This is a genomic window from Chloracidobacterium sp., assembly GCA_015075585.1.
GTDB lineage: Bacteria > Acidobacteriota > Blastocatellia > Pyrinomonadales > Pyrinomonadaceae > OLB17.
Genome location: JABTUB010000001.1, coordinates 1 through 57,671, shown reverse-complemented (window position 1 = coordinate 57,671; position 57,671 = coordinate 1). Strand labels below are relative to the sequence as shown.

Sequence of the window (57,671 nt, the reverse complement as noted above, 5' to 3'; positions counted from 1 at the left end):
TCGTTCGCCGAAAATAATGGGAAAGATCATAGCAGTTGCCAACCAGAAGGGCGGCGTAGGTAAAACAACAACTTCCATAAACCTTGCCGCGGCATTGGCGATGCAGGATAGAAAAGTGCTGCTTGTCGATGCCGACCCGCAGGCGAACGCCACGTCCGGCGTCGGTATTGAACGAAGTCCGAGCCGGAAGAGCCTTTATGATGCTCTCATTCTTGATGAGTCTGTCCGCGAAGCGGTCCTTCCGACGGATATTCCGCTGCTTTGGGTACTGCCGTCTGACAAAAACCTTGCGGGTGCCGAGATCGAGCTTGTTGATGTCGAAGACCGCAATTTTGTCCTAAAAAAGCTTCTTTCTACAATAAAGGACTATTTTCATTACATCATCATTGACTGTCCGCCATCGTTAGGGCTGCTCACAATAAACGGCCTGACGGCGGCGGATTCGCTTCTTGTGCCGATACAATGCGAATACTACGCACTTGAGGGAGTAACAGAGCTTTTTGATACGCTTGCACGTTTGCGGCGTGAACTGAATCCAAGCCTCGTGATCGAAGGCCTCTTGCTGACTATGTTCGATGTTTCGACAAATCTTTCTTCGGCGGTTGCGAAGGACCTTCGCGATTTTTATGGTTCGCAGGTGCTTGAGACAGTGATACCGCGCAATGTTAGGCTTGCTGAAGCACCGAGTTTCGGTAAGCCGATAATGCTGTACGATCCGAAGTCGAAGGGTGCGGAAAGCTATATCAATCTTGGAAAGGAGATAATCGGCCATGGCTAGACAACCGTTGGGACGAGGCTTGGGAGCTCTTTTGGGGTCTGAAAAGAAAGAGCCTGAGGCGGCAATACCGTCGATCGAAGTGCCAGCCGGCACCTCGGAGATCGATATTGACCTGATCGACCCCAATCCGGAGCAACCGCGAACGCGATTTGCTGAGCAGGAACTCAATGACCTTGCCGCATCGATCCGCGCGAACGGCATTTTGCAGCCTATAGTCGTCCGAAAAACAGGCTCGCGTTATCAGATCGTCGCGGGCGAGCGGCGTTGGCGTGCCGCGCAGCGGGCCGAACTTCGACGCGTGCCCGTTCTGGTAAAGGATATTCCGGATGATAAGCTGCTCGAACTCGCACTGGTCGAAAACATTCAACGCCATGAGCTGAACCCGATAGAAGAGGCCAAAGCATATCGTAAACTTATTGATTCTATTGGACTTACGCAGGATGAAGTTGCTGCACGGGTTGGCCGTGAGCGAAGTTTGATAGCGACGTCCATTAGGCTTTTGAAGCTTCCGGATGACCTGCAGGAGTTGGTCTCGGAAGGCAGGCTTTCACTCAGCCACGGGCGGGCACTTTTGATGACCGAGGACCTCAGGCTTCAGCGGGATGTCGCTAAGTTAGTGTTAGAAAAGGGGTTATCGGTTCGAGCAACGGAATCGGCGGTCAAAAAGGCCGGGAGAGCGGGCACGGCACGGGCACAACCGGCCCGCACGACTGATCCGAATTTCAAGGTTGCCGAGACCAAGCTTATGCGAAAGTTGAGCACTTCGGTAAAGATCATCGTTTCGCCAAAAGGCACTTCGGGTAAGATCGAGATCGAATATTACAGCATGGACGACCTTGATCGGATCTATCGGCATATTATTTCGGAATAGGAGGTAAGTATTGATGTCGCAGCGACTTACTCAAATGGCATCCTGCGCGGGTTGAGTGGCAAAATTCGCCCCGAGCGATCTTGCTCAGGTCTTGAGCAAACTGCCGCCCCAACACAGCGATAACCTGATCGTCGGCTTTGATAAGAGCGACGATGCGGGTGTCATGCGCCTTACGGACGGCATTGCGCTGGTGCAGACGGTCGATTTTTTTACGCCGGTGGCGGACGATCCGCGCACATACGGACGTATCGCGGCGATAAATTCGCTCAACGACGTATATGCAATGGGCGGCACACCTATCTCGGCGCTTGCAATAGCGTGTTATCCGCAGAAAGGCGACAAAGACGTACTTGCCGAGATCATGATCGGCGGGCAAGAGGCAATGACCGAGGCGGGAGTCATTGTAGTCGGCGGCCACACAGTTGACGATCAGGAGATAAAGTTCGGATATTCGGTTACGGGAACGGTCGACCCGCAGAAGGTAATAACCAACGCACGTGCACGTCCGGGCGATGTACTTATCCTTACGAAGGCGATCGGCACAGGTGCGATCAATACGGCGATCAAGAACGGGACGGCGAGCGATGCTGCCGAAAAAGCTGCATTGCAGGTGATGACGACATCGGCATCTGCGGCATCTAAGCTATTGTACGAACTCGGTGCGCGTGCATGTACCGATGTTACCGGCTTTGGGCTTTTAGGCCATGCATATGAACTTGCAAAGGCAAGCGGCGTAACGCTAAATATTGACAGTAAACGAGTTCCGCTCTTACCGACCGTGCTGGAACTGATCGCTGCGGGAATGCTCACGCGAGGCGACAAGAACAATCGGGCCTACGTCGGCGATGCGGCCGAGTTCACGGACGACGTTTCGGCTGAGATGCAAAGTGCATTATTCGACCCGCAAACGGCGGGCGGGTTGCTGATAAGTTTTGGCAAGGATGTTGCAAAACAGTTCATCAAAGCCGTTCCCGGTGCTGTTATGATTGGCACGGTAGAGGAGTTAGGCGATAAACTGATACGGGTGAAGTAGTGTACCTATTTATCTTTGAATCGATCGGGACATCCGAATTGCTTTTGATCGGCATCGTTGCCCTGATCTTCCTCGGCCCGCGCAAGATGCCTGAGATGGCGCGCAAGCTCGGCAAGATAATGAATGAGTTCCGCAACACGACGAATGAGTTCAAGGCAACTTGGGAGCGTGAAGTGAACTTTCAGGACGAGGCCGAAGCCCTTCGGCTCGATTCGATCGAGAAGGAGGCATCCGAGCCGAGCAATAACACGGTTCCGCATATAGAAAGTCCGAAGGAAGCGGTCCTGCCGCAGGTCAGGGAAGTTGATCCGTCGGTGTTCAATAAGCAGGCTGAGAAGCAGATAACCGCCGCGCCGCTGAGCAAGGGCCTTTCGTCGAACGACAAGGAGAATTGGCTCTGACACTAAATGCCCGAACCAACTAACCAGCCAGAACAGCCGGGCTCCCAGATGTCGTTCCTCGAGCATCTGGATGAGCTGCGCAGACGCATAGTTACATCTGCGGTAATTTTGGTCATCGCATTCGGGGTTTGCTTTTACTTTTCCGAGGATATCTACAACTTCCTGAGCGTTCCGATCCGCCGTGCATTGAATGAGGCCTCGCGGCAAACGATCGCAGTAACGGGAAGAGCGGGCGATGAATCGGTCGTTTCGATCAGCGAGCTTCACGAAGGCGATACCGGACGATACACATTTGACGAGCCTGCAAATATTGGAATGGCCGTCGTTCCGGCGGGCACGAGCGTGGCGGCAGTAGTTGCCCGCGATAATGCCGGCAGTTTGGGGCTGTTCACGACCGAAGCGATATTTACCAACAGTGCGATCGTACCTGTTGGGGTGAGGCTGCCGGTAGCCTTCAACCAGACGGCCGTAGCCCGCCCCGATGCGGACGAGAAAATGACCGTAACTACGGCAATGGAGCCGTATATGATCTATATTACGGTTGCCTTTTACGCCGCAATAGCTCTTGCGCTGCCGCTGCTGTTGTGGCAGATCTGGCTTTTTATTTCGCCGGCGTTGTACAAGCACGAACGACGATATGTTACGCCATTCATTGGCCTTTCGTCAGTTTCTTTTGTTGCGGGTGCGGCGTTCGGCTACTATATTTTGTTTCCGCCGGCGGCAAGCTATCTGCTCGGTGTGGGGCATGAGTTCCGGCTGCTTCTGAAGGCGAGCGATTATCTTGATTTCATAACGATAATAATGCTCGCAATGGGTCTCATCTTTCAAATGCCGGCCATTACGTATGTCTTTGCCCGGATCGGCATTGTGAATGCCCGTATGCTTGTGCGCGGCTGGAAGGTCTCGCTGATCGTGATCATGATAGTTGCCGCAGTTGTTTCGCCGACAAATGACATTCCGAATATGATACTTTTTGCCGCTCCGATGATCGCACTTTATGTTGTATCGATCTTTATCGCGTGGTTCTTTGGTAAAAAGCGTGTGCCTGATGCGGCCTGAGCCGCCGCAGGCGCGATCGATACAACCATTTTCGCCCCTTGCAGCATCTTGAATAATTGAGTGCAGGCATCTAAAATCAAGCTAACTAGGCGCTTTGCCGGTTTTGGCCGACAGAGGGCAGCACAATAAGGAGTTTCGAGCTATATGCCGAAAGTTAGAATTCTTTGCCACTTGTTCGTTATAACGCTTCTTGCTGCAGCGGCGGCAGTCGCGCAGCCGCCGTCCAAGGGGAACCTTGATCCGAGCGAAAAGGCACGCAACGTCAAGCCCGAGTTGAAGGATGCGTATAAGAAATGGATCAATAATGACGTCGCTTACATCATAACGAAGGAAGAGCGAAAGGCGTTCATGGCTTTGGTCACGGACGAAGAGCGCGAGAACTTCATCGCGAACTTCTGGGCGCGCCGCGACCCGAACCCTGACACAGAAGAGAACGAATACCGAGAGGAATTCTACGAGCGTATCGCCTATGCGAATGAGCATTTTACATCGGGCATTCCGGGCTGGAAGACGGATCGCGGCCGCATTTACATAACGTGGGGCAAGCCTGACTCGATCGAGTCGCACCCGGCGGGCGGCATCTACGACAGACCGGTTTGGGAGGGCGGTGGTTCGACAACGACATATCCGTTCGAGACGTGGTTCTACCGTCACCTTGACGGCGTAGGCGATGGTATCGAGATCGAGTTCGTAGATCCGACCGGAACGGGCGAATACCGAATGGCGCGCGATGCGGATGAAAAAGATGCGTTGAAATACACGCCCGGTGCGGGCCTGAAGACAAGCGAAGAACTCGGCATGACAGATCAGGGCGACCGCATCAACGGCAGCAGTATGCCCTATCAGCGCGAGCAGGATATGCCTTTTAACCGGCTTATGATCCAGAACAATCTCGCGCGGCCGCCGGCAGTCAAGTTCAGCGATCTGCAAAGTGCGCTTACGGATTCGCCGGTGATCGACAACAATCCGCTGCAGTTCGACCTGCGGATCGACTACTTCCGTCAGTCGGACGACCGTGTGATCACTACCTTCACCGTACAAGCGAACAACAAGGAGCTCAAATTCGAGCCGATCGGCGGGCTGGAAACAGCGCGGATGAATATATTCGGCCGCATTACGGCGGTTTCAGGTAAGCGTTCGGGCATCTTTGAAGATTCGGTAACGACCAACGCAACGACCGAGGAACTTGCAGAAACGCGCGATATGCGGTCGGTGTACCAGAAAGCTATCGCACTGACGCCCGGCACCTATAAAGTTGACGTCGTCGTGCGTGATGTCGCGACAGGCAATAAAGGCATCGTGAACATGGGCTTTCAAGTTCCGCGTTACGATGAGAAAAAGCTCGGTACGTCATCGCTCGTTCTTACTTCGAAGCTTCGCACGACCGATGAGCGTGACATAGGCCAGATGTTCGTCATCGGCAGTACAAAGGTCATACCCAACCTCGGCGGCTTCTACAAGAAGGGCCAAGAGGTAGGCATCTATCTTCAGATCTACAACGCGCAGATCGATCAAACTACGCTGCGGCCCGCGGTCGATGTCGAGTATGTTTTGACCAAGGACGGCAAGGAAGTGCTGCGGCAGGGCGAGGACTGGAGCGGGCTTAGCGATGCGGGCCAGCGTCTGACGCTTGCACGCCTGCTGCCGACGGTAAATATTCCGTTGGGCGATTATCAGCTTCAGATCATCATTAAGGATCGTGTCGGCGGACAGACGCTCAAGCCTGAGGCAAAATTCAGCGTTATACAGTGACCCGGCCCTTTTACGGCTACTCGGAGGCTGTCTGAAAAGGCAGCCTTTCTTTATTAGCGCTTTGCGTTCTGAAGGAGACGACGGAGGGACAGTTCACCGCAGGGATCACCGATAACACAGAGGGTGGAACAACGGTGACGATCCGCGCGATAGGACTTCCGTTCTGTTGAATTCGGCGTTATCAGACTCATTTGCGGTCTTTGCGTTCGATCTCGATGATCGGTTCGCCGCGGCCCTCGCTTGTCAGCACGAGTGCATTTCCGTCGGGCGTATAGGTTATGGCCTCGCCGGCTTTCCGCTTGCCCGCATCGATCGTCTCGATCGGCTGTGACCATATCTCGTCGAATGAGTGTGCGGAGTCGGGCAGCCGCAGTTCGTATGCGGCACCGTAATCACAGATGGCTACGCGGCGGCCGTCCGGCGAGATATCGCCGCCTGTAACAGCACCATTCGGTATCGCGGGGAACGAGACCTCGGCGACCTTTTCCGCTTTCGCGGTGCCCGCTTTGCCAAAATCGCTTTGCAGTTTATAAACACCCGAAGGGCCTGTCAGCTGCTTTGTAAGTATGTATATGTCGGCGGTTTGCGGATCGACAAGCAGCGTCTCGGCATCGTGGCGGCCGTCGGCGTATATGAAGTTGAGCGTTGCGGCATCGGTTGTGGAGCCGACGATATTCGACCTCGCAGGACCGGAACGCGGTATCTTCGGCTCGGCAACACGATAGATCGTGTGTATATCGCGCACGAGGCCGTTGTCGCCGATCTCGCCGATGTATAAGTAGCATTTGCCGCTGTTGTCCTTGTAAATGGCAATGTCCTCCCAATCGAGGTTGCGGGCATTCGGTACTTTCCACATACCGAGTTTTGTTCCGGTCAACGATATCGCAAAAAGATAAGGCTCGTATCCTGAATCATTATGTGTCCAAAAGACATCGGGTTGGCACTTTGAGGCGGCGATGCCGCTGCTTTCCGGTATCGCATCGTCAGAGATCTTGCCCACGGTCTTTGGCGGCAGGTACTGAGCTTCGGAGTCAGCTTTTGGTGCGTCCGTTCTGCGCATACCGCAGCCGAACTGAAATACAGCGACGGCGGCGGCCAAAATGACAAAACGCGAAAAGTCGGCTATAGTTCTTTTCGACATATCGTCTAAACTATACCGCACAAGGGTGCGGCCGGTGCAGAGACCTCCTCCCCGTTTATCTATGATCGTAGGAACGGAATGGCTTATCGAAGCGAACGGATGCGATGCCGAATCTTTGCGTGATGAATCGGTCATCCGAACGATTATGTCGCGTGTAATCGGCGATCTCGGCCTGTGCGCGGTCGGTTCGGTTTGGCACAAATTCCCCGGCGAAGGCGGTGTAACGGGCATGATAGCCCTTACGGAATCACACCTCGCATGCCACACATACCCCGAGCACGGCACTGCGACATTCAACCTCTACTGCTGCAGGACGCGGCCGCGCTGGGATTGGGAAACCGCTCTAAAAGCAGAACTCTACGCCGAACGCGTAACGGTTACCGAGTTTGAACGCGGTCACTCGGGCGACATCGCCGACTCGGCCGGAGGGCTCGGATGAGTGTCCTCAAGTCTAACTGCCCGTCCTGCGGCGGCCCTGTCGAATTCACCGCCGGCTCGACGATAGTTATCGTTTGCCCGTTCTGCCGCTCGGTCGTTGCGCGCACTGACCGCGGCCTCGAAGATATAGGCAAGGTCGCCGAGATCGTCGATTCACAGTCGCCGCTGCGGCTCGGGCTAAAAGGCTCGTACAAAGGAGCTCGCTTTGAACTCACCGGCCGTGCACAAATGAGGCATGAACTGGGCGGCAGTTGGGATGAGTGGTACGCGACCTTCGCGAACGGCTGGGTCGGATGGCTTGCCGAGGCACAAGGCCGTTTCTACATGACCTTCTATCAGCCGCTGCCTGCTGATGCGAGCCTTCCGGCGTTCAATGATCTTCAGCTCGGGCAGCAAGTACCGCAGATACCTTCCGCATCGCCGCTGATGGTGCAGGAACGCGGCAAGGCGACATACGCAGCGGCCGAGGGCGAGATACCATATAAACTCGTTCCGGGCGAGGTCTTTGAGTATGCTGACCTTGCGGGCAAGAGCGGCCTTTTTGCAACGATCGATTACAGCATCGAGCCGCCGTGGGTCTTCCTCGGCGCCCAAGTCCCGCTGACCGAGATCGGCCTTGGCGATGCAAAACCCGTTATCCGTGAGGCCCGAACGACGGGTTCGGCTGCACTGAGCTGCCCGAACTGCGGCGGCCCGCTCGCCCTCGCCGCTCCGGACAAAGCCGAACGCGTTACCTGCCCGAACTGCAATTCGCTGCTTGACGTCAACCAAGGCAAGCTTTCGTACCTCAAGAGCCTTAACGATTTGCCGAACAAGCCGAACTTCGTGCTTCCTATCGGGGCTGAAGGCGTCTTTCCCGGCGATGTGAAGTTCAAGATCATCGGTGCAATGTCACGCAGCGTAACCATCGAGGGCGTCAAATATTTCTGGCACGAATATCTGCTCTACAACCCGATGGTCGGCTTTCGCTGGCTTGTACACTCCGATGACCATTGGAGCTTTGTCGAATCGGTGAACATGGCTGACGTAACGCCGCCGGCCTTTGTCGGAAAGAGCCAAAAGGCGATCTATGACGGGACGAGTTTTACGGCGTTCCAAGATGCTCAGGCAAGGGTCGAATACGTTACGGGTGAATTCTATTGGCGTGTCGAGGTCGGCGAGACCGTTCGTGCCGTTGATTTTGTGAACGCGCCGCGGATGCTGTCCGAAGAGATCGCATGGGGCGAGATCAACTGGTCGGTCGGCACCTATGTGCCTGTCGCCGATGTCGAAAAGATCTTCGGCGTGACAGGCCTGCCGAGGCCGGCCGGTGTGGCACCAAATCAGCCGTTCACGGGCACTTTCTGGTACACATGGGGCCTGTTGCCGGTGCTTGCCTTGATGGTCATTGCGGTCGTGCTGCTGCCTGTTACCGGCATCACAAAGACCGTGATGTCGCAAGACCTTATCCTGCCGCCGATGGCGAACCAAACAACGCCGCAACAGCTCTTCAGCGACCCTTTCGAGATAAAGGCGAATCAGAATATCCAGATCGCGGCTGCCGCTCCGGTGAGCAACAGTTGGGCCGATATTGATATCGATCTGATAAATGAGAGCGGCGACGAGGTCGAATCCGTCAACGTGCCGATCGAATACTATTCCGGAAGCGACAGCGACGGGCCTTGGACCGAAGGCTCAACGACCACGGATGCGACAGTGTCGAGCATCCCGGCGGGCAAATATACGCTTCGCATCGAGGGTACTTGGGAGAACTGGCAGGTACAGATGCCGGTAAAGGTCAAGGTTCAGCAGGGTGTTAACCGCGGCGTAAATTTCTGTGCCGCGTTCCTGATACTGCTGATAATGCCGGTGTTGGGAATTATTCGTAAGTGGTCATTCGAAGCAAGCCGCTGGAAGGACAGTATGTTCTCCGGCAGCGACTCGGATGACGATTGAGAGGTCAATTTATGTCGAAGATACTTTATACGCTGTTCGCGGCCGCCGTGGTGCTCGGCTATGGTGCAGCGACGTGGTTCGGGTGGGAACTTGCCAATTCCGGCAGCCATTCGCGTCTTGGCGTGCCGTTCATCTATTCAGGATTTCGCGGAGGAAAATAAATGTTGGATCTGTCAGCCGTTATGCCCGTACTTGGGATGGTCGTCAAACTTGAGGAGCTGTGGAACGTTCTCGAATCGACCATTGTGTTTGTTTTGCTTGGCCTCATCGTCTTTGGCCTCGCGTTCCTGGTTGTTGTCATGGTCTCGCCATTCTCGGTCAAAAAAGAGATCGAGGTCGATCAGAATATCTCACTGGCAATTATCATCGGGGCGATCATCATCGGTATCGCGATGATCATCTCGGCCGCTATCCAAGGCAACTGAGAAACGCCGGACAGTTCGGGACGCGGTGACGCGCGGACACATTTCCGGCGTCTCCGCGTCTTGCCGTCTCCGGCAGCGATCGCTATGCAAAGGGCTCCGCTCTTATTCCTCAACGTTTTTGTCATCGCCACCTGCGGGCTGATCTATGAGCTTCTGGCGGGAACGCTGTCGAGCTATGTCCTCGGTGATTCGGTAACGCAGTTCTCGATCATCATCGGCATCTATCTGTTTGCGATGGGTGTCGGCTCGTACTTGTCGAAGTTCATCGAGCGGAACGTTGCCGAAAAGTTCATCGAGGTCGAGCTTGCGGTAGCGATAGTCGGCGGTTTTTCAGCGCCGCTGCTGTTCCTCTCCTTCGCCCATCTTTCGTACTTCAATGTGGTTCTCTACGGCATAGTCTTTGTCATAGGCGTACTGGTCGGGCTAGAGATCCCATTGATGATGCGGATATTGAAGAATGACCTCGATTTCAAAGACCTCGTCTCGCGCGTGCTTGCATTCGATTATGTCGGGGCGTTAGTGGCGTCGCTTCTGTTCCCTATCTTTCTTGTTCCCAAGCTAGGCCTCAACCGAACATCGCTGCTTTTCGGAATGCTCAACGCGGCGGTAGGAGTGTGGGGTACGTGGCTTTTGCTTCCGCATATTAAGCGAAATCTTACGCTGATGCGTGTTGCAGGCTTTGTGATACTCGCTCTGCTTGCGGTCGGCTTTATAAAGGCGGACAAGCTGACAACGCTTGCCGAGGACGCTCTTTTCGTTGACAACATCATTTACGCAAAGAGTTCACCCTACCAACGGATCGTCGTTACGAAGGGCAAGACAGGCTACGCGTTGTTCCTGAACGGCAATTTGCAGTTCAACTCGTTCGACGAATACCGTTACCACGAGGCTCTTGTGCATCCGGCGTTCGCGGCGTATGACGGCGAACCGAAACGCGTGCTCGTGCTTGGCGGCGGCGACGGCCTGGCGTTGCGTGAGATCGAGAAGTATCCGTCCGTCGAGTACATACAGATCGTTGATCTCGACCCTGATATGACAGGCATTTCGCACGCCGTGCCGGCATTGGGCGAGTTGAACAAACACTCTTTCGACGATCCGCGTGTGCACGTGACGAACGGCGATGCCTTCGTATGGCTTGATTCGAGTGATGCAGAGCCGTTCGATATCGCGATCGTTGATTTTCCCGACCCGAACAATTTCGCCCTCGGCAAGCTCTACTCCAAACGCTTTTACAACCTGCTGAAAGCAAAGCTTAAGGCGGATGCGGCCGTCGTTATACAGACGACCTCGCCGCTCATCGCACGCAGATCGTTCTGGTGCATAATCGGGACGCTTGAGGCTGCGGGCTTTACGGTGCGGCCGTTTCAGACAACGGTGCCGAGCTTTGGCATTTGGGGCTACGCACTCGCAAAACTTGAGCCTTTCGAGCGGCCGCAAAAGCCTCGGCCGGGCGTCGAGCTTAATTTTCTTAACGATGATTCCTTTGCGGCGATGTTCGATTTCTCCGCTGACACATCACGCCCTAATGAGCAGATAGAGATAAATCGGCTCGATAATCAAGCCTTGGTGCGGTATTACGAGACCGAGTGGAGACGGTTCGAGCCGTAGAAGTGCGGGCCGCGCAAAACGAATGAGGCTGACGCGACGAGAATTATTGGCGACATTCTTGGGTACGCCGCTGGCGCTCGCCGCCTGCCGCAATGCATCGCCGCCGCGGCTGCCCGAAGGCGAGATCGTCGGGCAAAGCGTGGAGCTCGGTCATATTCTGCGTGAAGGCCGGAGTTTTGAAGTGCCGCCGGATAATTGGCTGAGCGCCAAGGTTGCGATAATCGGTGCCGGCATCGCGGGCCTTACTGCGGCCCGGCATCTCAAGAAGCAAGGCTTTGACGACTTTCTCGTCCTTGAGCTTGAAAAAGAGCCGGGCGGAACGGCGCGCAGCGGTACCGGCAGCCCTGTCGGCTATCCGTGGGGAGCTCATTACCTGCCGGTGCCTTTTCCGGAGAATACCGAGCTTATCTCACTCCTCGACGAAATGTCCCTGCTCGACGGCCGCGACGCGCAGGGCAATATCCTTGCAAAGGAGCAGTTCCTTTGCCGCGAACCGGAAGAGCGCGTTTTTTACAAAGGCCGCTGGTACGAAGGCTTGTTCCTAAACGCCGGTGCGAGCGAAGAGGATAAGAGCCAGTACGTACGCTTTCAAGAGATCATCGGACAATGGGCGAATCGCCGCGATGCCAAAGGCCGACGTGCGTTCGTTGTTCCGATCGAACGGTGTTCGGACGACGCAGAGTTCACACAGCTTGACCGCATCCCGTTCGCTGAATGGCTGCGGCAGAACGGCTTTACTTCCGAGCGTCTGCTTTGGTACTGCGACTATGCGACGCGTGACGATTACGGGCTGAAGATCGATCAGGCGTCCGCGTGGGTCGGCCTTTTCTATTTCTGTTCGCGAGTAAGAGCGAGCGGCGCCGAATCGCAGCCGTTCATCACTTGTCCCGAGGGCAACGGTCAATTCGTTAATTTTTTTATGACCGCTGTGAGCGGGCATGTGCAGCGTTCGATGATGGCGGTTTCGGTGAACCCGACGGAGCGAGGCGTCGAGGTCATCTGTCTTGATGAAGGTTCGCTTCGCGGCCTCAGATGCGAGCGTGTGATATTTGCATCGCCTATCTTCACGGCACCGTACGTTATCCGAGGCTTTCGCGAGAACGCACCTTTCGCCGCTGAGGAATTCACACATAATGCATGGTTCGTCGCCAACCTGCACCTCAAGGATCGGCCTAAGCCACGCAGTTCAAAGGATTTTCCGCTTTCGTGGGATAATGTCATCTATGAAAGCCCCGGCCTCGGCTACGTTACGGCGACACACCAGAAAGGCATAGACTACGGCCCGACGATACTTACTTATTACTATCCGATGTGCCACGAGCCGAACGGCCGGACGACGCTTTTCAATTACGACCGTGAACAGCTTGCAGATGTCTGCCTGTCTGACCTTTCGCGGCCGCATAAGGACATTTATGAACTGTGCGAGCGGCTCGATGTTATGCGCTGGGGCCACGCGATGATCTCGCCGCGGCCGAACTTCATCTGGAGCGGTATTCGGGAAAAAGCGGTAAAGCCCTACCGCAACATTCATTTTGCACACACAGACCTCAGCGGTGTCGCTCTTTTTGAAGAAGCGTTCTATCATGGGATGCGTGCGGCTAAAGAGGTATTAGCGAGCTGAAATGCACGTCAGGCGTTGAGATCTGCTGAGGAATTCTACATGGACGCAGCTCTTACAAAACCGAACTATTGGCTTTTTTCAAAAGGTGTCGATCTTACGGTCTTTTTGGGAAGTGCGGCAGCGTCGCTGGTGCTGCTTGCCGTCGGCTGGCGTCTGGGGCTTCTGGAAAGCGATTCGCCCGAATGGACGTGGATCGCGGCCGTGCTCTTTATCGATGTTGCACACGTCTGGTCAACGTCGTTCCGCGTCTATTTCGATATCGCCGAGGTAAAACGCCGAATTTGGCTTTATACCCTCGTTCCGGTGATCTGTTATGTACTCGGCGTGGCGCTTTACTCCGAAGGCGAACTCGTCTTTTGGAAGGTACTTGCCGCGGTCGCGGTCTATCATTTTGTAAGGCAGCAGTACGGATGGGTAAATCTTTATCGGCACAAACTCGGCGAGATAGATCGCCTGACCTGGTGGATCGACGCGGCGGCGATCTATCTGGCAAGCGTCTATCCCATTGTTTATTGGATGACGCGGCTGCCGCGCAGCTTCGAGTGGTTTGTCCAGAATGACTTTGTGGCATTGCCGGCCGCGGCCGAAACTGTTCTTTTTCCGATCTACATTGCCGCATTGTCGGCTTACTTTATCAAGTCGATCTATCTCTATTTTGCCAAAGGCTTTCTTAACATCGGCAAGGATATCATCGTAGCGACGACGGCCGTTTGCTGGTACGTCGGCATCGTCGCACTCAATTCGGATTACGCGTTCACGGTAACAAATGTCATCATTCACGGCGTACCGTATATCGCGCTAATTTGGGCCTATTCTCAGTTCCGACGCAGCGAAACAGGCCCATTCTATAAAGCCTTGTCATCGAATTGGGTCTTCTTTCTGGCAACTATTTGGGCACTTGCGTATATCGAAGAATTATTCTGGCATCGCGGCGTCTGGCATGAGAAGCAGTATCTTTTTGGCGGCGATTGGGATTGGACACAGACGCTGCGGATGCTGCTCGTGCCGCTCTTGGCACTGCCGCAGGCGACGCATTATGTGCTTGACGGCTTTATATGGCGGCGAAAGAGCAACCCGAACCTAAAGTTCCTATGATGCGTACGCTCAAATTATTCCTGCTGTGTGCGGCCCTTATCGCGGGGGCGTGCAAGGCGGGCGAGCGCGGCGGAACGTTCTTTGAAACGGACGAGACGGCCGAGGCAGGCAAGATCGTTGCAGATGCCAACCAAGATCTAAAAAAGATCAAGGTCCTTTACGAACAGAACGAGGGAAAGCGGCAGGAATTAAAGGACGCGATGGAGAAGAATGACTCTCTGAAAGCCAAGCAGATCGCCGACGATGTTGTATATCTGATAAACGACGGCGCCGCCTTGTGCCAAAGTGCGGTTGATAAGATACAGCGTGCGGAGTCGATGAAGATCAACAGCGATTACGCCGCGTATTTGCGGCTCAAGGAAGAGTCGCTCCAGCTTGAAATGGATGCCTTCGAGCAATACAGGCTTGCGGCCCGCGTACTCCGCGACAATTACGACCCGAAGAATGCCGTGATGAAAGAAAAGGTCAAGGAAGAGTTCAAGCTTCGGAACGATAACTATCGTGTCGCGATGGAAAAGGCGCGCGATAAGAGCAACCAGGCCAACGAGATAGCAAAAGCGGCGATGACAAAGACCGGCAGCTGAAGCGGAAAGAATAGGAAGCGGCCTGCGTTGTTACTTCAGCTTTGCGAGCCTTTCGGCCGCGGCTTCGAGCGTCTCATCTTTTTTACAGAAACAAAAACGTACCATTTGCGAGCCGAGCGACGCGTCGTGATAGAACGATGAGCCCGGAACCACCGCGACACCGATGTCGCGTATCAGATGCCGCGTGAATTCAACATCATTCGCGTATCCGAAGTTCGAAATGTCAGCCATCACATAATACGCACCCGCGGGATGATCGCATTTGAAGCCGGCATCACGCAGCACCGGCACAAGGAAGTCGCGCTTTCGGCGATATTCGAGCTGCAGGTCGGTGTAGTAGCCCGGCGGCAGCGCCATCGCGTATGCACCGGCGTGCTGGAGCGGATTCGCCGCCCCGACGGTCAAGAAATCGTGCACCTTGCGGATCGCCGAAGTGATATCCGGCGGCGCGATGCAGTAACCGACACGCCAGCCTGTTACGGAATACGTCTTTGAGAGCGAATTGACGACCACTGTGCGTTCGCGCATGCCCGGGATATTTGCCATGCAGATATGTTCGGACGGATCGTCGTCAGCGTCTCCGGAATAGATGATGTGCTCGTAGATCTCATCGGTGAAGCAAAGCGCGTCAAACTCTTTGCAAAGGTCGGCGATGAACTCCATTTCGCTGCGTGTAAAGACCTTGCCGGTCGGGTTGTTCGGATTGCAGATGATGATCGCCCGTGTCCTATCATTGAACGCCGCCCGAAGCTGTTCGCGGTCAAAAACAAAGCCGTTCTCGGTGCGGTAGAGCGGCACGTGACGCGGCACGGCATCGGACAGGATCGCGTCGGGCGCGTAATTCTCGTAAAAAGGTTCGAAGACCACGACCTCTTCGCCCGGATCGACCGTAGCCATCATTGTTGCGATCATTCCTTCGGTCGATCCGCAGGTTACCGTGATCTCGGCATCGGGGTCGAGGTCGAGGCCGAGATACCACATCGTCTTTGCCGCGATCGCATCGCGAAACTCCTTGACGCCCCACGTTACGGCATACTGATTATGATCGGCGGCTATCGCCTCCTGTGCCTTTTGTTTAATGTCGGCCGGAGCGGGCCAATCAGGAAAGCCTTGGCCGAGGTTGACCGCTTGATATTTTGCAGCCTCGCGCGACATTTCGCGAATCACCGATTCGGTGAAAAGGGCTGCTTTCTTCGAAATACGCTGCTTTGACATATTCCTATGATACGCCGCCGCGCTGCAGCTTGCATTGCGCCGGGTGTCAGTGCCCTGCCGCCTCGATCTTGCGCTTCGCATCCTGTTCGGCGATCGTCGTGAGCGTAATGTTCGCTTCGGGGAGCGACTCGGCAAATGCAAGGCGTATCTGAGCTTCGTTATTGGCATCTACTGCTGAACTGAGCCGTGTGAGAATAGCCGCGACTTCCTCGGGCGAAAATGTTCGTATGCGGCCGATGAATATCTTCGGATGGCGTGTCTTCAAGAGGTCTTCGCCCGTGATCTCAAGCTCCTCAAAGAGCTTTTCACCGCCGCGAATGCCCGAAAATTCTATATCGATATCCTCGTACGGCGTCAGCCCCGAAAGACGTATCATATCCTCAGCAAGGTCGAGTATCTTTACTGGGCGTCCCATATCGAGGATGAATATCTCGCCGCCGTTGCCGAGAGCCGCCGCCTGCAGCACAAGCTGCGAAGCCTCGGGGATCGTCATAAAGTAACGCGTCATATCACGGTGCGTTACCGTGATCGGGCCGCCCTTACGTATCTGCTCCTTAAAGATCGGCACGACCGAGCCTGCCGAGCCGAGCACGTTGCCAAAGCGGACGGCGACATACTTTGTCCGATAGGTTTGGTTGAGTTCCTGTATGACGATCTCGGCGACGCGTTTCGAGGCGCCCATTATCGAGGTCGGGTTGACGGCCTTGTCGGTCGAGATCATAACAAAATCATCCGCACCGAACTCGCCCGCGAGACGGCCGACGAGCTTCGTCGCGAAGATGTTGTTCTTAACGGCCTCGGCCGCGTTTTGCTCCATCAGCGGAACGTGTTTATGTGCGGCTGCGTGAAAGACGACCTGCGGACGGTACTGCTCAAAGATCGAGCGCATACGCGCTTCGTCTGCAATATCGGCGATCAATGGGATGTAGCCGCCATCACGGCCGGAAGCGGCAAGCTCGCGTTCGATATTGAATAGCAAGAATTCCGCACGCTCAACAAGCAGCAGAAGTTTCGGATGAAACGGCGCGATCTGGCGAATAAGTTCTGAACCTATCGAGCCGCCCGCACCTGTTACGAGGACGACCTTTTCTGCGAGCAGATCGTTCAGGTTGTTGCCGTCAAGTTCGACAGGGTCGCGGCCGAGGAGGTCCTCGATCTCGACATCGCGGATGCGGCTTACGTTTACGCTGCCTTGTGCGATCTCATCAAGGCCGGGAATGATGCGTGCCTTTACGGGTATCGCCGCACAGATATCCATTATCCGGCGTATGTCTTTACCATTAGCCTGGTCGATCGCGATGACGACCTGTTTTATGTCGAGTTCGTGGACGAGCTTTTCGAGGCGTGCGGTTGTGCCGAGCACCTTTATCCTGTTGACGCTGCCGCCGACCTTTCGCTGGTCGTCATCGACAAAGCCGCGTATCTCAAGCTCGGAATCGCCTCGGCCGTGTACCTCTTTTACAAGCGTCGAACCCATTCGGCCGGCACCGACAATAAGCGTCGGGATGTTCTTAATGCGCTTTCGTCCGGCCGGAACACGATTCTTTTCGTTCAGCTCGTAGAAAAAGCGGCGCAGGATGCGTAGGCCCAACAGCCCGCCGAACGCCATCATCGTGTCGATCAATATCACCGATACCGGCACCTGCCAGGTATCAGATCGCGTAAAAATAATAAGGAATCTGAAAATAAGCAGGACGGAAAGCGATATGACAGCGGCCTTAATAAAGACGCGGATATCCTCGATGCTGACATAACGCCAGATCAGCGAATATGCCCCGACGAGGAACATCGCTGAGAGCTGTACGAGCACGACGAACGGAAGCTGCTTAAGAGCCGTATCGATATAAAATTCGCCGAGTTGGATATTGACCGCCGGCAGATACGCTATAAAGAATGCCGCGCACAGAACGGCAACGTCGCCGACAAATTGCAATGGCCGCCGCAGAAACCAATATCGATCGCCAAATAGCGTACTGTCGTCCATCAAAGTGCTTATTTTGAAAGTAACCGCAATATTTCTCAACTGTCAATCAACATTTCACGCCAAATGTTCATCACAGATACATAAAAAAGCGCCGGATCGGCGGTTTTTTGGGTTATACTAAGCATCGATGTTCCGGAGGTATGTTATGACGTTCCGACTCCTTACATTCTTTTTTGTAATAACGCTTGCGGGCATTGCCGCCGCGCAACCTTCCTCAGTGCCGAAGGCGGCCGACGACCGCGGCTATATGATCGCTTCGGGCGATGTGATCGAAGGCAAAGTACTTGGCGAAGAACAATTCAACTTCATATCGACGGTCGATGAGGACGGTAAATTTTTCGTGCCGTTCTCTGACGCCCCTATATCGGCTTCCTGCCGCACCGAAGCTGATGTGCGTAAGGAAGTGCTCACGCTGCTTAGCAAATACCTTCGAAATCCGCAGGCGAACATACGCGTAACGGAACGAAAGAGCCGCCCGCCCGCAACCGTCTATGGCGAGGTGCGTACGCCCGCACAGGTTGAATTGCGGCGCGATACGACACTTGTCGAGCTGATCTCATTCTCGGGCGGCATAACCGATGACGCCGGCGGAACTGTTCAAGTCTTCAGGACACGGAAGCCGGTTTGCGTCGATGATCCGGATGCAATGTGGACGGTTAGCTCGAATGATCCTACCGATGTGCCCTCGCGTGTGTACAGCCTGCGGAGTATCCAAACAGGTACGGACGATTCGAACCCGAAAGTATATCCCGGCGATGTGGTCATAATTCCAAAGGCATCGCCGGTCTATATCACCGGGGAAGTTGTCGCGCCGCAGGGAGTTTACTTGAAAGAAGGCGGTATGTCGCTTACCGAGGGCATCGCAAAGGTTGGCGGCGTGCGTGCCGAGGCAAAGACCAAAGAGATCAGAATTTCAAGGCTAAAGCCTAATTCGACCGACCGCGAACTCATAATAGCCAACTATGATGACATCAAGAAAGGCGTTCAAAAGGATCCGATGCTTGAACCGTACGACATCGTCGAGGTGAACCGTGCAAAGGACAATATCGCGCAGACGATCCTGAAATTCGCACTCGGTCTCGGCAAGACTGCGATTTCCAGCGCCACCAGCAGTATCGGCTACCGCGTTCTTTATTGATCAGTCCTGATACAGAGTATCTATCAGTGTGCGGTATTTTTCGTCGATTACGCGGCGCTTGACCTTGAGGGTCGGGGTCAGTTCGCCGCCGTCAACGGTTAGCTCCTTATCCAGCAGAATTATCTTCTTGACCTTCTCGAACTGTGAAAGCTCGGAAGTGTATTTCTCGACCTGACGCATCATCAGGTCGTTTACCTTTTCGCTTGCGCAAAGCTCCTCCGGCGTGTGCAGATCAAGGCCTTTAAGTTCTGAATATGATGCAAGCATTTCGAAGTTTGGCACGATGATGGCGGCCGGGAACTTCCGCTCATTGCCGATCAGTACGACCTGGCTGACAAAACGCGACGCCTTGATCATCTGCTCGATCGGTGAAGGCGCGATGTATTTGCCGCCCGATGTCTTGAAAAGCTCTTTCTTTCGGTCGGTGATCTTCAAATAGCCGTCCGCATCCAGCTCGCCGATGTCGCCGGTACGCAGCCATCCGTCCTCGGTGAATACCGCTTTTGTCGCTTCTTCTTTGTGATAGTAACCGATCATCACGCCCGGGCCTTTTACCTCGATCTCGCCGTCCGCAGCGATGCGGACGCTGACATTGGCGATCGGGCGCCCGACAGTGCCGAGCCGCGAGAATTTCGGGTTGTTCGATGAGACGACCGGCGAGGTCTCCGTGAGGCCGTAGCCCTGCATTATCGCGATGCCGGCGCCGGTGAATATCAGATAGATATCATCCGAGAGAGCGGCTCCGCCCGTGATGCAATAACGCAAATTTCCGCCAAAGAAATCGCGCATCTTTGCAAATACGATCTTATCTGCCAGATTGTGCTTTGCCGCGAGAGCGATCGATACGGGCCGTCCGGATGTCGTCGATCTCGCATATTCCTTTGCCAGCTCTATTGCCCAGTCGAATATTCGTTCGCGGATCGGATTTGACCTTGCGGCCGAGATGCGTGCTCTTTCATAGACCTTTTCAAAGATCCGCGGCACCCCGATAAAGATGCTCGGCCGAACCTCCTTAAGGTTATCAGGCACCTTGTCTATCGATTCGGCGTAATGAACAGCCATTCCGTGATGGATATAGACATACATTCCCGTCCGCTCAAAGATATGTGACAGCGGCAGCACCGATAGGCAAACGTCGTCGGCCGTGAATTCATACATCTCGGCGGCGTCTATCACATTTGAGACGATGTTGCTCTGGCTCAGCATAACGCCCTTCGGCTCGCCCGTCGTGCCGCTCGTATAGATCAGCGTAGCGACATCCGCCGGCGAAACTGCGGCGTGCAGCTCTGCGATCAGCTCAGGCCGGTGTGCCCCGAGTTCGCGGCCGCGGCCGAGCAGATCATCGAATGCGATGCCGCGATCAATGCCTGTAATGTCATTGTCAAACAATACTATATGCTCGATCGTCACTTGACCCTTGAGAGTTTCTGCGAGGTTCTCATACGATCCGCGGTCGGCAAGGAAGATAAGCCGTGAGCCTGAGTCATTTAAGATATATTCGACCGAATGTGCTGCAAGCGTTGTGTAGATCGGCACATCAATGATGCCTGCGAATTGGCAGCCCGCGTCGGCAAATGTCCATGCGGGCGAGTTCGGGGCGAGTATCGCTGCTCGGTCGCCCTTACGAAGCCCGAGCGAATACAGCCCGAGCGCGGTTTCCTCGCAACGTTCGATCATCTCGGCGGACGAGATGCTTTGCCACTCACCGGCAATTTTGCTCACCAACGCCCTTTTCGTCGGATGTTCAGCCGCCGCAAGCAGAAAGAGGTCCGCGATCGTCGCCGGCAGGCCGCGTTCGGTAAGCCGCGGTGCGATATGTGCGGAAGTTTCGGTGATCTGCGTCATCGGTTGATCATCCCGTCGAGAAACAGCGACATCACGATGCCTGCCATTGGAGCAAGCTGATATTGGCGGTTCGAAAGCACCCAATTCGTAACCATTTCATCGAGAGCGCCGTAGAGTATCTTTGCCGCAATGATCGGCTTTACGTCGCCGCGAAAGCTGCCGTCCGCTTGTCCTTCCTGTATCGTCTTTCGTATCAGATCGAGGTATTCGCTGAAGGCGGCAGCTGAGAACTCCTGCATATGCTTTGTCGAGCCGCGCAATTCGACCTGAAAGACGATCGCAAGATCACGGTCAGCCCCGAGGCGTTCGAGGTGTATCTCCGCTATCTTTCGAAGCTTCTCGATCGGTGTCTGCAACGACTGCAGTTCGTGCTTGCCCTTTGTAATGAATTCGGTCATCGCACGATCAAAGATCGAGTGGAGTATCTCGTCCTTGCTCTTAAAGTAAAGATAGACGGTTCCGTCGGCGATGCCGGCTTCGCGTGCTATATCGGCGACCTTTGAGTTGAAATACCCTTTACGTGCAAAGACACTCACCGCCGCACGCAGTATTGCTTCGTGCTTGTCGGCTACACTGCCGCGTCCCGCGGATCTTGAGCTGATCGGTTTAGCCATCGTTCCAATGAATGAATACTCATTCATTATGCCCCAGAAAACCGCCGGGTGCAAGAAAAAAATCGTGTTGATGAGGAAAGAATGGCGGAGAGGACAGGACTCGAACCTGCAAGCGGTCACCCGCGGTAGTTTTCAAGACTACTGCCTTACCAATTAGGCTACCTCTCCGCATTGCGGAGGCAAATAATGAATATACGCCACAGGGCCGCTTAATGACAACCAAATCGAACGGCTTTCGCCGTACGGCGGCAGCAGAACTTAGAGAAATACGTCTTAATATGGTACAAATAGAATTTGTGCCTTCAGAAGAAGAGCAGTTTTACACAGGTATTTGTTAATGAGGAAATTCATATTATTTTCGACCGTACTGACGCTTGCCGGTGTATTCGCCGCACTTGCATTCCAAGTATCGGCGGATGGCAATGACGGTAATTCGCTGGCATCGAATTCACTTGTGATCAGCCAGGTGCAGATGGGCGGACCATCGGATGCCAATGACGAATTCGTCGAGATCCACAACAACAGCAACGCACCGATCGATCTGAACGGCTACCGTATCGTGTATCGTTCGCAGAACGGCACGAATGATGTAGCAAATGCCTTCGCGGTCTGGTCAACTTCGACGATCATACAGCCCGGGCAATATATGCTGATCGCGTCAACGGCCTACACGGGCGGTGTGACGCCTGATAAGACGTACAACCCGACGACCTGCTCGTGTTCGATGAGTGCGGCGAACGGCGGCGTAGCGATCCGTCAGGGCGAAAATAATACAGGTGCGATCATTGACTCGGTTGCGTGGGGCTCGGTGAATAACGGATTTACCGAAGGCTCGCCCACAACGGCACCCGGGAACGGCAACAGCAAGGCCCGCGCACTCGGCGGTTGTCAGGATACGGACAACAACGCCGCTGATTTCAGCACGCTGACGCCCGGCGCGGCCCGAAACTCCTCGACCGCTCCCAACGTCTGTGCGGGCGGCGGTACAACGCTGTTCGCCGCGATGGCAGCAAACCCGACCGCGGTCAATCCCGGAGCGACAACGCTGCTTACGGTAACGGTTCTGCCGGCGACCACTCCGCCAAGTACGGGAATCGTGGTTACGGGCGATCTTACGACCATCGGCGGTGATGGGTCACAGACGTTCTACGATGACGGAACGCACGGTGACGTAACCGCCGGCGATAACAAATTCTCATTCCTTGCCACCGTTACTGGTGATACTCTGCCGGGAACAAAGCAGCTTTTTGCTACCGCGGCCGACCAAGAGGGGCGCACGGCGCCTGCGAGTGTAAATATTACGGTCAACGGAGCCACACCGAATGAGGATCCGCTGATCTTCGGCAACCCGAGCGGAGCGACCGCAGATGTCAACAACTTTGACAACTATCTGATCCAACGCACGGCTTACACGATGTCGTACAACCGCACAAAGAACGGCCCGAATTGGGTTGCGTGGAGGCTTGACACAAGCTGGATCGGAGGCTCGGGCCGCGGGGATTTTGCACCGGATACGAGCCTGCCGCAAGGTTGGTATCAGGTGCAGCCGAACGATTATTCAGGCTCGAACTACGACCGCGGCCATATGTGCCCGTCAGGCGACAGGACGATCTCGTCAGAGATCAATAACCAAACATTCCTGATGTCCAACATCGTGCCGCAGCTCGCCGCGAACAATCAGGGGCCTTGGGCCGATCTTGAGAACTATTGCCGCACGCTCGCATCACAGGGCAATGAGCTCTACATCATCTCGGGGCCGAACGGCAATATCGGAACCATCGGGGCGAATCAGGACCCGGCAAAGCGCATCGTTGTGCCTGAATCTACTTGGAAGGTCGTTCTTGTGCTGCCGAACGGTACGAACGACCTTGCCCGTGCCAGTTCGCGTGCAACCCGCGTATTCGGTGTCATAATGTCGAATCAATCGATCTCGCAAAGTGCTCCGTGGCGAAATTTCCGGGTAACTGTTGACCAGGTCGAGCGTCTAACAGGTTATGACTTCTTCTCGCTAATACCAAAGAATACGCAGGAGATCATAGAACGCCGCCGCGATAGGTTGTAATTATGTCATTTTCAAGAAAGTTCAATTCCGCACTTCTGGGCGCCGCCATTATTTTGGCAGGCGCCTTTTCCGTCCTTGCACAAACCAATTACACGATCGCCGAGGTGCAGGGCGACAAGGCCGTCTCGCCGCACGAACGCGAAAAGGTCCGCATTTCAGGTGTAGTGACCGCCGTCTTAAAAAAGGGATTCTATATCCAAACGCCGGACGATAAGGTGGATGATAACCCAAAGACATCCGAGGGAATTTACGTCTATGGCGAACAGAGCGCCGGGCAGGTTGCCCTGCGCGACCTCGTACAGGTCGAGGGCACGGTCGCGGAGTTCCGTCCGCGTACGGAACGCATCTTCTTGAGCATTACCGAGATCACGCAGCCGACCGTCAAGGTGCTGTCAAAAGATAACCCGATGCCTTCTGCGGTAACGCTCACGACGGCCGACCTCGACCCGCGCGGCAAGCTCGATCAGATGGAACGCTTTGAAGGGATGCGTGTGCGTGCCGATCTGGTCGTTGTCGGGCCGACCGGCGGCTTTACGAATGTAAAGACGGGCATTACGACATCGAACGGCGTATTCTTTGCGACGCTGCAGGGCGTGCCGCGGCCGTTCCGCGAGCCGGGTGTAGATGTGCTGACCGCGTATGTTGACAAGCTGGCTGACACGGTGCCGCGATTTGATATGAACCCCGAGATACTGCGCATTGACAGCCTCAGCCAGGTCGATGCAAAGCCGCTTGATCTTACAACGGGTGTAACGATGAAAGGCGTTACGGGCGTGATAGATTACTCAAAGAAATTCTACACATTGGTAATGGATGCCGCCGGCAGGCCTGAGCCCGAGAATATGCGGACATTCTTTCCGGTAAAGGCTGCCGGAGCGCGCGAGCTAACGGTCGGGAGCTTCAACATCGAGAACTTCTTCGATGACGAGGTGAATTCAAGCAACGTTAAGAATGAAACAGTGTTGCCGAAAGACGTCTTTCAGGCGCGTTTGAAGAAGGTGTCGCTCGCCATACGCAATGTGCTTGCAATGCCGGATATCCTCGGAATAGTCGAGGTCGAGAACATCAAAGTGCTGAAAAAGGTTGCCGACCAAGTAAATGCTGATGCTGTCGCAGCGGGCCAGCCCGACCCGAAATACGTCGCGTATCTCGAAGAAGGCAATGATGTTCGCGGTATTGACGTCGGCTTTCTGGTCAAGTCCGGCAAGGTCAAGGTCGTTGAGACAAAGCAGCTCGGTGCAAAAGAGAAGCTCGGTTCATACGCCAATGATCCGAACGATGTGCTCTACGATCGCCCTCCGCTGATGCTGCGTGCCGAAGCGGCCGATCCGGAAAGTTCAAAACCGCTCGCGGTTACGGTGATCGTCAACCACTTCAAATCATATCGCGGCATCGACGATGTGAAGGACGGCGAGCGAGTTCAGAATAAACGCCGCCTTGAGGCAGAGTGGCTCGCAAATTACATACAAGATAGGCAAAAGGCCGACCCGAACGAGAATATCATTGTCTGCGGCGACCTTAATGCATTCCAGTTCAACGACGGCTACAACGACCTTATCGGGATACTCAAAGGACGATCCGATCAGAACGTACTTACGCCTTCAAGAACGGCATTTACGACGAACCTGGCAGACCTCGTTGATTTTATCAGTCAGGAAAACCGCTATTCGTATGTTTATGACGGTTCGGCACAGGCTCTCGACCATATACTGGTCAATAAGCCGGTCCGTGAGCATTCGCTGAAATTCGGCTTTGCTCGCGTGGATGCAGACTTTCCGCTGGTTTGGAGCAATGATGCGACGCGGCCGGAACGTGTGTCAGATCACGATGCTCCGGTCGTCTTTATTTCGTTCGACGCGGCAAAGCCGACGCCGGTCAAGCCTCAATGATCACCTGCGCAACGGCATATTCGGCCGTATGCGAGATCGAAAGATGGACAAAGCGGCCGCCGATCTCGGTGAGCCGCTTTTCTGCTTCTCCGGCGATGGCCAATGACGGCTTGCCTTCGGCACTATTGACGATCTCGACATCGTGCCACGCGATCTTACCGCGCCAGCCCGTGCCGAGCGCCTTCAGAAAAGCCTCTTTTGCAGCAAAGCGTGCAGCATAGCTCTGTGCGGATGCGGCGCCGCGTTCTTTGCAGTATTCGCGTTCGCGGGCCGTATAGACACGTTCGGCAAAACGCGGCGTTCTCGTCAACGTTTCGCTGATACGGTAAACTTCTACAATGTCGATGCCTGTCGAAACTATCATCAAAGAACCCTCAGAAGAACAGATTTTAACCGATTCGGGCTTTTCGTGGCGAGAAGGCGGCGGCGTAAAGGTGCTTGTCTGCGATGCGCTCGAAACGGCAGGCTTTGCGAACGGCTTCTCGACACGCGTGGGCGGCGTGTCAGCCTTTCCCGAGGGTGATCTGAACCTTGCCGGCTTTAATGAAGATGATGCCGCAAATATCTACGAGAACCGCCGCCGATTCCTGCGGCTCTTCGGCGAATATCGGCTAGCACTCGTTTGGCAAGTACACGGCGATACGATCCATCGTGTTGACGGCGTTGAGGATGCGGGTGATTCGGGCGTGAATGCCGATGCTGTCATCTCGAACGCCGCCGGAATCCTCGCAGGCGCCAAGACCGCAGACTGTGTGCCGGTGCTGATAGGCGACCCTGTGACAAAGGCTTTCGCGGCGGTGCATGCGGGCTGGCGCGGTACCGTCCGTTCGATCGTAAGTAAAGCGCTCGATGCGCTGTCGGAGAATTACGGATGCGATCCGTCGAATGTCATCGCAGCTATCGGCCCGGCCGCATGCGGGCGCAGTTATGAGGTCGGATCTGATGTGATCGAGCAGTTCGACGAGAATTTTAGCGACGCGGCCGACTATTTCACGCCGACGCGTGAAGGCCACGCGTTGGTCGATCTTCACCTTGCGAATGCGAGGCAGCTTTTGAATGTGGGCGTTAGAGAGGAGAATATCTACACTGCACCGTTCTGCACAATGGAGCGGCCCGACCTCTTTTTCTCATATCGCATCGAGAAAAAGATGAACGGTAAAACGGGCCGTTTGCTGTCGGTCATCGGTCGAAAACAGGCTATTTAACTCGGGCCGTGAGCGTGATGTTCTGCGTCTTCGGCGCGTAGCAGACCTCATCCGTGCAGGCTTGGTATCTTACTGCAACATTCACACTTATCGATCTGCCGCGATAATTTGCCGGAACTGTTACCGTAAATGGGAACACAACACGGCCTTGATATACATTGACGGGTGCATCGGCGAACGGGAAGCGGCGGTTACGGCCGCGAGGGTAAGAAACAGCACCGATCTTCAGCCTGCTTGCCGAGGGGCGAATGCTTGTCGCTATCGCATATTCGCTGCCCGGGCGGCTTGAGTTGACATGCAGGCCGCTCGGGATATTCAGCACAACGGCGGCGCGGACGGCTTTGCCGCGTGTTGCTGCGGGCAGCGATCCGCTGACCGACTGTGCCGCAACCCCGATCGAAAAGCAAAATGCGAGGGAGGCCGCGATCATCAACTTGTTGAACATTACTCTCATTTCACACGAAAACTCTCAAGCATCGCATCCGTTCGCGACCGCACATCGTCGCCCGCATCATCCATAACGGAAAGCCTCAGGTCATACACTCCCGCAGCGGCGGCGACAAGCTTGTGCGTTTCGGTAACATTGATGCCTTTCGCCGTGGTTCTTTTGGTTGCGGTTATGTAACGCCGCTCGCCGATCACCTCGATCTCGCCGCTTTGTGTAAGTCCAAGCCCCTTTATAACCTCATCGACCGCCGCGCCGCCGTGCAGAACGAGCCTGTATCTGGCGAGCCGAACATCCGCAGCGTCGCCCGTGCCGAATTCCTTTGTATAGCCTTCGAGCAGTACATCGCCCGGATCGACGATGTTCAGAAAGCCCTGTGGTTTATCGATGCTGTATTCGGATGCATCGATCGTCTCGCCCTCAAAAGCCTTTGCCGCCGACCGCTTTATGCGTGTCGAGGCATAGATCATCAGGGCGACGATGATGAGTCCGGGGATAAGAAGTTCCATACGGATCGATTGTCGGTCAGAAAACTTTATCTTGCGAAAATCCCTCTGCCTTTGCGGCGAGCTGGCCGCATGCGGCAAATATATCGCGGCCGCGCGGCTGGCGAACATACGCCGAGACGCCGTTTGACTCAAGCGTCTTTTTGAATGATGCCACACGCTCGGGCGTTGACGCACTGTAGGCAAGCTCTTTCGCACCGTTGTGCGGTATCAGGTTCACCTTAACACGCGTCAGTTGATAGCGTGCGAGCAGAGCGGCAAGGTCACGCGCATCCGCTTCGCTGTCATTCACACCGCCGAGCATTACATATTCAAAAGTGAACCGCTCGCCGCGCCGCAGGCTGGCCTCAAATTCTTTTGCGGCGGTCATAAGCGCGTCGATATTCCAGCGTTTATTTATCGGCATCAGCTTATCGCGCAGCTCATCACGTGCGGCTGTCAGCGAGATCGCAAGATGCGGACGATCTTCAAGCTTTGCGAATTCGTAGATCTTCGGCACAATGCCGACGGTCGAGATCGTAACGCGGTTTGGCACGATAAAAAGGCCGTCCTTGTCGGCCATGATCCGCAGTGCGGCGATCAGATTCTCAAAATTATGGAACGGTTCGCCCTCGCCCATGCCGACGAGGTTGGTGCCGTGCGGCGTCTCTGCCTGTTCGCCGTAAACGTCGTTAAGAACGATGATGATCTGCTCGACGATCTCGCCCGGCGAGAGGCTGCGGAGGAGCCCAAGCTGTGCCGTAAGGCAGAAATCGCACTTTAGTGCGCAGCCCGATTGGGAAGAAAAGCAGATGGTGTCGCGATTTTCCGACGGGATGAACACCGTCTCGACCGGAAATCCCTCATCGGTCCTCATCAGGTAACGCCGCGTGCCGTCAATTGATACGTAACGCGATTCGACCGACAGTCGCGACACGTCAGCGACCGCATCGAGCCGGTCTCTAAATCTTTTCGGCAGATCGGTTATCTCTTCAAAACTGCTCAGGCGTCGTTGGTGCAAAGCTTTGAAGACCTGCATCGCACGGTATTTCGGCTCGCCCATCTGTTCTGCTTTTTCGGCGAGTTCGTCACGTGAGAGGCCAAGTATATGTGTCTTTGCGGCCATCCCTTTATTTTAACGCAAACCGTGCCGAAGCGCGCGATGCCGCAACTCTGTTAAAATCAATGCGGTAATGAAGACAACGGTATGCAGAGCCTTACTGATCGCGATGTTGGCGGTAGTGTCGGCTCTCGTGCAGGGCTGTTCGCAGATCGGGCAGAATGTTCCAGAACCGCCGCCGAAGCATTCGACACACGAACTGCCGCACGACAACGTACAGCGGCCTGACCCGCTGCCTTTCGGCGACCCGTCTAACGCAGCTGCCGATCCTGCTGACCTGAACAACTTGCTTGTTCGGCATCGCAGCCATGTACTTTCATATAACAACAGCCGCGGAACGCTGAATTGGGCCGCTTGGTTCACGACAAAGGCGGATCTCGGCGAGCGGCTCGAACGGCCGATGTTCAAGCCCGACACGAGCCTGCCGAACGGTGCAAAGCGGATACAGTATTATGATTATTCGGGCAGCGGCTACGACCGCGGGCATATCGTGCCGAGCGCGGACCGATTTGCCGACCCTGAGCTGAACGCCGAGACCTTTTTGATGACCAATATCGTGCCTCAGACCTCAAGCCTCAACCAATACCCTTGGAACAAGCTCGAGGTTTATGCACGCAGCCTGGCACGCAGCGGCAACACGCTTTACACCATCGCCGGCGTTTACGGTGAGCAGGAGCGGCTGAAGAACCGCGTTACGGTGCCGACCAATTGCTGGAAGGTGATAGCCGTGTTCCGCGGCGGCGCAATTCAGTTCGATACGCGGACACGGGTAATTGCCGTTGATATGCCTAATATTGCGGGGCTTGAGGACGCGGATTGGAAGCAATATATCACGACCGTAGATGAGATAGAGAAGAGAACAGGGCTTGACCTCTTCAGCAATGTTCCCAAGGAACTGCAGGAAAGGCTCGAATCCCGGCCTTACGCCGCACTGAAGAGCAGGTAGAGCTTCAGATCATCCACTCGCCGGAAAAGACGAATTCGGCCTTGCCCTTCAGAATGATCTCGTCATCATCCCTCCACTCGACCTCAGTTACGCCGCCTTCGGAATGAACGTTCACCTTGCGTTCGGCTTTGAGCAGGAATGAGCTGAGCACCGCCGAACCCGTCGCACAGGTGCCGGACGCCGATGTTTCACCCGCGCCCCGCTCCCATATTCGAATCTCGATATTCCCGCGGTCGATCACGCGGACAAAGACGACATTCGCACGCTCGGGAAAGCGTTCGTGCGTTTCGACCTGCCGGCCGATGCTGCGCCAATCCAGGTCGAAATTCTCAACAAAGATGCACACGACCGGATTGCCGACATTCACCGCCGAAAAGACGTAGTGCCGCCCGTCGATCTTGAGCGGTTCGTTAACGACCGCAGGCCTCAGCGTATCGGTCAGCACCGGCACGAGGTCGGATGCGAACGCGGGCTTTCCGATCTCGGCATTGAACCAATACTCGCCGGCTTCGTTCTTCTCGATCAAGTGGTAATTCTTGATGCCGCTGCGCATCTTGAGCCTCAGATCGGCGTCCTTCCAGATACCTTTGTAATACAGGCATGCGACCGCGCAGCGCGTGCCGTTACCCGAAAATCCGGCGATGCTGCCGTCGGGATTGATGATCTCGCAGCTGAACTCGGCATCGTCGCCCTCGAGAGGTGTCAGAACCGCGACGCCGTCGGCACCTACGCCGGTGTTGCGGCGGCACATCGCAACCGCAAGCTCGCCGAGCGGCAACTGAGTCGGCGCCGAGCCAAGCTCGATAACAAGATAATCATTGCCAAAGCCGTGAAATTTGTAGAACGGTATCGTTATCATTGACACTTATCGGCTGTTTGCGACGGTGCGGACATCGTCGGCTCAGCGCTTCTCCGGCGTTATCTTGAATGTCAGCCGCTCAGCACCGCGCAGGACGATGATCTCGTATTCCTTGCCCGGTTCCATTTCGTTGAGCGCCTTCATATAGTCTTGGATCGTCTTTACCTCGATGCCGGCAAGCCCTACGATCTTGTCATTGCCCTTCAAACCGGCATGGGCGGCCGGAGAATCATCACGCACACCGTCGATCACAAGGCCGTCGGTCGCATCTGTGTAGCTCGGTATCGTGCCGAGCGTTACCTTAAAGCCCGACCGTCCGCCGCTTGTGCCCGAGCTTTTTGCAACCTCGTAGGTCGGCCGCTTCGGGCTGCGATCGATCGCTTTTGCGATCGTACGGATATAGTTCATTATGCTGAGCTCACCCGCGTAATTTATCTTTTCGGCGGTGTCCGTGGGCTTATGATAATCGAGGTGTGTGCCTGTAAAAAAGAAGAGAACGGGAATTTTTTTCGTGTAGAACGATGAATGATCCGACGGGCCGAAACCGTCCTCGGTCAATTGGAGCGTGAACGGCAGCGAGTTCGCATCGTGCGCAGCGCTATTTGCCGCACCTTTGTTCAGGTTCTCGACAAGCGCTTTCCATTCGGCTGCGGTGCCGATGCCGCCGATGTTCAGTTTGCCGTCGTGCAGGCGGCCGACCATATCGAGGTTGATCATTGCTATCGTATCCTCGACCGGCACTACAGGGTTATTGACATAATACTTCGATCCGAAAAGGCCTTCTTCCTCGCCGCTGAAGGCGATAAAGATGAATGTTCGTGCATTCGACCTCTCCTTCGCAAAGAGCCGTGCGAGTTCGAGCATCGCGGCGGTGCCTGAGGCGTTATCGTCGGCGCCATGATGGATCTCGGTCGAGTTCGCCGCAAGGCTCCCTTCGCCGCCGCGGCCAAGGTGGTCGTAATGTGCCCCGATCACGATGGCTTCTTTCTTGAGCTTTGCATCACGTCCCGGCAGGACGCCTACGACGTTGTATCCCGTAACCTCTTTGTAGGGGAAAGGCTGCAAGTATGTCCGCTTTCCTTTGTCGGTAAACGCGGGCCGCAAACCTATGGCGGCAAACTGCTTTGCCAGATAAGTTCCCGCCTCGGTGGCTCCGGGCTCGCCCGTGCGGCGGCCTTCGAGCTTATCGGCGGTAAGATAGCTTATCGTTCTGCGTATCGCCGCCTCTTCAGGCGAGGCCTTGGCAGGCTGTGCCTTTTGCGCATAACCGGCAGAAACGAATGCAACTACAACAAGAAGCGAACTTAGAAAATGCTTTTTCATTGCCTGCAACCCTCTAAATATCCGAACTTACGCATTTGAAAACCGTCCTGCGGCCTCACGCATGCTTGATCGGTGCGATGGCCGCAGGTATCAGGTATTTATCAGTTGACCCAATCGGCGATGAAAACATTGGTGTCACCTGCTTTCGCCGCATTTCGGTTCGATGCGAAAACGAACTTTTTGCCGTCGGGCGAGAACATCGGGAAACCGTCGAAAGTATCATTGAATGTGATGCGTTCGAGTCCGGTGCCGTCGATATTTACCATCGCAAGGTCGAAGTTACGCTTCCCGGGATCGGTTGCGAAGTAGTTCGTACAGAAAATGATCTTCTTGCCGTCCGGCGTAAAGAACGGTGCGAAACTTGCGAGACCGAGCTTGGTCACCTGCCGCTTGTTCGAGCCGTCCGCATTCATAACCCAAACTTCGAATACCATCGGCACGATCAGATGCTGCATCAGCAGATCTTTATCGCGTTGGATCAGCTTGGGGTCGGTCGGATGAGATCCGCGATAAACGATCATTTTGCTGTCGGGCGAGAAGAATGCGCCGCCGTCATAGCCCTGCTCGTGTGTAAGCCGCTTCAGATTCTTGCCGTTGGTGTCCATCGTATAGACCTCGAGGTCACCGTCGCGGTCCGTCGTAAAGACGATCTTCTTTCCGTCGGGGCTGACGGTCGCTTCGGCATCGTAGCCCGGCGATCTGGTCAAATTCTTGATGTTCTTGCCGTCGGGCGTTGAGGTATAAATGTCGAACTCGGGATAGACGGGCCAAACATAGCCGTATTTTCTGAAGTCAGGCTCGGGCGGGCATTCGCGGCCGCCCTCGAACGTCGATGCGTACAGCACCTTCTTGCCGTTCTTGAAAAAGTAGGCGCAGGTCGTGCGGCCTTCGCCATTGGAGACCATATGGACGTTGCTGCCGTCGATATTCATCCGATATATCTGGTCGCAGCGGCGGCCGTCGCGTTTTGACTGGAAGATCAGCTCTTTACCGTCACTAGAAAAATAGGCTTCTGCATTCTCACCGCCGAACGTGAGCTGTTTGATGTTCGCCAGGTGCTTTTCGCCCGGAAAGGCCAGTGAGCCTTGGGCCGTAACGATCTGTGCACCAAAAACGCTAAGAAAGAGAGCCAACGATATCGCAAAATATTTCATTATCAATGGTACCTATCCTTTATCACGGCCAACGGCCGAAATTTTATTCTAACCAAATGGCGGATAGAAAGATAATCTGGTACTGAAATGACAGTATAAAAATTGGCTTTTGCGGCAAAAGATGCCCTATTTTGTGTAGTATTCGACGTCGCCGGCGGACTCGATACCGATCTTGCCGAGCGAGACTGCATGGTCGAGGTGTGCGATCGCCTCGGAAATGGCAAGAAAGCGATGAACGTCCGCATCGAATGAGGCAGCGAACAGTACTTTCGCGACATCGTAAGCCGTAATGCCTTCCGCAGTTACGAGCGAGACGACTGCCTTCTGCCGCTCCTCGATCGCACGCAGGTATCGGTGAAAAAGCTCCTCAAAATCAATGACCTTTTCGCCATGCCCGCCATAGATCAGCGTTGGTGCGAATGAACGCACCCGCGCAAGGCTTACAAGATATTCGGAAAGTGACGGGAAGCGGCGGTTCGGGTCAAGCGGGTCGGGGGCGACGACAGGGTTTGGGGTAATGCGTTTCAGTACACAGTCGCCGCTGAAGATCGTCCGGTCGGCCTCACGTATGAAGGAACAAGAGCCGGGTGTGTGTCCCGGTGTATGCAGCACCTTGAGGCTGCCGCCGTCGAACTCGATCTCCATTTCGTCCGTGAGTTCGTTCATCTCGCTGTGTGCCAGCGAATCTGACAGCAGGCTGATCTCTTCGTACATGGAGCGGAGGCCCTCAAAGACATTCAGCGGTACACCGCAACGAATTAAAAGCCTCTGATGCTCGTCACTCGCAAGCCGGCCGGACAGGTGGCCGGTTTCCCACTTGTGGATAAAGACGTCAGCATTACCGGCGGCGTCGCGGACACGCTTAGTCAATCCGCAATGATCCTCATGCGAATGTGTAAGAATAATGCGGCGAATATCGCTAAAACCAAGGCCGTGGCGGCCGAGTTGATCGCTGAGTGATGCAAATGCCTCAGGCGTTTTGGGGCCGACATCGATCAGCGTTATCGGGTCTTCGCGGATAACATAAACATTCACGTCGCCAACATAGAAAGGTGTCGGTATCTTTAACGGGATGATCTTCATCTTCGGTCAGCCGGACAGTCTCGATACTAACGGCTTTGGCGTCGTCGGGCAAACGCGATGCCCGATGGTGTAAAATGACCTGCGGCCGTTGAAGCTAAGAAAATAAATGCGCGAAATAGGCGTGATTTTGCTTGCCTTAATGCCGATTTTGGGTTACAAGAGTTTAAGCAAATCTTTTCCGTTAAATAAAACTGTCGATAGGTGTTCCGAATGAGGTTTGCGGAAAGTTCCATTTACCTATTCGGAGAACTTTTATGGTTCGGGTCTTTTTCTGAGAAGCCGGATCGAGGCTCAGGCCAAAAGCAGTTGATCGAGGGAAATTCGCGTCTTACTAAGGAGAAAAATTGATATGAGAGTATTACCGTCCAGGATATTAGCGGCGGCATCGATGTTCGGCCTCTGTTTTGGGCTTGCAGTATTGCTTGCCGTGTCGGCAAATGCACAATCGCAGGTAGCCGCGGCCGACCTTTCGGGAACCGTTGTCGATCAGACCGGTGCGGTCGTGGCGGGTGCTACCGTCCGCGCCAGCAGTGTCGGCACCGGTATCGTGAAGACCGCAACGGCCGACAGCCAAGGAGCTTATCAGTTCATCGCGTTGCCTCCGGGCGAATATGAGATATCGGCTGAGGCTGCGACGTTCAAAAAGAGTGTCATTTCCGGCGTTACTCTCACCGTCGGCCAGAACGCGAACCTGACGATCAAGCTGGAGGTCGGCGAAACAAGCGCGGTCGTTAATGTTACGGCTGCTGACACGGAGCTTGTCGAAACAACAAAATCGACCGTTTCGAACACCATCGATCAGCAGAAGATAGAGAACTTGCCGATCAACGAGCGCAGTGCGACCGGCTTTGCACTTACCCTCTCGACCGTAGGCCGCGACAATGGCCGGCCGATCGGCCCTGCCCCGACATCGGGCATCAACGTCGGCGGCCAACGCGGTCGTTCGACACAGGTGAACGTGGACGGAGCCGATTTTACAGATAATTCGATCAACGCAGCACGCTCAACGATCTCAATGGAGGCGGTGCAGGAATATCAGGTTCTGACGAATTCATACAGTGCCGAGTTCGGACGCGCGACCGGCGGCGTGGTCAATGTCGTTTCGAAACGCGGCACGAATGCCTTTTCAGGCAACGTATTTGGCTTTCTCCGTGATAAGAATATACAGGCACGCAATGCGTTCTCACCGGTTGCCAAGCCTGATTTTCGCCGCACGCAATGGGGAGCAACACTCGGCGGCCCGATCAAGAAGGATAAGACGTTCTTCTTTGCCGCCTTTGAGCGCCGCTCGCGTAACGAGTCGGGCTTCTTTACCACCGACGTTGTCGGCAATTTGACATCATCGGCTACGATACCGGTGATCGCAGGCGTAAACCCTGTGGCGCGAACCTTTACTAATCTGACGTCAGCGCAGGCCGCGGCGATCAACGCACTTGTCGCTTCGGGCATCGGGGCGAACATCTGTGCGGCCCGCGCATACGCTTTCTTTGCGTCGAGCGGCGGCCAGACGGCGCTGACGGGTGCGAATCCGTTGACGACGCCGAATGACGGAAGTGTTTGCCCGGTGATCTCGCCCATTTCATCAGGTGTGATCGGCCCGCGTTTCCTTTTGTCCGGCGCGCCTGTTCCGTCCGGTACCACGAATTCAGCGGGGCAGTTCGTTGCGTTCAGGCCGCTGAATGACCTTCAGCGTGTGTTTCCGATATCGGAGCGCGCAAATTTCTTCAGCGTCCGCGGCGACCATAACTTCAACGAGAACAATCAGTTCTCGGTTCGTTTCGGTTACAATACTGACTACTTGACCGGCATACAGGTCGAATCGCAAAACCAATCGCTCGGCCAGAATGACTTTTCGCGCACCGGCATAACCGATACCAAGGATCTTGCTTTCAGTGCTTCGCTAAACTCTACCCTGAGCGCGACCCTGCTGAATGAATTCCGTTTCCAGTTCGGCCGCCGCAAGACGAGCTTCGCCTCGCAGAACGGCGATGCGGTCGCATATAACATTTCCGGTACGGCGTTCATCGGCCGCGAGCTCTTCTCGCCGGTCAGACGTTCTGAAAATCGCCTGCAGTTCGTTGATAACTTCAGCGTCATTGCTCGCGACCACACGTTCAAATTCGGCGCTGACCTCAATTCGGTCCGCATACCGAAGGCGCTGTTCGAGCTGAACTTCGCAGGCCTTTTCAATTTCGGCAACTTTGCCGCATCGAACCTCAATCCTGCGTTCGCGGGCCTGCCGGACTTTACGCCGGTTCAGAGCTACGGCCTTGGCCTTCCTTCGCTTTACCTGCAGGGCTTTGGCGACCCGTACAGCAAGATCAAGAATACGCCGCTGGCTTTCTACGCACAGGATTCGTGGAAGATCGCGCGTAACCTTACCATAAACTACGGCATCCGCTACGATGTCGAACTCACGCAGACCATCGCACCGGTCGGCTTTAAGGATCCGCTTACGGGCATTAACCTTACGGCGGATGATATGCGGGCCGCTCAGGATGTGCTGAACGTACAGCAGGGCTTCCCGGTAGATAAGAATAATTTCGCTCCGCGCTTCGGTTTTGCGTGGGATATGTTCGACAACGGCAAGACGGTCGTTCGCGGCTCGGTAGGCCTTTATTACGATCACCCGCTGCTTGCGGCGGCGTTCAACTCCGATATCGCTGATGCTGCACAGCAACAGCAAATGGTGCTGACCGCCGGCAGCCCGGTGCCTGTAAGCGGCACCGCACCGACGCTGCTTAATGCGGCTCTTGTATTCCACGGAACCGTTTGCGGTGCTCAAGGGTCGAGCGCGGCTGTTTGTGCAGCGTATGGCAATCCCGTAACTCCGGGAGTTGCGGCTTCGGCACAGTATCAATACGGCCGTCAGCGGTTCAACGACCAGACGTTCCCGGGCTTCGGCCCCGTTCTGCCGTTCACGCTGCCCGTGGCAAAGGATTTCAAGTACGCGAGGGCACGCCAGGCCAACTTCTCGATCGAGCATCAGCTTAATAAAGATATGAGCCTTACGGCTACATACATCTATGTTGATGCTAAGGGCCTGCCGCACCCGACCGATTTTAATCCGCCCGACACTGCACTGCAGATACAGAACTTCCAGCGCTTCTTCGGCGGAGCATTGCCGACCAGCACACAGCAGGCGGTAGCATTCTCGATAGCGACCACAGCACCGGGATCAGCGACCGGCGTCGGCTGCGTGGTCGTGATCCCGGGAATGGTCGCTCAGTGTCCGACAGGCCGTGTCGTAGCACCTGCGATCGCCAACTTCTTCCGTCCGAATGCACCGAACTACTTCCTTGCTCAGGCACTCTCGGGCGGATTGGTTACCAAGGCGGTGCTTGATTCACAGCTTACGGGCAGCCTGCGTACGCCGGGCACGCTTTCGCCCTTCGGTGCCGTTAACGCGCAGATCTCGACAGGTACGTCGAACTACAACGCCCTAAACCTCGAGCTTAAGCGTCGTTTTGCAAGGAACCTTACTTTCCTGGCGACCTACACGTGGTCACATGCTATCGATGATTCGTCGGATCTTCAGACACTGCTCATCGCACAGGATGTTAATAATTTCCGTGCCGAGCGTGCGAATTCGCTCTTTGACCAGCGTCATCGTTTCGTCTTCAGCGGCGTGCTGATGTCGCCTGATGCGTGGCGTAAAGGCAACGGCGTGCAGAAATTCTTTGCTGATTTCACCATTGCCCCGATCATTGAGATATCGTCCGGACGCCCGTTCAATATCATTACAAATGTTGACTCGAACAACGATCAATCGACACAGACAGACCGTCCTGACGTGAAACCTGACGGCACGCTCTGTGTGCCGAGCATACCGGCAAGCGGCCCGGGTTCTGTTCCGATCGGTGCTCCTTGTTCTCTGTTTGACATCGATCAGCAGGGCAGGCTCGTGTTCGGCTCAGGCTCGCTCGGCCGAAATATGGGCCTCACGCATCCGTACGCGTCGGTCGATCTTCGCATTTCGCGGGCGATCAAATGGGGCGAACGCTACCGTATCGACCTGATCGCTGAGGGCTTTAACCTCTTCAATCGCGTCAATGAGGCGTCGGCTTCGCCGTTCTTTACGGATGTGAACTCGGTCAACCAGCGTTCCGGCGGCCGCTACCGCAGCCGCTCGACCGCTGCATACGACTCACGGCAGTTCCAGTTCGGAGCGAAGTTCAGCTTCTGACTTGCGGCAGCCGCAACCACATGCAAGGGCCGGACGAATTACGTCACGGCCCTTCTTTACGTTATGACACTCGATGCAGCAGCCATCAGGGCATGGGCCGCCGAACTCGGCTTCGCGGATGCCGGCTTCGCACCGGCCGAACGGCTTGACGGCGAAGGCCGGCATTTTAAGGAGTGGCTGGCAAAGGGCTTTCAGGCGGACATGGCGTGGATGGAGCGTGATGTCGAGAAACGCATCGACGCGGGCCAATTCCTCGAACGAGCCCGAACTGTCATTTCGCTGATCTGCAACTACTACACCGCGTATCGGCATACGGGCGAGGCCGGCAAGATATCGCGCTATGCGTGGGGCGACGACTATCACGACATCGTAAAAGAGAATCTGCGGCTCCTTGCCGCACGCATCGCCGAGGCCGTGCCGGACGTCAATACACGTATCTGTTCGGATACTTCGGCATTTATGGACAAAGCGTGGGCCGTGCGTGCGGGGCTCGGCTGGCAAGGAAAGCACTCGAATTTGATAACGCGGGCCATCGGCTCGTGGGTTTTCATAGGCGCGATCGTTACCGACCTTGAAATAAAGAGCGACAGGCCGATCGTCGAGGATCATTGCGGCACCTGCCGCGCGTGTCTCGATGCGTGCCCGACCGGCGCGATCGTTGAGCCGTATGTTGTAGATGCCGCCAAATGCCTGTCATACGCGACCATCGAGTTGCGTGATGAGACGCTGCCAAGCGGCATTGCCGATCACATGGAAGGCTGGCTTTACGGCTGCGATATCTGCCAGGACGTTTGCCCTTGGAACCGCTTTGAGCGGCCGGCCGCCGAGGTGCGTTTCGAACCGCGGAACGGCGAAACCGCGATCGCACCCGAACGGATACTTGAAATGGATCACGAAGCGTACGTCGTGCGCTTTCGCCGCTCGGCGATAAAACGTGCAAAGCTGCCGGGACTGAAACGCAATGCCGAGGCACTTCAACGCCGCCGTACTGATTGACGTGTCTTTTATTCGCCAAATCGGTGCGATATCATTTAGACATGGCGTTGCGTGATTCATACGGCAGGACGATACGCAGTTTACGGCTGTCACTCACCGACCGCTGCAACTTCCGTTGTTTCTATTGCCTGCCGAACGGCGAACCCTCACTGGCACACAAGGACAAGATTCTAAGCATCGAGGAGTTGGCACAGGCGGCCGAGATATTCGTCTCGCTCGGTATTGAGAAGATACGTCTCACCGGCGGCGAACCGCTTCTGCGTCGCGGCATTACGTCGCTCGTGGCAAGCCTTGCGGCGCTAAAGCCTGACCTGAAGGACATTGCACTTACGACGAACGGATACGAACTGCCGCGTCATGTCGATGCCCTAAAGGCTGCGGGGCTTGACCGCATTACGATCAGCCTCGACAGCCTCGACCCGAAGCGTTTCACCGAGATCACGGGCGTTGACGCACTCGATAAGGTGCTTAATTCGATAGATGTCGCACGAGATGCCGGCTTTGAGACGATAAAGCTGAATGCCGTAGTTGTTCGAGGGCGTAATGAGGACGAAGTTGTTGATATGGCGCGTTTTGCACGCGAAAAGGGCATCAGCTTCCGCTTTATCGAATATATGCCGCTCGATTCAGGCCGGGAATGGGACCGCACGATGGTCGTGTCGGGCCGCGAGATACACGATGCGATCGATGCCGTATTCCCGCTCGAACTGACAAAGGCCCGAGGCCGAAGCACGGCGTGGAATTACCGCTTTGCGGATGGTGCCGCAGGCGAGATCGGCATCATTGCACCCGTTACCGATTCGTTTTGCGGGGCGTGTTCACGGATACGGCTGACTGCGGACGGCCAGATCAGAACCTGCCTCTTTTCGACCGTCGAACACGATCTGCGCGGCGCTATCCGCAGCGGTGCGGATCGTGAAGAAATCGCAAAATTCATACGCGGCGTCGTTCACCAAAAAGAAGAACGCCACCTGATCGACGAAGAAGAGTTCGTGCAGCCCGCACGCTCAATGAGCTTTATCGGCGGCTGACACGGAACGCTGTTCGACGATCTCCGTCACGCTGCCATAGCCGATCGTCCGCCGGTTTTGACAAATGCTGCGCTCGGGACTGAGTCCGTCAAGTTTTTAGGCAAAAAGTCTCTTATTTTTCCTTTTTTTTGTGTTTGTTCAGCAGCCGCGGCGGAGCAGAGAATGTGAGAGCTTTAACCGCAAACTTCGCGATGAACCCCTGAGCCAAAGGTACTTCTCGTCAATGTGGGAAGCCCGGGTCGTGATCGAATGCCGGCGGGCGTTCAACAACAACGAGCACTCACATTCGTTACTAGCGGCAGTCTATCCTTTTTTTGGCGGCGAGGCTGCGGTTACAGCTTGTTCGCGCCGTCTTTGGCGACGAGTTTTGATGCGAGCAGGAGGCTGTCGAATGTGCCGGCATCGGTCCACCAGCCGTCGAGCTCGTCCCATGTCATTTCGCCGCGTTCGATGTAGTGATTATTTACGTCAGTTATCTCTAGTTCGCCGCGCCCCGAAGGTTTCAGCGTTTTGATGATATCGAACACCGAAGCGTCGTAAAAATAGACGCCTATCACCGCGAAGTCCGATCTCGGCTCGCTCGGTTTTTCGTCGATCCGAACGACGCGCGACCCATCCAGTTCCGGCACGCCGAACCGCTGCGGGTCGGGCACTTTCTTTAGCAAGATCTTTGCTCCGCCGCCCTGCTCGCGATAGGCATCGGCAGCGGCGCGAATATTCTTCTCGATAATATTGTCGCCCAGCACGACGCATACAGGCCCGTTGTCGGCGAAGTGCTCGACGAGCGACAACGCATCGGCAATGCCGCCTTCACCGTCCTGATAGGTGTAATTAAGATCCTTAAGGCCAAAGTCCTTGCCGTTGCGCAGCAGCCGCAGAAAGTCGCCCGCCGAGTTGCCGCCCGTAACGATCATTATGTCCTCGATGCCGGCGTTAATGAGCGTCTTGATCGGATAGTAGATCATCGGCTCGTTAAAGACCGGCAGAAGGTGCTTGTTCGTGATGCGTGTCAGCGGGCTCAAACGCGTGCCAAGCCCGCCCGCAAGTACTACTCCTTTCATAAATTAATCCTTGTCTATAAATCTCCGGAACCACATTTCGAGCATAAGCAGCGTCCAGATCTGATGTGATGCATCCTCTTCGAAAGAGACGTGCCGATCGAGCATCCGCTTGACCTCGGCGCGCTCAAAGATGCCGCGTCCGGTAGCCTTGTCGCTCAGCAGAGTCGAATATGCCATATCCTTGAGGTCCTTGCGAAACCAACGGCCGATCGGGACGCCAAAGCCCATCTTCCGCCGGTAAACGACCTCCCTCGGGACAAAACGTGCCGCGATCTTTTTCAATAGATATTTGGTGCGGAATTTGTTGACCTTCAAATGCTCGGGCAGGCTTGCCGCAAACTCGATAAGCTTGTGATCGAGCAGCGGCGAACGCCCCTCGAGCGAATTCGCCATCGAAACAATATCGACCTTGACCAGAAGATCGTTCGGCAGATACGTCATCTGGTCGGTCAAAAGCGTCGAATCAAGAAGTCCTGCACCGCCTGCCTTTTCGTACCATTGATCTAGGAAATGCCGCGGCCTGTTAGCGGCGACCTGTTGCTTGAAATCCGCAGTGTAAAGCCGATCCTTGACCCGCTGTTTGAATACCGACATCCAATGAAAATAACGTTCGGCACGGCCAAGATTTGCCGAGACCAAGAATCGCTGCGCATCGCGGATGAGCGTTTTCTTTTCTTCGGACGACGGAAGTGCGTTCACCAGCGGCTCGAACAACAGTTTCCTGAGCGGCACGCGCCGATAAAGCTCGGCGAGCTGCATGGCCATATACCGATCGTAGCCCGCAAAGCTCTCATCGCCGCCGTCGCCGTTCAGCGCGACCGTTACATGCCGGCGCGTCTCACGCGAAACGTAATAGCTCGGCAGCGCGGATGAGTCGGCATACGGCTCGCCGTAATGATCGACCAAGAGCGGTATTACCGCCGCCGCGTCGGGCCGCACGATGAACTCATTGTACTCGGCACCGACATGCTCGGCGACACGCTTTGCGTACTTTAGCTCGCTGAAATCCTCGTCCTCAAAGCCGATCGAGAACGTCTTGACCGGCACCGAACTCTCCTCGGCCATGATCGCCACGACGGTCGAGGAATCGACGCCGCCGGAAAGGAACGCGCCAAGCGGCACGTCCGAGATCATACGCAGCTTTACGGCCTCGCGAATGATCCGTATCGTCTCATCCATCGCGTCGCGTTCGCTGATCTTTATCTTTTTTGTAAAGTCGGGCAGCCAATAGCGGTGCGTCTCGATGCGGCCGTCCTTCCAACGCATCCAATGCCCCGGCTCGAGCTTGCGTATCGACTTGAACGCCGTCTGCGGCGCCGGTATGCACATGAACGACATATAGCTGTCGATCGCGTCGTTATCGACCTCACGCGAAACCGAAGGATGCTTTAGCAACGCCCGGAACTCTGAGCCGAAGATCAGGCTGCCGTCGGGCTGATGCGAGTAAAGCAGCGGCTTCTTGCCGACGCGGTCGCGTGCGAGAAAGAGCGAGCGGTCATTTTCATCCCATATCGCGATGGCGAACATACCGCGCAGCTGCTGAAGGCTGTCGGGGCCAAGCTCGTCGTAGAGCTTTACGATCACCTCGGTGTCGGAATGCGTTTCAAAACGGTGGCCGCGTTCCTCCATCTCTTTGCGAAGCTCGCGGTAATTGTATATTTCGCCGTTAAAGACGATCCATTTTGTCTTGTCCTTGTTCGATATCGGCTGTTTGCCGCCCGCTAGGTCTATGATCGACAATCGCCGCATCGCGAGAGCAACACTGCCATTCACGTAAAAGCCGTCGTCGTCAGGCCCGCGATGGATGATGCGCTCATTCATCGCCTCGACAACTTCACGCCGCGCCGCCGCTTCCCTATTTACAAACCCGACTATCCCGCACATCTATCTTTCAATTTCTCCATGGCGCGACAGTATTTGCTGTGAGCGATATCGCCGTTCGACAAGCTTTCGATCATCGCGTTTTTCCATCTGAAGCACAACACCGACCGCTACGAAATACATCAAGAATACCTGTATCTGCGTCCGCTGGCGGTAAGCGGTGCCTACATTTCCTTGATACAGAGCATAAAGCACCGTAAGTATCAGTGAAAAGACGAATATCGGGATCGCCGCGCGAAAACGGTGCCGGATAGTATAGAGGAGGCCTATTACCACAAGCGGCAGCATTGCCCACCAGACGACCATTTCGGGAAGGGTTGCAGCCTGTCGAAAATTGGTTACCTCCCATGGAAATGGTGCTAAGAAAAGATACGCAAGCCCTACCGGTAATATTGAGATCACGCCACTAAGCGATGCGGAATTCACACCTCTAGTCTCATAACCGGAACCGGCAACACTTGCGGCGTACTTACGGCTCACTTCGATCCTTTCCAGCGACCCGAAACGCAATAGGTCAGCCGATGCGATCCGGATCAACCCGAGAGACGCCAGAGCACCAACGAGAACGCTAACGATCACGAGTCTTCGAGTTAATGCACCGCGCTTTGAGACGGTTCCGACAAAGAAGCCAACCCCGACCGCGGCTGTGACAAGATAGAATATGTAGAACCGGAGCGATAGGATCGCTACCAAGGACAAGATAAGCACTGCGACACCCCAAAAGGACAGCTTCTTTTGAAGCGTCAAAACCAGCGTCATCGCCAGCACGAGAAAGAACAGTATCGGGGCATCCTTCAGGAACTGTGCCGACCAAATAATAAAAGATGGGAAAAAGGCTATCAGAGCTGCCGCTATCCTTGACGCACGCTTATTTCCATAGATCTGCCATGTGCAATAGTACGACAGCGGCACGGTTGCCGCCCCCAGAACAGAGGACACAGCCTGCCCGATAAAAAGGTTGCTTCCTGTCAGCCAATATAGTATCGCTGAGAAATAGTTCATACCCCAGCCCGCGCCATTCAGCCTCATCGCATCGATCACCGTCGGATCGGTGCTGTTTCCCGTGCCGTTCCAAACTTTGGCGATGAGCAGACCGATATTCTCGTAGCCGCGTGCATCCGGCCCGAAAAAATCGAACAACTCAAAGTTATAAATGACCGCGGCAAGTGCAAGCCGCGCCAGCAATGCTAACAGGAAAAGGTTGATGAGGAACCTGGTGTCGAGATCGACGCGGTTTATAACGGCAATTACGCATACCGCACCCGCCGCAGCGGCAATCGCCGCAAGAGCGCCGTCCGGCATCGCCAAAAAACAATAGGCGACACCCATGGCAAAACATGCAACGGCGATAAGTCTATTCATTAATGTCTGCCGGCCGAGAACGGTTCACTTTACCAGCCCGAGCGATGCGAGTTCGGCGGTTGCGGCATCCACGCGGTCGTCAGGCCTTTGTCCGGCGACCCACTCGAGCAGTTCCGCAAGTCCGGCTTCGAGAGTAACATTCGGCTCGTAGCCGAGCAGCGTGCGTGCCTTTGCGATATCGGCGACGCAATGGCGTATGTCGCCCTCGCGGTATTTGCCGACGATCTCCGGCTCGATATCCTTGCCGAGGCCCTTTGCCAGAAGCCTTGCGATATCGGCTACCGAAGTTGCGCGGCCGGTGCCGACATTTATTGCTTCATAATCGCCGCGATCGGTTTCGAGTGCGAGCAGATTTGCCCGAACGATGTCGCTCACATGCACGAAGTCGCGTGTCTGCCCGCCGTCCTCAAATATTACCGGACGCTGGCCGTTCATCAGCCTCGAAGAAAAGATAGCACAAACTCCGGTGTATGGGTTCGACAATGCCTGCCGCGTGCCGTAAACGTTAAAGTAGCGGAACGCGACCGTCGGTATCTTGTAAGCACGCCCTACCGCCAGGCAATACTGCTCCTGATCCTGCTTTGACACCGCATAAACCGATGTCGGGAAAAGCGGTTTCGACTCGGCCGTCCCGACGGGTTCAAGCACATCGCCGCCGTCGCGCAGCTCCCAGTCATGCGATGCAAGCTGTGCATCGCCGCGAAGCTGCGGATACGCCGCCTCGCCCGTACGCGAATTGCGGTACGCACCCTCGCCGTAGATCGACATCGAAGATGCGACAATGATCTTCCTGAACTGCCCCTTCCGCTTTACTATCTCTTCGAGGAGCACCGCCGTGCCGAGGTCGTTCGCCTTTACATAACGAACGATCTCATACATCGATTGGCCGACGCCGACCTCCGCCGCCTGATGATACACGACATCAATGCCGTCCAACGCTCGCCTAACCGCCTCAGCATCGCACACGTCGCCGCGTATGAACTCAGCGTCCTTGTTCAGATGCTCCGGCACGGCGTCGCCATGCACCTGCGGTACGAGCGAATCGAATATCCGCACGCGATGCCCGCGCTCGACCAACGCATCAACAAGATGCGACCCGATAAAACCGGCCCCGCCGGTAACCAAAATATGATCTCTAGTCATGTTTGCACAGTTGAATCATACAAAAAAACAATGTCTGTAATGCATTATTCCGCATCTACCCGCGATCCTAATAACGCTTATCACGAATGCCTCCCCCAAAATGACCCGCTCTAACACCTAACCAACAAAGTCCGCGGGCTACAGCGGATCGCATATCACAGCAAACCGCAAACGCGTCGGTATTAGCGTAACATAACGAAATAGCTTGAATACCGGCTCATTGTGTGGCCGGATCATCTTAAAGCCTTCACTTTCATCGCGGTCGATAATTCTTCAAATCAATTTAGGAGCAATGGTGGCCAATGCTAGAAAACACCGAGTGCGTTACGAACCCCATCGTCGCGCCGCCATCCTCAATAGTCGCGCGACACCGCATTTAATGGCACTAAGCTGAGATAGAATACCAATTACCGCTGTGGCAGCAAAGATGCCTGCGGCGAAAATATAACTGCCCGTCAGTATGAGAGCGGCGACGCGCATCCGCCTTGTGCTGCACAGCGTCTGCAGCGTCGATCTCGGCGGGTGAGTTGTTCGAAATTTCAGCGATAGTCGTTATTTCCGGCAGACATGACAACGTAATGCCCTATGGCCATCCGGGAGTGCCAAAAGGTCCATTTTGGAGTATGTTTTTCGCCTCAAATCATACGAAGAGGCCGGATGTACCTCGGCAGGCTTCCGGGTCTTTGCGGTGTCTCTTGCGGTCGGTGTATAGGGCATCCCTGAGAACGGATATTATATCAGACAACTATTTCTTTCGTCTCTGCTGAGGTTGTCAACCCGGGCATTGGGCAGTCGGAACTCATTGACGGTACGCGGCGGTTTAAGCAGCTCCGTGCGAAGGTGTTCGTCTAAACGCCGCTCGACAGTAAAAAGACGATGAAGTCTGCGGACGGCGCGCCTGAGATGCCAAATGCACGCGTCATCGTCACGATCTGGCCGCGATGATATGCGGCGTGAGCGACGAACTGCTGCACATATTCGGCCTTTTCGAACCCGCATTTGATCCATTGATTGTCGATCTTGACCGTCTTCGTGAGATCTTCTTCGGTCGCCGAATGACAGTATTCGACGAGCAGCCGCGAATTCTCAACAAGCTCGTCGAAGATCTGCTCTGCCGTAAGATCGCCGCCCATTCGCTCAAAGCCGCCCGATCCCGTCAACACGCTCGACCAGAACGCCTGCGCTTCCAAAATGTGCTTTACCGTCGCAATGATCGTCGGAAAGCTCGACTCGAACTCACGCGTCAACACCTCGCCGGGCAACGCCGAAAGCCATTCGACATATCGCCGATTTGCCCACTCGTTGAACTCGATCTGCCTCTCTATTAGCTGTTTTAGGGTCATGATCTTCGTTGCTGTATTTCTTCCTTTGCGTCCTTCGCGTCCGATACTCCGCATCCTTCGCGGTAATTCCTTTTTAACCGCTCTAATGACAAACCGCAAAGCGCGCGGGGATATAGACACAAAGCCCGCTCATTCTGTGGTCTATTTGGTGAATTTCTTTCACCCTGTATGTTTGCAGTCTGCCGACTCGCTTCGAGAAAAATCACTTGACAGTTCTTTTATCTCTATCGTAATATCGCGATATACCGATATGGGTGCAGCAAAAACCGAACATTTTTCAAAGCGGCAGAATGACATTGCGACACTCGCAAAGGCGCTCGGCCATCCGGCTCGAGTCGCTATCGTCGAGTATCTGCTCGACGTCGATCAGTGCATCTGCGGCGATATCGTCGATCATCTGCCGCTTGCGCAGGCGACCGTCTCACAGCATTTGAAGGCTCTGAAAGAAGCCGGCGTGATACGCGGTTCGATCGAGGGAAACGCTATCTGCTACTGCCTTGACGAGCGGACGATCGCGAAGCTGCGAGGCTTTTTGGAGGGGGTCAGCAAGGCACTTAGGAAGAAATGTTGTTAGCGACAAAGGAGAATTCAGCAATGAAAAACGCACAGGAAATAAAGGACGCCGTAAAGGAGAAATACGGCGAGATCGCATTGCAGTCGAAGGACGTAAATCAAGCATCGTGCTGCGGTGCCGGCAGTTGTTCGACCGAGGTTTACAACATAATGACGGACGATTACAGCGCACTTGCAGGCTACGCTCCCGACGCCGATCTCGGCCTCGGATGCGGGCTTCCGACGCAATTTGCCGAGATCAAGAAGGGCGACACGGTGATCGACCTGGGGAGCGGTGCGGGGAATGATTGCTTCATTGCTCGGCACGAAGCGGGCGAGGATGGCCGCGTCATCGGCATCGATATGACGCCCGCGATGATCGAAAAAGCTCGTGCGAACGCTGAAAAGCTAGGCTATTCGAATGTCGAATTCCGTCTTGGCGACCTCGAGAAGATGCCTGTCTCGGACGACATGGCCGACGTCATCGTCAGCAACTGCGTTCTGAATCTCGTGCCGGACAAGCACACGGTCTTCAAGGAGATCTTTCGCGTGCTGAAACCGGGCGGGCACTTCAGCATCTCGGACATCGTTCTAGTCGGCGACCTTCCGGAAAGCCTGCGTGAAAGTGCCGAGATGTACGCGGGATGCGTCGCCGGTGCGATGCAGAAGGATGAGTATCTTGAGGCGATCTCGGCCGCAGGCTTCTCGGGAGTGACGATCCAGAAAGAACGCGCGATCGAGATACCCGACGACATTCTCGAAAAGTACCTTTCCGCCGAAGCCCTCGCCGATCTGAAAAAGGGAACCGTCGGCATCGTCAGCATCACGGTCTATGGCGAAAAGGCCCGCACCTGTTGCGTCGCCGAAGCCTGCTGTTAGGTTATTTTGAGCGGTCGGCGACGTTACGCTAAGCGAAACCGGCCGCCCTATTAAAGACCGCTGTCAGAAGAGCTACTTCGTTGCGGGCGAGAAATGATCCCATGCGGCTTTGGCGATGTCGGCAATTATCTTTTCGTTCGCATCATCGTTTTCGCGCGAATCGGTAACGAAAACGCTGATAAAAAAGTGTTCACCGTTTGGCAAAAAGACGACACCGATGTCATTGACGGCGGCGGTTATTCCGGTGGTTTTGTTCGTCCCCGACCAGCCTGTCTTGTGTGCGACGACAGTTCCGGCCGGCAACTGTCCTTTCAATCTGTTTTTGCCCGTCGAGGTCTCGCGCATTACGCGCCAAATAAAGTCGTAACTCTTTTGCGAAAGCAGACCCGTCCGGTTGAAATAGAATGCTTCTAGGGCCTTTGTGGCGGCTTTCGGGGTTGTCCAATTCTCGAACTGCCGGTCCCAATCGTTCTGCATCACTTCTTCGTTGATCTTTATCGAAACGTTCTTGAAGCCATTTTTCATAAAGAATTTTTCAACCGCCTGCGGCCCGCCGAGAAGCCTTAGCAGAACGTCGCAACCGACGTTATCGCTCTGCGAGACGGTGTATTCCAATATCTCGCCGATCGTCAGCGTTACGCCTTCGGGATACTTTTCTCTGATCGGTGAGTAAAGCCCGGGCAGAAGGTTCTCTTTCTTGATCTCGATCTTCTGATCGAGCGAGAACTTTCCCTTATCGATCTCGGACAGCATAAACACGCCGATGTGAAACTTAAAAACGCTCTGCATCGGGAAACGCTTCCCGCCGTTCAGCGAAACCCTTTCCTCTCCGTCGGGACCTACGATCGAAACCCCGACGGTCGCATTCTTCCCCGCAACGATCTGCTTGATCTGCTGTTTCAGTTCAGCCTTGGTCTGAGCGAAAATTTGCTCAGCGGCCAATAGAATGAGTATGGCAAAAATGTATAAAGCTCTTTTCATACTATTTACCGCCGAGGTTGCAGACGTTGATCACAGCGAGGCCGAGTTCTCGGACCTTTTTTTCGTCGGCAATCGAGAGGTCTTTTTTACCTTGCTCGCAGTAGATGGCCATGCGGCCCATGTAGGCGGTTGCGAGCGTCGGGTCTAGGGCGATGGCTTTGGTGTAATCGGCGAGGGCGAGGTCCTTTTTTCCGAGGTCATCGTTTACGCTTGCTCTGCCGTTGTAGGCATCGGCATTTTTCGGGTTGTGTTTGATCGCTTGTTCAAAATCGGAAAGTGCGAGTTTCAATCGTTGGATCGTTTCGGCATCCGGTGTCGATTTGTTGCGCATATCGGTCGAATATATCAGGCCGCGTTCAACCAGCGCCGCGTCAAAATTCGGTTTGTATCTAATAGCCGCACTCAGGTCTTCGAGCATTTTCGTGTGCTGAAGGCGAATTTTGTCGATCGCGTTGCCATCGGTGCTGACGCTGTAAGGAAATCTCTTGTAAGTAACTGCCCGGTTAAAATACGCCGTCGCGTAGTCGGGCTTTTCCTTGATCGCATTTGTAAAATCCGCAACCGCCATATAGCCGTCCTGCAGACGAAAATAGAGCATTCCGCGTGTGTTGAAATATTTCTCGTTGTATTTTGCGAGTCTGATCGCCTCGTCAAGATCGAGCAAAGCGTCTCTCAGCTTGCCGTTATCACGATGGACCGTTCCGCGAATGTAAAACGCATCGGGATAATCAGGAGCGATCTTGACGGCTTGGTTCAGGTCGTCGATCGCGTTCGTATCATCCAAGTAGTATTTGGCTAAACCGCGATGTGCTAGGGCAACACCGTTCGCTTTGATAGCTATCGACTTGTCGAAATCGGTGATCGATTCCTTGTAAAAAGAGAACTCAAGCAGCAGTTTACCGCGAGAGTTGTAATACGGAAACTCACTCGGTGAGATCTCGATCGCTTTGCTGAGGTCCGCTAAAGCCCTTTGAGCAATGTCGCCGGCGGTCTTTCGATCGTTGTCATCGTCTTTGGTCTTGACGGCGAGCTCGGTGAGTGCCATCCCGCGATAATGCAACATCTTGGTGTTGTTTGGCTGAGCCGCCAAAACTTTGTCCAGATCATTGACCGCAAGCTGATGTTTGCGAGTCAGGAAGTAGATCGTTCCACGCTCACTCAAAGCGTCGATGTAATTTGGGTGAATTTCGATCGCTTTCGTCAACGCCTCGATCGCATCGCTGATATCAAACGATTTCCAAAACGCCTTGCCCTGGTTGTAAAACTCAACGGCTTTCGCCGGTGGCGCCGCCGCCGGTTGGGGCTGGGGTTGCATCACCCTTGGCGTAGGTTTAGGCGTCGGCTTAGGCGAGAGCCGACCATTCTGCGCGTTGACCGCGGATACGGTTACGAAACAAGCGAAGATCGCCGCAGCCATCAATGTGTATCGTATATTCATGTCTGTTTAGTCCTTGAGAAGGCGCACGGCCAACAATGGCCCTCGTATAAAATTATCAATTATGATCGCCGCCCGCCGCCCCATCAGGCAAATTTCCTTGATAGATCTCGGAGCCGGATTCGACGAATTCGCGCGCCTTTTCGGACATACCGACGGCGAGGGCTTTTTCTTCCGAGACGCCTTCTTTGGCGGCGAAGTCGCGGACCTCTTGCGTGATCTTCATTGAGCAGAAATGCGGTCCGCACATCGAGCAGAAGTGTGCGAGTTTGGCTCCTTCGGCGGGGAGTGTTTCGTCGTGAAATTCCTTTGCTTTTTCGGGATCGAGGCCGAGGTTGAATTGATCTTCCCAACGAAACTCGAACCTCGCTTTTGACAGAGCGTTGTCGCGATATTGAGCGCCGGGATGGCCCTTTGCGAGGTCGGCAGCGTGTGCAGCGAGTTTGTATGTGATGACGCCTTCTTTCACGTCCTGTTTGTTCGGCAGGCCAAGGTGTTCCTTCGGCGTAACGTAGCAGAGCATCGCGGTTCCGAACCAGCCGATCATCGCGGCTCCGATGCCTGAAGTGATGTGGTCAAAGCCGGGAGCCAAACTCATCATCGAAACTTTTTGTCTGATGATGAGCCTCTTGATTCTTGATATATTCTCTGACATTATCAACGACATTTTCGCTCACCGACACGACAAAATAATCATCCTGCCAAGCAAATTTTTCTTTGGTCAAGCCGTTTTTGTTTATCCAAAAAGACGATTCGCCTTTTATAAGTTGCATTATTTTCTCGATTGTCTGATCTAAACCCAGAGAAATCAAACAATGACAATGCTCGACATAGCCGTTGATAAAATCAATAAAAATTCCTTTCTCTCTGGCATTTTCCCGAATATGCCGGAAAACTTTCTGCCTGATGTCATCGCTCAAAAACGGCTTTCGGTCTTTCGTTGACCAAACAAAATGTAACCAAACTTTGATGTATGACATAGATTTTGATGACCAAATAATTCTTTCAAAATATATTTTATGAATTGCCGTCTGCTTTAGCTGACGGAACTGTAATTAAAATAATAACAGGCTTTAGCCGAATATAAAATTTGGGTCATGACTAGTTAAACATCCTTTATAGTAGGATAACGCTAGTAATGACAGGTAGTTACAAGATACTAAAGCGTTCTCGAATTTCGAGAGCAAAATTTCGTCAGATATTGAAGTATTTTTCACTTGATCTGACGGCATCACAGATCACCGAATTGACGGGTTTGAACCGGAACACGGTGAACAGATATTTGAAAAAGATTCGTGAGTCGGTGGCAGCTTTCTGTGAAAGCGAATCTCCGTTTTCAGGAGTGGTCGAGCTGGACGAATCATACTTTGGTGCAAGAAGAGTTCGCGGAAAGCGAGGACGCGGAGCATACGGGAAAACGATCGTTTTCGGTATCTACAAACGAAACGGCAAAGTCTATACCGAGATTGTTCCTAACTGCTCTCGTAAAACGCTTTACGCTATTTTAGAAGGCAAGGTGAATAAGACTTCGACCGTCCATACAGACGGCTTTCGTGCCTATCATTCGCTGGTCGATCTTGGTTACAAAAAGCATTACCGCATCGACCACAGCAAGGATGTTTTCGCCCTCGGCACCAATCACATCAACGGCATCGAAAGCTTCTGGGGCTATGCGAAAGTCCGTCTCGTGAAGTTCCGCGGTATGCGAAAATCTACCTTCTACTTGCACCTAAAAGAATGTGAGTTTAGATTCAATTACAGACAACAAAATCTTTACTCAATTCTCTTAAATGTTGTCAAAGAACTATGACTTAACTAGTCATGACCCTAAAATTTTATCAATCGTCCGAATTGCTTTCGTCTGATGCTCTAAGGATTGATTTCTTTTTTTATAAATTCGGCTCAAGCCGTGCATCTTGACCTTATCAATCCGTCAACTACCATCTTTAGCACTCGCAGCTCGGACGCGAGAACCAAACGGCAACTCATACCTTTTTAATTTTCAAAGTTGAATGCTTATTGATTAGCCCAAAATTCTTTTAGTTCCGCCCGAGTTCCGTTGAATACATTGATGTCTATATCATTTGCAGTTCCAGGAACTTTGTAAGGACAATTGTTAGACTTATCTCGACAATTGATTTCGCTGGCAAATTGCCAAAGTGTCACTTTTTCCCAAATCTTTTTGCTCAATTTCGGTAATGTATTAATAAATCTTGCATACCACAAAGGACATTTAGCAAAAACACTGTTTTTGTCATATTTATTACTTATTTCCGTAAAAACTTTATGATTGACATAAACGAAAGGATATTTACCCGTTTTTTCAAATATTCTTTTGATAAACAGTTCTGAATCAGACAAACTTATATTGTTTCCGCCAATATCCTCAATGTCTAAAGCCATTGGCTGAGACTTATTTTCTCCAATTACACTAAGATAAAAATCAGCTTGCTTTATTGGGTCAGCATTCAAGCCAAGATGATATGAAGCATAAAGTAGTCCTTTCGCTTTAGCTGTTACGGCTCGTGATTTGTATTTATCATCTTTGTGTGTCAATCCTCTTGATGCTTGATGAAGAATGCCTACTACTCTTTTATCGGTAATCAATTTTTCAAAATCAACTTTATTTGGTGCGTAAGGATCAAGAATTAAAGGGTATTTGTCATTTAACCAAGGTCGATCACTAAAATTATCAGTTTGTCCAAAGATCAGGTTACAAAATAAGATTACGAAAGCAAAAATAAGCCAGTGTCTCTTAAACCTCTTTTCGAGGACAACGACTTTCATTACATTCAAAAAATTCACGTGTATTCTCCTATAATTTTATCTGCATCGTGTTTGTCAATAAAAAATACCCACGAGAAAAATCTAAAGACACTATTTCCAACCGCAATTGGATTGGGTTAAAAATTCGCTGAGATTAAGTTCAGCGTTGCCCGTAAGTTCTTTTTCAGGTTCCTTGCTTTCATAAATATAACGATTGATGAATCTGAATTTGCCGCCGCCTAAGGATTTAATAGTCAGTATATTAAGATCAATTTCAGATTCTTCGTTAGATTCTTTATATTCGGGCTGATGCTCGTAAGAAACTTGAAAATAACCTGCTCCCCATTTAATGAAGTTGTTTGATTTTGAATAACTTGAGTCTTTATTACTAACTAAATATCTTTCAACAAGTTTTCCGTTTTTATCAAATCCTTCTACAAAAAAGACATCTCCAAGATTACAGGGGAAGTTTTTCCCAACCAATTGCCTTTGTGTTTTGGCAGACTTCACAAATGCCTTCTGAATATAGCCATCAAGATCGCCCACCATATTCTCATACGTCGGGCGTCGCGATGGTAACCAAATTTGCTGCAATTCATCTTTAGTTCCATTAAAAACACTAAAACTTACGGGACTTTTAATATCCGTGATTTTGTAAGGACAAGTAGTTGTATATTGTTGCGATGTGCATTTGCCTGAGGCATCCTTTTGAATACAAACTTGACAATTTTCCTCATTAGCGAACTCCCAGAAACTGACCTTATTCCAAACTTTTTTATCTAATTTAGGTAACGAATCGCCTGTCGCTACAAACCACAAGAAACATTTTGCAAATATACTTGTATTGTCATACTTGCTATTAATTTCTTCAAAAACCTTTTTGTTCACATACAAAAACGGATATTTTCCAGTAACATCAAATACTCGTTTGATAAATTTTTCGGCATTTGACAAAGTCATGTTCGTTCTATCTGTGTTTTCGATTCTTAATCCAGTTGGCTGGGACTTATCACCGCGAACCTTTAAATAATAGTTGGCTTGTTGAATAGGTTCGCCACTTGTTCCAACATGAAACGACGCAAACCTCATCCTCCCAGCATTGATTGCAGCATGAGTTTGAAAAGACGCATATTTATGCAAATCTCTAGAAACCATAGCAGTTATTCCTGCAACCTTTTTTTCCTTAAAAATAGATTCTAGGTTGATTTGGCGGAAACTATTGGTGACATCCTTTTGACTGGAAATATCAACAATTAACGGATACTTTTCATTCAACCAGGGTCGGTCATTAAAATTGTCAGTTTGCCCTTTCGCTAAACTACATAGTATAAAAATACCAAAAACCATTCCCAACCAGCTTATCGATAATGTTTTCTTAAAAATCCCTTTCAAGTTTTTCATATATTTCTCTTTGCAATTAAAGTCTTATCCTTATTGCTTTCTTAATAAATTCCTTTTGCCATGTTTTTGAAGAATCAAGTATATTCTCTTTTCCACTGTAAACCTCCCCTGATTGTTACCAATCTAAACTGGAGTTTTCGGGTTAGGGAGAACTGGTTCGTTTGATTCGCTTGGAGGCATGCCTCCGAGCGAATCATGCGGACGGCGATGGTTGTAGAAGTCGATCCATCGGGACGTCAGTTCTCGTACTTCGTCCAAACTTTCAAAGATGTACATATCGAGAATTGCTTGTCGATATGTACGGTTAAATCGTTCGATAAAGCCGTTCTGCATCGGGCGACCGGGCTTGATGAATTCGAGTTCGACGCCGTTTTGCTCGGCCCAATCGGCGACGGCTATCGAGGTGAACTCCGGCCCGTTGTCGAATCTGATCCGCTCGGGCAGCCCTCTCGTTTCGGCGATCCGGTCGAGCACGCGTATCACTCTGCGGCTGCCAAGGTTGAGGTCGACCTCGATCGCCAGCACCTCGCGTCTGTGATCGTCGATGACGTTGAAAGTGCGGAACCTGCGTCCGTCACCCAGGGCGTCGCTCATGAAATCGGCCGACCAGCTCTTGTTCGCACCTTCCGGAACCGATAGCGGTTCGGGATGCCTCGACGGTAGCCGCCGCTTGTGCCGTCGCCGCTTGTTCAGCTTCATTCCGCAATAAACACGGTGCACACGCTTGTGATTCCACTCGCGGCCCTCAGCTCTGAGCAGATAGAAGAACTTGCCGAACCCAAGATCCGGATGCTCTCTCGCCAGTCTCGTCAATGCCTCGATCAGGGCCGTGTCGTCTCTTGCCTGCGGCTCGTACCGAAACACCCGTCTCTACAAACTCACCGCCTCGCATGCACGCCGCTCGCTAAGCTCATGCTCTGTTTTCAAATACCACGCCGCCACCCGACGCTCCGCCGTCACCAGCCTTTTTTTTCGATCAGACCCTTTAACGCTCGATTCTCTAAACTCATCTCCGCGTACATCGCTTTCAACTTCGCGTTCTCTTCCTCAAGCTCGCGCAGACGCTTGATCTCCGCCGCCGTCATCCCTCCATACTTCGACTTCCAGTTGAAATACGTCGATTCCGAGATCCCATTCTCACGACAAACATCAGCCACCTTCCGACCGCTCTCCACCGCCTTCAATATCCCCAATACCTGCCCTTCACTGAACCTGCTTCGCTTCATTCTCAGCCTCCTTTCCTTATCCTATCTCATCGGCCGAAAACTCCACTTTCCAGTGGTATCATTCTAAGGGATGCTTACATCATCACACCTCCAATTTGGATAACCTTCGTAAGTTTCAACCCTAGGAACCCAATATAATTTATTGTCTTTGCATTTAACTTGTTTTAAGCCCTTGCTTGGTAATTCTGTAACACTAAACCCTAAAAATGTGAAATGATAAGGATCATATTTTACAGTTCTATACCAGCCGTGTTTTTCTAGCGAGGATATACAATTATTTCCACAAACTCGGCAGGTTTTAGATTTCTTACATTCTTTTGAATCTGAATTCCCCGTTCCGTTATTAACATCTATTGCAAGACCTAGATGATGTTGAGAACCTCCGGGTATTGCAAATTTAAACATCATAGGTCTATTAGTTGCTTGCTCAGAGTATTTTTTGGCTATGTCGAAACTCGGATCAAGCACGGCAAGTTCCGCATCAATTGGTAAAAGACCTTCTCGATCACAATCCTCTTGATTCGTCCAATTACACATTGTTTGGCGATAATCTCGAAGTGACCAATCGTTGTTTATGCCATTAGTGCAATCTTTGGGTTTTGAATTACAATTTCTGGCAACAAACTTGGCTCCGCCTAAATCCTTAAAGACTTTCAAAAGTTCCGCTTTCGCTTTCGCTTGAAGATAAAACTTCCCAAAGATAAACTTGTCCATTTCCTTTAAGAACTTTTTTGTCAAGTCCTTAATTTCATCTTGACTGCCGAAAAGACAAGGGATTTTTTCATCATTCTTTCGGGTTTCAAAAACTGTTGATAAATAAACTGCACCGTATTCATAAAGAATTCTCCTTTCAATTTCCTTATTTGGATATTCTCTTCCCTCGTCATAACAATTAAGCCAAGCAGGTTTTTGAAAAAGTGAAGTAGTTGGTTGTTGAGCCATTATCGAAATAGTGCAAACGGCTACGCAAATTAAAATAAGAGCACTCTGACCACACAAATATAGATAGTTTATGTATGTTTTCACCGCAGTTTTTTCCTTATACTTTTATTTTGTGGATATTCTAATGAGTAACGACAAAAATTGTCAAAATATTACACATTTTTTTAAAGAAATCTGAAAAATAAAATATTTTCTCAATTTGCCTGATGTTCCTTCACCCCATCAGTCAGATTACCTTGATAAATTTCACTTCCACTTTCAACAAACTCCTTTGCCTTCTCCGCCATTCCGACTGCTAAGGCTTTTTCTTCTTCGATATTTTGCTCTTTCGCAAATTCTCTAACATCCTGCGTGATTTTCATTGAGCAGAAATGCGGG

50 protein-coding genes, 1 tRNA gene and 2 pseudogenes are annotated in these 57,671 nt (G+C 53.4%); 25 read left to right on the top strand and 28 right to left on the bottom strand.

Going from position 1 to position 57,671, the window contains the following annotated elements; genetic code table 11:
* Positions 1–16 precede the first annotated feature (16 nt).
* From HS105_00265 to HS105_00240, 6 genes are all read left to right on the top strand, one after another.
* Positions 17–778, top strand: a complete 762-nt coding sequence (locus HS105_00265; protein MBE7515037.1) for a ParA family protein — start codon at positions 17–19, stop codon at positions 776–778.
* Positions 771–1,649, top strand: a complete 879-nt coding sequence (locus HS105_00260) for a ParB/RepB/Spo0J family partition protein (protein MBE7515036.1) — start codon at positions 771–773, stop codon at positions 1,647–1,649. Before HS105_00265 ends, HS105_00260 begins: the two co-directional genes overlap by 8 nt.
* 55 nt (positions 1,650–1,704) lie before the next feature.
* Complete coding sequence (gene selD, locus HS105_00255; GenBank protein ID MBE7515035.1) at positions 1,705–2,682, top strand: selenide, water dikinase SelD; 978 nt, start codon at positions 1,705–1,707, stop codon at positions 2,680–2,682.
* On the top strand, positions 2,682–3,083 hold the full coding sequence (gene tatB, locus HS105_00250; protein MBE7515034.1) for a twin-arginine translocase subunit TatB: 402 nt from the start codon (positions 2,682–2,684) through the stop codon (positions 3,081–3,083). Before selD ends, tatB begins: the two co-directional genes overlap by 1 nt.
* 6 nt (positions 3,084–3,089) lie before the next feature.
* Positions 3,090–4,142 carry a twin-arginine translocase subunit TatC gene (gene tatC / locus HS105_00245; protein MBE7515033.1) on the top strand — a complete coding sequence of 351 codons (1,053 nt, stop codon included), beginning with the start codon at positions 3,090–3,092 and terminating at the stop codon, positions 4,140–4,142.
* A 144-nt stretch (positions 4,143–4,286) separates the two neighbouring features.
* The gene (locus HS105_00240) at positions 4,287–5,894 is read left to right on the top strand and encodes a GWxTD domain-containing protein (protein MBE7515032.1); all 1,608 of its coding nucleotides are present in this window, start codon (positions 4,287–4,289) and stop codon (positions 5,892–5,894) included.
* A 187-nt stretch (positions 5,895–6,081) separates the two neighbouring features.
* Here the strand turns inward: HS105_00240 and HS105_00235 are convergent, their stop codons facing one another.
* Positions 6,082–7,035: a hypothetical protein gene (locus HS105_00235; GenBank protein MBE7515031.1), complete on the bottom strand. Its 954-nt coding sequence runs from the start codon at positions 7,033–7,035 to the stop codon at positions 6,082–6,084.
* Between the two features lie 61 nt (positions 7,036–7,096).
* On the opposite strand from HS105_00235, the gene speD reads away from it, so the two are divergent.
* The 8 genes from speD (at position 7,097) to HS105_00195 (ending at position 14,741) form a co-directional block, all read left to right on the top strand.
* Entirely contained in the window at positions 7,097–7,474 is a 378-nt protein-coding gene (speD, locus tag HS105_00230) for an adenosylmethionine decarboxylase (GenBank protein MBE7515030.1), read from the top strand.
* Complete coding sequence (locus HS105_00225) at positions 7,471–9,408, top strand: DUF4178 domain-containing protein (protein MBE7515029.1); 1,938 nt, start codon at positions 7,471–7,473, stop codon at positions 9,406–9,408. Before speD ends, HS105_00225 begins: the two co-directional genes overlap by 4 nt.
* An 11-nt stretch (positions 9,409–9,419) precedes the next feature.
* Positions 9,420–9,569: a hypothetical protein gene (locus tag HS105_00220; GenBank protein ID MBE7515028.1), complete on the top strand. Its 150-nt coding sequence runs from the start codon at positions 9,420–9,422 to the stop codon at positions 9,567–9,569.
* A gap of 21 nt (positions 9,570–9,590) precedes the next feature.
* Positions 9,591–9,833, top strand: a complete 243-nt coding sequence (locus HS105_00215) for a DUF350 domain-containing protein (protein MBE7515027.1) — start codon at positions 9,591–9,593, stop codon at positions 9,831–9,833.
* Positions 9,834–9,917: 84 nt separating this feature from the next.
* Positions 9,918–11,441, top strand: a complete 1,524-nt coding sequence (locus tag HS105_00210) for a polyamine aminopropyltransferase (protein MBE7515026.1) — start codon at positions 9,918–9,920, stop codon at positions 11,439–11,441.
* Positions 11,442–11,463: 22 nt separating this feature from the next.
* Entirely contained in the window at positions 11,464–13,062 is a 1,599-nt protein-coding gene (locus HS105_00205) for an FAD-dependent oxidoreductase (GenBank protein MBE7515025.1), read from the top strand.
* Between the two features lie 39 nt (positions 13,063–13,101).
* Positions 13,102–14,157, top strand: coding sequence for a hypothetical protein (locus tag HS105_00200; protein MBE7515024.1), 1,056 nt, complete (start codon positions 13,102–13,104; stop codon positions 14,155–14,157).
* Positions 14,154–14,741, top strand: a complete 588-nt coding sequence (locus HS105_00195) for a hypothetical protein (GenBank protein MBE7515023.1) — start codon at positions 14,154–14,156, stop codon at positions 14,739–14,741. The genes HS105_00200 and HS105_00195 overlap by 4 nt, the downstream gene beginning before the upstream one ends.
* Before the next feature lie 30 nt (positions 14,742–14,771).
* Here HS105_00195 and HS105_00190 read toward each other — a convergent pair whose 3' ends face one another.
* Both HS105_00190 and HS105_00185 read right to left on the bottom strand, forming a co-directional pair.
* Complete coding sequence (locus HS105_00190) at positions 14,772–15,956, bottom strand: aminotransferase class I/II-fold pyridoxal phosphate-dependent enzyme (protein MBE7515022.1); 1,185 nt, start codon at positions 15,954–15,956, stop codon at positions 14,772–14,774.
* A gap of 46 nt (positions 15,957–16,002) precedes the next feature.
* Positions 16,003–17,940, bottom strand: a complete 1,938-nt coding sequence (locus tag HS105_00185) for a polysaccharide biosynthesis protein (protein MBE7515021.1) — start codon at positions 17,938–17,940, stop codon at positions 16,003–16,005.
* Positions 17,941–18,085: 145 nt separating this feature from the next.
* Here HS105_00185 and HS105_00180 point away from each other — a divergent pair, with 145 nt between their 5' ends.
* Positions 18,086–19,078 (top strand): SLBB domain-containing protein, encoded by a 993-nt coding sequence (locus HS105_00180; GenBank protein MBE7515020.1) that lies wholly within the window; start codon positions 18,086–18,088, stop codon positions 19,076–19,078.
* On the opposite strand, the gene HS105_00175 is transcribed toward HS105_00180, so the two are convergent.
* The 3 genes from HS105_00175 to HS105_00165 all read right to left on the bottom strand — a co-directional run bounded on the left by HS105_00175 (position 19,079) and on the right by HS105_00165 (position 21,705).
* A complete protein-coding gene (locus tag HS105_00175; GenBank protein MBE7515019.1) occupies positions 19,079–20,923 on the bottom strand; it encodes a long-chain fatty acid--CoA ligase in 1,845 nt (614 codons plus the stop codon).
* The gene (locus tag HS105_00170) at positions 20,920–21,537 is read right to left on the bottom strand and encodes a TetR/AcrR family transcriptional regulator (GenBank protein ID MBE7515018.1); all 618 of its coding nucleotides are present in this window, start codon (positions 21,535–21,537) and stop codon (positions 20,920–20,922) included. The genes HS105_00175 and HS105_00170 overlap by 4 nt, the downstream gene beginning before the upstream one ends.
* 82 nt (positions 21,538–21,619) lie before the next feature.
* Positions 21,620–21,705: transfer RNA gene (locus HS105_00165), tRNA-Ser, on the bottom strand.
* Positions 21,706–21,874: 169 nt separating this feature from the next.
* On the opposite strand from HS105_00165, the gene HS105_00160 reads away from it, so the two are divergent.
* On the top strand, positions 21,875–23,599 hold the full coding sequence (locus tag HS105_00160; protein MBE7515017.1) for a DNA/RNA non-specific endonuclease: 1,725 nt from the start codon (positions 21,875–21,877) through the stop codon (positions 23,597–23,599).
* 2 nt (positions 23,600–23,601) lie between these two features.
* Positions 23,602–25,488: a hypothetical protein gene (locus HS105_00155; GenBank protein ID MBE7515016.1), complete on the top strand. Its 1,887-nt coding sequence runs from the start codon at positions 23,602–23,604 to the stop codon at positions 25,486–25,488.
* On the opposite strand, the gene HS105_00150 is transcribed toward HS105_00155, so the two are convergent.
* Complete coding sequence (locus tag HS105_00150; protein ID MBE7515015.1) at positions 25,475–25,852, bottom strand: holo-ACP synthase; 378 nt, start codon at positions 25,850–25,852, stop codon at positions 25,475–25,477. The two genes, HS105_00155 and HS105_00150, sit on opposite strands and share 14 nt — an antisense overlap.
* On the opposite strand from HS105_00150, the gene pgeF reads away from it, so the two are divergent.
* Positions 25,827–26,693, top strand: a complete 867-nt coding sequence (gene pgeF, locus HS105_00145; GenBank protein MBE7515014.1) for a peptidoglycan editing factor PgeF — start codon at positions 25,827–25,829, stop codon at positions 26,691–26,693. The two genes, HS105_00150 and pgeF, sit on opposite strands and share 26 nt — an antisense overlap.
* Here pgeF and HS105_00140 read toward each other — a convergent pair.
* Genes HS105_00140 through rlmN form a run of 3 tightly spaced genes read right to left on the bottom strand, consistent with a single transcriptional unit; the run spans position 26,686 to position 28,749 of the window.
* Positions 26,686–27,147, bottom strand: coding sequence for a hypothetical protein (locus HS105_00140; GenBank protein MBE7515013.1), 462 nt, complete (start codon positions 27,145–27,147; stop codon positions 26,686–26,688). The two genes, pgeF and HS105_00140, sit on opposite strands and share 8 nt — an antisense overlap.
* Positions 27,144–27,647 carry a hypothetical protein gene (locus HS105_00135; GenBank protein ID MBE7515012.1) on the bottom strand — a complete coding sequence of 168 codons (504 nt, stop codon included), beginning with the start codon at positions 27,645–27,647 and terminating at the stop codon, positions 27,144–27,146. The genes HS105_00140 and HS105_00135 overlap by 4 nt, the downstream gene beginning before the upstream one ends.
* A 16-nt stretch (positions 27,648–27,663) precedes the next feature.
* Positions 27,664–28,749, bottom strand: a complete 1,086-nt coding sequence (gene rlmN, locus HS105_00130) for a 23S rRNA (adenine(2503)-C(2))-methyltransferase RlmN (GenBank protein ID MBE7515011.1) — start codon at positions 28,747–28,749, stop codon at positions 27,664–27,666.
* 67 nt (positions 28,750–28,816) lie between these two features.
* Here rlmN and HS105_00125 point away from each other — a divergent pair, with 67 nt between their 5' ends.
* Entirely contained in the window at positions 28,817–29,689 is an 873-nt protein-coding gene (locus tag HS105_00125) for a DNA/RNA non-specific endonuclease (GenBank protein ID MBE7515010.1), read from the top strand.
* Between the two features lie 4 nt (positions 29,690–29,693).
* Here HS105_00125 and dapF read toward each other — a convergent pair whose 3' ends face one another.
* The 4 genes from dapF to HS105_00105 all read right to left on the bottom strand — a co-directional run bounded on the left by dapF (position 29,694) and on the right by HS105_00105 (position 34,108).
* Positions 29,694–30,554, bottom strand: coding sequence for a diaminopimelate epimerase (gene dapF / locus HS105_00120; protein MBE7515009.1), 861 nt, complete (start codon positions 30,552–30,554; stop codon positions 29,694–29,696).
* A 36-nt stretch (positions 30,555–30,590) separates the two neighbouring features.
* Positions 30,591–31,871 carry a M28 family peptidase gene (locus HS105_00115; protein MBE7515008.1) on the bottom strand — a complete coding sequence of 427 codons (1,281 nt, stop codon included), beginning with the start codon at positions 31,869–31,871 and terminating at the stop codon, positions 30,591–30,593.
* 101 nt (positions 31,872–31,972) lie between these two features.
* The gene (locus HS105_00110) at positions 31,973–33,025 is read right to left on the bottom strand and encodes a PD40 domain-containing protein (GenBank protein MBE7515007.1); all 1,053 of its coding nucleotides are present in this window, start codon (positions 33,023–33,025) and stop codon (positions 31,973–31,975) included.
* 126 nt (positions 33,026–33,151) lie between these two features.
* Complete coding sequence (locus HS105_00105; GenBank protein MBE7515006.1) at positions 33,152–34,108, bottom strand: MBL fold metallo-hydrolase; 957 nt, start codon at positions 34,106–34,108, stop codon at positions 33,152–33,154.
* 349 nt (positions 34,109–34,457) lie between these two features.
* Here HS105_00105 and HS105_00100 point away from each other — a divergent pair, with 349 nt between their 5' ends.
* From HS105_00100 to moaA, 3 genes are all read left to right on the top strand, one after another.
* A complete protein-coding gene (locus HS105_00100; GenBank protein MBE7515005.1) occupies positions 34,458–38,294 on the top strand; it encodes a TonB-dependent receptor in 3,837 nt (1,278 codons plus the stop codon).
* Between the two features lie 63 nt (positions 38,295–38,357).
* Complete coding sequence (gene queG, locus HS105_00095; GenBank protein MBE7515004.1) at positions 38,358–39,290, top strand: tRNA epoxyqueuosine(34) reductase QueG; 933 nt, start codon at positions 38,358–38,360, stop codon at positions 39,288–39,290.
* Positions 39,291–39,331: 41 nt separating this feature from the next.
* Positions 39,332–40,321, top strand: coding sequence for a GTP 3',8-cyclase MoaA (gene moaA, locus HS105_00090; protein MBE7515003.1), 990 nt, complete (start codon positions 39,332–39,334; stop codon positions 40,319–40,321).
* A gap of 332 nt (positions 40,322–40,653) precedes the next feature.
* Here moaA and HS105_00085 read toward each other — a convergent pair whose 3' ends face one another.
* From HS105_00085 to HS105_00065, 5 genes are all read right to left on the bottom strand, one after another.
* Positions 40,654–41,382: an NTP transferase domain-containing protein gene (locus tag HS105_00085; protein ID MBE7515002.1), complete on the bottom strand. Its 729-nt coding sequence runs from the start codon at positions 41,380–41,382 to the stop codon at positions 40,654–40,656.
* A gap of 3 nt (positions 41,383–41,385) precedes the next feature.
* Positions 41,386–43,266 (bottom strand): asparagine synthase (glutamine-hydrolyzing), encoded by a 1,881-nt coding sequence (gene asnB, locus HS105_00080; protein MBE7515001.1) that lies wholly within the window; start codon positions 43,264–43,266, stop codon positions 41,386–41,388.
* Complete coding sequence (locus HS105_00075) at positions 43,267–44,625, bottom strand: glycosyltransferase family 39 protein (GenBank protein MBE7515000.1); 1,359 nt, start codon at positions 44,623–44,625, stop codon at positions 43,267–43,269. It abuts the gene before it with no gap.
* 24 nt (positions 44,626–44,649) lie between these two features.
* On the bottom strand, positions 44,650–45,768 hold the full coding sequence (locus tag HS105_00070) for an NAD-dependent epimerase/dehydratase family protein (GenBank protein MBE7514999.1): 1,119 nt from the start codon (positions 45,766–45,768) through the stop codon (positions 44,650–44,652).
* Between the two features lie 848 nt (positions 45,769–46,616).
* The gene (locus HS105_00065; GenBank protein ID MBE7514998.1) at positions 46,617–47,111 is read right to left on the bottom strand and encodes a DinB family protein; all 495 of its coding nucleotides are present in this window, start codon (positions 47,109–47,111) and stop codon (positions 46,617–46,619) included.
* Positions 47,112–47,361: 250 nt separating this feature from the next.
* On the opposite strand from HS105_00065, the gene HS105_00060 reads away from it, so the two are divergent.
* Both HS105_00060 and HS105_00055 read left to right on the top strand, forming a co-directional pair.
* The gene (locus HS105_00060; protein MBE7514997.1) at positions 47,362–47,685 is read left to right on the top strand and encodes a winged helix-turn-helix transcriptional regulator; all 324 of its coding nucleotides are present in this window, start codon (positions 47,362–47,364) and stop codon (positions 47,683–47,685) included.
* Positions 47,686–47,705: 20 nt separating this feature from the next.
* A complete protein-coding gene (locus tag HS105_00055) occupies positions 47,706–48,542 on the top strand; it encodes an arsenite methyltransferase (protein ID MBE7514996.1) in 837 nt (278 codons plus the stop codon).
* A 72-nt stretch (positions 48,543–48,614) separates the two neighbouring features.
* Here the strand turns inward: HS105_00055 and bla are convergent, their stop codons facing one another.
* The 4 genes and pseudogenes from bla to tnpA all read right to left on the bottom strand — a co-directional run bounded on the left by bla (position 48,615) and on the right by tnpA (position 51,938).
* The gene (gene bla / locus HS105_00050) at positions 48,615–49,523 is read right to left on the bottom strand and encodes a class A beta-lactamase, subclass A2 (GenBank protein MBE7514995.1); all 909 of its coding nucleotides are present in this window, start codon (positions 49,521–49,523) and stop codon (positions 48,615–48,617) included.
* Between the two features lies 1 nt (position 49,524).
* Positions 49,525–50,961: a tetratricopeptide repeat protein gene (locus tag HS105_00045; GenBank protein MBE7514994.1), complete on the bottom strand. Its 1,437-nt coding sequence runs from the start codon at positions 50,959–50,961 to the stop codon at positions 49,525–49,527.
* Between the two features lie 55 nt (positions 50,962–51,016).
* Positions 51,017–51,547, bottom strand: a pseudogene (locus HS105_00040) (phosphomethylpyrimidine synthase ThiC).
* Complete coding sequence (tnpA, locus tag HS105_00035; GenBank protein MBE7514993.1) at positions 51,534–51,938, bottom strand: IS200/IS605 family transposase; 405 nt, start codon at positions 51,936–51,938, stop codon at positions 51,534–51,536. The pseudogene HS105_00040 and the gene tnpA overlap by 14 nt, the downstream one beginning before the upstream one ends.
* Before the next feature lie 158 nt (positions 51,939–52,096).
* Here tnpA and HS105_00030 point away from each other — a divergent pair, with 158 nt between their 5' ends.
* Positions 52,097–52,768, top strand: coding sequence for an IS1595 family transposase (locus HS105_00030; protein MBE7514992.1), 672 nt, complete (start codon positions 52,097–52,099; stop codon positions 52,766–52,768).
* 206 nt (positions 52,769–52,974) lie between these two features.
* Here HS105_00030 and HS105_00025 read toward each other — a convergent pair whose 3' ends face one another.
* From HS105_00025 to HS105_00005, 5 genes and pseudogenes are all read right to left on the bottom strand, one after another.
* Positions 52,975–53,745, bottom strand: coding sequence for a glycoside hydrolase family 25 protein (locus HS105_00025; GenBank protein MBE7514991.1), 771 nt, complete (start codon positions 53,743–53,745; stop codon positions 52,975–52,977).
* Positions 53,746–53,835: 90 nt separating this feature from the next.
* Entirely contained in the window at positions 53,836–55,125 is a 1,290-nt protein-coding gene (locus HS105_00020; protein MBE7514990.1) for a hypothetical protein, read from the bottom strand.
* A 123-nt stretch (positions 55,126–55,248) separates the two neighbouring features.
* Positions 55,249–56,351, bottom strand: a pseudogene (locus HS105_00015) (IS3 family transposase).
* A gap of 63 nt (positions 56,352–56,414) precedes the next feature.
* Positions 56,415–57,293 (bottom strand): D-alanyl-D-alanine carboxypeptidase family protein, encoded by an 879-nt coding sequence (locus HS105_00010; GenBank protein MBE7514989.1) that lies wholly within the window; start codon positions 57,291–57,293, stop codon positions 56,415–56,417.
* 194 nt (positions 57,294–57,487) lie between these two features.
* Positions 57,488–57,671, bottom strand: a 184-nt coding sequence (locus tag HS105_00005) for a hypothetical protein (GenBank protein MBE7514988.1), incomplete at its 5' end; no start/stop codon positions are given.

Bases quoted from the DNA above. Each gene is read 5' to 3' on its own strand.
- HS105_00160 (MBE7515017.1), top strand. From the start codon at position 21,875: ATGAGGAAATTCATATTATTTTCGACCGTACTGACGCTTGCCGGTGTA.
- HS105_00025 (MBE7514991.1), bottom strand. From the start codon at position 53,745: ATGAAAGTCGTTGTCCTCGAAAAGAGGTTTAAGAGACACTGGCTTATT.
- HS105_00240 (MBE7515032.1), top strand. From the start codon at position 4,287: ATGCCGAAAGTTAGAATTCTTTGCCACTTGTTCGTTATAACGCTTCTT.
- HS105_00020 (MBE7514990.1), bottom strand. From the start codon at position 55,125: ATGAAAAACTTGAAAGGGATTTTTAAGAAAACATTATCGATAAGCTGG.
- HS105_00075 (MBE7515000.1), bottom strand. From the start codon at position 44,625: ATGAATAGACTTATCGCCGTTGCATGTTTTGCCATGGGTGTCGCCTAT.
- HS105_00070 (MBE7514999.1), bottom strand. From the start codon at position 45,768: ATGACTAGAGATCATATTTTGGTTACCGGCGGGGCCGGTTTTATCGGG.
- HS105_00030 (MBE7514992.1), top strand. From the start codon at position 52,097: ATGACAGGTAGTTACAAGATACTAAAGCGTTCTCGAATTTCGAGAGCA.
- tnpA (MBE7514993.1), bottom strand. From the start codon at position 51,938: ATGTCATACATCAAAGTTTGGTTACATTTTGTTTGGTCAACGAAAGAC.
- HS105_00185 (MBE7515021.1), bottom strand. From the start codon at position 17,940: ATGGACGACAGTACGCTATTTGGCGATCGATATTGGTTTCTGCGGCGG.
- pgeF (MBE7515014.1), top strand. From the start codon at position 25,827: ATGTCGATGCCTGTCGAAACTATCATCAAAGAACCCTCAGAAGAACAG.
- HS105_00265 (MBE7515037.1), top strand. From the start codon at position 17: ATGGGAAAGATCATAGCAGTTGCCAACCAGAAGGGCGGCGTAGGTAAA.
- HS105_00195 (MBE7515023.1), top strand. From the start codon at position 14,154: ATGATGCGTACGCTCAAATTATTCCTGCTGTGTGCGGCCCTTATCGCG.
- HS105_00205 (MBE7515025.1), top strand. From the start codon at position 11,464: ATGAGGCTGACGCGACGAGAATTATTGGCGACATTCTTGGGTACGCCG.
- rlmN (MBE7515011.1), bottom strand. From the start codon at position 28,749: ATGGCCGCAAAGACACATATACTTGGCCTCTCACGTGACGAACTCGCC.
- HS105_00110 (MBE7515007.1), bottom strand. From the start codon at position 33,025: ATGAAATATTTTGCGATATCGTTGGCTCTCTTTCTTAGCGTTTTTGGT.
- speD (MBE7515030.1), top strand. From the start codon at position 7,097: ATGATCGTAGGAACGGAATGGCTTATCGAAGCGAACGGATGCGATGCC.
- HS105_00155 (MBE7515016.1), top strand. From the start codon at position 23,602: ATGTCATTTTCAAGAAAGTTCAATTCCGCACTTCTGGGCGCCGCCATT.
- asnB (MBE7515001.1), bottom strand. From the start codon at position 43,266: ATGTGCGGGATAGTCGGGTTTGTAAATAGGGAAGCGGCGGCGCGGCGT.
- HS105_00045 (MBE7514994.1), bottom strand. From the start codon at position 50,961: ATGAATATACGATACACATTGATGGCTGCGGCGATCTTCGCTTGTTTC.
- HS105_00055 (MBE7514996.1), top strand. From the start codon at position 47,706: ATGAAAAACGCACAGGAAATAAAGGACGCCGTAAAGGAGAAATACGGC.
- HS105_00135 (MBE7515012.1), bottom strand. From the start codon at position 27,647: ATGGAACTTCTTATCCCCGGACTCATCATCGTCGCCCTGATGATCTAT.
- HS105_00065 (MBE7514998.1), bottom strand. From the start codon at position 47,111: ATGACCCTAAAACAGCTAATAGAGAGGCAGATCGAGTTCAACGAGTGG.
- HS105_00125 (MBE7515010.1), top strand. From the start codon at position 28,817: ATGAAGACAACGGTATGCAGAGCCTTACTGATCGCGATGTTGGCGGTA.
- HS105_00140 (MBE7515013.1), bottom strand. From the start codon at position 27,147: ATGAGAGTAATGTTCAACAAGTTGATGATCGCGGCCTCCCTCGCATTT.
- HS105_00105 (MBE7515006.1), bottom strand. From the start codon at position 34,108: ATGAAGATCATCCCGTTAAAGATACCGACACCTTTCTATGTTGGCGAC.
- HS105_00085 (MBE7515002.1), bottom strand. From the start codon at position 41,382: ATGAAAGGAGTAGTACTTGCGGGCGGGCTTGGCACGCGTTTGAGCCCG.
- moaA (MBE7515003.1), top strand. From the start codon at position 39,332: ATGGCGTTGCGTGATTCATACGGCAGGACGATACGCAGTTTACGGCTG.
- HS105_00170 (MBE7515018.1), bottom strand. From the start codon at position 21,537: ATGGCTAAACCGATCAGCTCAAGATCCGCGGGACGCGGCAGTGTAGCC.
- HS105_00210 (MBE7515026.1), top strand. From the start codon at position 9,918: ATGCAAAGGGCTCCGCTCTTATTCCTCAACGTTTTTGTCATCGCCACC.
- HS105_00220 (MBE7515028.1), top strand. From the start codon at position 9,420: ATGTCGAAGATACTTTATACGCTGTTCGCGGCCGCCGTGGTGCTCGGC.
- tatC (MBE7515033.1), top strand. From the start codon at position 3,090: ATGCCCGAACCAACTAACCAGCCAGAACAGCCGGGCTCCCAGATGTCG.
- HS105_00150 (MBE7515015.1), bottom strand. From the start codon at position 25,852: ATGATAGTTTCGACAGGCATCGACATTGTAGAAGTTTACCGTATCAGC.
- HS105_00060 (MBE7514997.1), top strand. From the start codon at position 47,362: ATGGGTGCAGCAAAAACCGAACATTTTTCAAAGCGGCAGAATGACATT.
- HS105_00175 (MBE7515019.1), bottom strand. From the start codon at position 20,923: ATGACGCAGATCACCGAAACTTCCGCACATATCGCACCGCGGCTTACC.
- HS105_00235 (MBE7515031.1), bottom strand. From the start codon at position 7,035: ATGTCGAAAAGAACTATAGCCGACTTTTCGCGTTTTGTCATTTTGGCC.
- HS105_00010 (MBE7514989.1), bottom strand. From the start codon at position 57,293: ATGGCTCAACAACCAACTACTTCACTTTTTCAAAAACCTGCTTGGCTT.
- HS105_00200 (MBE7515024.1), top strand. From the start codon at position 13,102: ATGGACGCAGCTCTTACAAAACCGAACTATTGGCTTTTTTCAAAAGGT.
- HS105_00180 (MBE7515020.1), top strand. From the start codon at position 18,086: ATGACGTTCCGACTCCTTACATTCTTTTTTGTAATAACGCTTGCGGGC.
- HS105_00225 (MBE7515029.1), top strand. From the start codon at position 7,471: ATGAGTGTCCTCAAGTCTAACTGCCCGTCCTGCGGCGGCCCTGTCGAA.
- HS105_00100 (MBE7515005.1), top strand. From the start codon at position 34,458: ATGAGAGTATTACCGTCCAGGATATTAGCGGCGGCATCGATGTTCGGC.
- HS105_00190 (MBE7515022.1), bottom strand. From the start codon at position 15,956: ATGTCAAAGCAGCGTATTTCGAAGAAAGCAGCCCTTTTCACCGAATCG.
- HS105_00260 (MBE7515036.1), top strand. From the start codon at position 771: ATGGCTAGACAACCGTTGGGACGAGGCTTGGGAGCTCTTTTGGGGTCT.
- HS105_00115 (MBE7515008.1), bottom strand. From the start codon at position 31,871: ATGAAAAAGCATTTTCTAAGTTCGCTTCTTGTTGTAGTTGCATTCGTT.
- bla (MBE7514995.1), bottom strand. From the start codon at position 49,523: ATGAAAAGAGCTTTATACATTTTTGCCATACTCATTCTATTGGCCGCT.
- queG (MBE7515004.1), top strand. From the start codon at position 38,358: ATGACACTCGATGCAGCAGCCATCAGGGCATGGGCCGCCGAACTCGGC.
- HS105_00215 (MBE7515027.1), top strand. From the start codon at position 9,591: ATGCCCGTACTTGGGATGGTCGTCAAACTTGAGGAGCTGTGGAACGTT.